The organism is Thauera sp. SDU_THAU2 (assembly GCF_038260575.1).
In the GTDB taxonomy this organism is placed as follows: Bacteria; Pseudomonadota; Gammaproteobacteria; order Burkholderiales; family Rhodocyclaceae; genus Thauera.
In genome coordinates this window covers 4,404,827-4,460,055 of the sequence record NZ_JBBWUN010000003.1, presented here as the reverse complement: position 1 = coordinate 4,460,055, position 55,229 = coordinate 4,404,827, and the positions used below count along the sequence as shown (strand labels likewise).

The 55,229-nt window shown below is 67.4% G+C and carries 52 protein-coding genes, 1 tRNA gene, 3 pseudogenes and 1 riboswitch (2 of these 57 running past the window's edge); of the genes and pseudogenes, 30 read left to right on the top strand and 26 right to left on the bottom strand.

Features of this window, described 5'->3' with window-relative positions:
• Positions 1-286, top strand: the 3' portion of a protein-coding gene (locus tag AAFL97_RS22545) for a hypothetical protein (protein ID WP_341646827.1). The gene continues 41 nt to the left of window position 1, outside the view; the window shows 286 of its 327 coding nt (coding positions 42-327); its start codon lies off the left edge, out of view; the stop codon is at positions 284-286.
• A 115-nt stretch (positions 287-401) separates the two neighbouring features.
• Here the strand turns inward: AAFL97_RS22545 and AAFL97_RS22540 are convergent, their stop codons facing one another.
• Complete coding sequence (locus AAFL97_RS22540; RefSeq protein ID WP_341646826.1) at positions 402-950, bottom strand: hypothetical protein; 549 nt, start codon at positions 948-950, stop codon at positions 402-404.
• A 156-nt stretch (positions 951-1,106) separates the two neighbouring features.
• On the opposite strand from AAFL97_RS22540, the gene AAFL97_RS22535 reads away from it, so the two are divergent.
• Positions 1,107-1,805, top strand: coding sequence for a glutamine amidotransferase (locus AAFL97_RS22535; protein ID WP_341646825.1), 699 nt, complete (start codon positions 1,107-1,109; stop codon positions 1,803-1,805).
• Between the two features lie 35 nt (positions 1,806-1,840).
• Positions 1,841-3,097 carry an MFS transporter gene (locus AAFL97_RS22530; RefSeq protein ID WP_341646824.1) on the top strand — a complete coding sequence of 419 codons (1,257 nt, stop codon included), beginning with the start codon at positions 1,841-1,843 and terminating at the stop codon, positions 3,095-3,097.
• Positions 3,098-3,104: 7 nt separating this feature from the next.
• Here the strand turns inward: AAFL97_RS22530 and crcB are convergent, their stop codons facing one another.
• Together crcB and AAFL97_RS22520 are read right to left on the bottom strand one after the other, a co-directional pair.
• Positions 3,105-3,488 carry a fluoride efflux transporter CrcB gene (gene crcB, locus AAFL97_RS22525; RefSeq protein WP_341646823.1) on the bottom strand — a complete coding sequence of 128 codons (384 nt, stop codon included), beginning with the start codon at positions 3,486-3,488 and terminating at the stop codon, positions 3,105-3,107.
• Positions 3,489-3,556: 68 nt separating this feature from the next.
• Positions 3,557-3,623, bottom strand: a riboswitch (Fluoride riboswitch).
• A 9-nt stretch (positions 3,624-3,632) separates the two neighbouring features.
• Positions 3,633-4,388, bottom strand: a complete 756-nt coding sequence (locus AAFL97_RS22520) for a sulfite exporter TauE/SafE family protein (RefSeq protein ID WP_341646822.1) — start codon at positions 4,386-4,388, stop codon at positions 3,633-3,635.
• 199 nt (positions 4,389-4,587) lie between these two features.
• Here AAFL97_RS22520 and AAFL97_RS22515 point away from each other — a divergent pair, with 199 nt between their 5' ends.
• Positions 4,588-6,000, top strand: a complete 1,413-nt coding sequence (locus AAFL97_RS22515) for an SLC13 family permease (protein WP_341646821.1) — start codon at positions 4,588-4,590, stop codon at positions 5,998-6,000.
• 111 nt (positions 6,001-6,111) lie between these two features.
• The gene (locus tag AAFL97_RS22510) at positions 6,112-6,357 is read left to right on the top strand and encodes a hypothetical protein (protein WP_341646820.1); all 246 of its coding nucleotides are present in this window, start codon (positions 6,112-6,114) and stop codon (positions 6,355-6,357) included.
• 82 nt (positions 6,358-6,439) lie between these two features.
• On the opposite strand, the gene AAFL97_RS22505 is transcribed toward AAFL97_RS22510, so the two are convergent.
• The gene (locus tag AAFL97_RS22505; RefSeq protein WP_341646819.1) at positions 6,440-6,595 is read right to left on the bottom strand and encodes a hypothetical protein; all 156 of its coding nucleotides are present in this window, start codon (positions 6,593-6,595) and stop codon (positions 6,440-6,442) included.
• Positions 6,596-6,621: 26 nt separating this feature from the next.
• The gene (locus AAFL97_RS22500) at positions 6,622-7,266 is read right to left on the bottom strand and encodes an SGNH/GDSL hydrolase family protein (RefSeq protein WP_341646818.1); all 645 of its coding nucleotides are present in this window, start codon (positions 7,264-7,266) and stop codon (positions 6,622-6,624) included.
• Positions 7,267-7,496: 230 nt separating this feature from the next.
• On the opposite strand from AAFL97_RS22500, the gene AAFL97_RS22495 reads away from it, so the two are divergent.
• Both AAFL97_RS22495 and AAFL97_RS22490 read left to right on the top strand, forming a co-directional pair.
• Positions 7,497-7,573, top strand: a tRNA-Asp gene (locus AAFL97_RS22495).
• 358 nt (positions 7,574-7,931) lie between these two features.
• Positions 7,932-9,872 (top strand): methyl-accepting chemotaxis protein, encoded by a 1,941-nt coding sequence (locus tag AAFL97_RS22490; RefSeq protein WP_341646817.1) that lies wholly within the window; start codon positions 7,932-7,934, stop codon positions 9,870-9,872.
• Positions 9,873-10,012: 140 nt separating this feature from the next.
• Here the strand turns inward: AAFL97_RS22490 and AAFL97_RS22485 are convergent, their stop codons facing one another.
• The 6 genes and pseudogenes from AAFL97_RS22485 to AAFL97_RS22460 form a co-directional block, all read right to left on the bottom strand.
• Positions 10,013-10,825: a proteasome-type protease gene (locus AAFL97_RS22485; protein WP_263461488.1), complete on the bottom strand. Its 813-nt coding sequence runs from the start codon at positions 10,823-10,825 to the stop codon at positions 10,013-10,015.
• A 73-nt stretch (positions 10,826-10,898) separates the two neighbouring features.
• Positions 10,899-11,846, bottom strand: a complete 948-nt coding sequence (locus AAFL97_RS22480; protein ID WP_068635811.1) for an alpha-E domain-containing protein — start codon at positions 11,844-11,846, stop codon at positions 10,899-10,901.
• Positions 11,847-11,916: 70 nt separating this feature from the next.
• A complete protein-coding gene (locus AAFL97_RS22475; protein ID WP_341646816.1) occupies positions 11,917-13,347 on the bottom strand; it encodes a circularly permuted type 2 ATP-grasp protein in 1,431 nt (476 codons plus the stop codon).
• Positions 13,348-13,494: 147 nt separating this feature from the next.
• A pseudogene (locus AAFL97_RS22470) lies at positions 13,495-14,444 on the bottom strand (transglutaminase family protein).
• Positions 14,445-14,478: 34 nt separating this feature from the next.
• Positions 14,479-17,196 carry a circularly permuted type 2 ATP-grasp protein gene (locus tag AAFL97_RS22465; RefSeq protein WP_341646815.1) on the bottom strand — a complete coding sequence of 906 codons (2,718 nt, stop codon included), beginning with the start codon at positions 17,194-17,196 and terminating at the stop codon, positions 14,479-14,481.
• A 7-nt stretch (positions 17,197-17,203) separates the two neighbouring features.
• Positions 17,204-20,680: a transglutaminase family protein gene (locus tag AAFL97_RS22460; protein WP_341646814.1), complete on the bottom strand. Its 3,477-nt coding sequence runs from the start codon at positions 20,678-20,680 to the stop codon at positions 17,204-17,206.
• 235 nt (positions 20,681-20,915) lie between these two features.
• On the opposite strand from AAFL97_RS22460, the gene AAFL97_RS22455 reads away from it, so the two are divergent.
• The 3 genes from AAFL97_RS22455 to AAFL97_RS22445 all read left to right on the top strand — a co-directional run bounded on the left by AAFL97_RS22455 (position 20,916) and on the right by AAFL97_RS22445 (position 23,084).
• Positions 20,916-22,019 carry a VanZ family protein gene (locus AAFL97_RS22455; RefSeq protein WP_341647222.1) on the top strand — a complete coding sequence of 368 codons (1,104 nt, stop codon included), beginning with the start codon at positions 20,916-20,918 and terminating at the stop codon, positions 22,017-22,019.
• A gap of 82 nt (positions 22,020-22,101) precedes the next feature.
• Positions 22,102-22,422, top strand: a complete 321-nt coding sequence (locus tag AAFL97_RS22450) for a (2Fe-2S) ferredoxin domain-containing protein (protein WP_068635815.1) — start codon at positions 22,102-22,104, stop codon at positions 22,420-22,422.
• Positions 22,419-23,084, top strand: coding sequence for an alpha/beta hydrolase (locus AAFL97_RS22445; protein ID WP_341646813.1), 666 nt, complete (start codon positions 22,419-22,421; stop codon positions 23,082-23,084). Before AAFL97_RS22450 ends, AAFL97_RS22445 begins: the two co-directional genes overlap by 4 nt.
• Before the next feature lie 40 nt (positions 23,085-23,124).
• Here AAFL97_RS22445 and AAFL97_RS22440 read toward each other — a convergent pair whose 3' ends face one another.
• Together AAFL97_RS22440 and AAFL97_RS22435 are read right to left on the bottom strand one after the other, a co-directional pair.
• Complete coding sequence (locus AAFL97_RS22440; RefSeq protein ID WP_341646812.1) at positions 23,125-24,552, bottom strand: sensor histidine kinase; 1,428 nt, start codon at positions 24,550-24,552, stop codon at positions 23,125-23,127.
• A complete protein-coding gene (locus AAFL97_RS22435) occupies positions 24,549-25,226 on the bottom strand; it encodes a response regulator (protein WP_341646811.1) in 678 nt (225 codons plus the stop codon). The genes AAFL97_RS22440 and AAFL97_RS22435 overlap by 4 nt, the downstream gene beginning before the upstream one ends.
• Positions 25,227-25,307: 81 nt before the next feature.
• On the opposite strand from AAFL97_RS22435, the gene AAFL97_RS22430 reads away from it, so the two are divergent.
• Both AAFL97_RS22430 and AAFL97_RS22425 read left to right on the top strand, forming a co-directional pair.
• Positions 25,308-26,381 carry an ABC transporter substrate-binding protein gene (locus tag AAFL97_RS22430; protein ID WP_341646810.1) on the top strand — a complete coding sequence of 358 codons (1,074 nt, stop codon included), beginning with the start codon at positions 25,308-25,310 and terminating at the stop codon, positions 26,379-26,381.
• Positions 26,382-26,426: 45 nt separating this feature from the next.
• Entirely contained in the window at positions 26,427-27,494 is a 1,068-nt protein-coding gene (locus tag AAFL97_RS22425; protein ID WP_341646809.1) for an AbrB family transcriptional regulator, read from the top strand.
• 25 nt (positions 27,495-27,519) lie between these two features.
• On the opposite strand, the gene AAFL97_RS22420 is transcribed toward AAFL97_RS22425, so the two are convergent.
• From AAFL97_RS22420 to AAFL97_RS22395, 6 genes are all read right to left on the bottom strand, one after another.
• The gene (locus tag AAFL97_RS22420) at positions 27,520-27,945 is read right to left on the bottom strand and encodes an acyl-CoA thioesterase (protein ID WP_341646808.1); all 426 of its coding nucleotides are present in this window, start codon (positions 27,943-27,945) and stop codon (positions 27,520-27,522) included.
• Between the two features lie 56 nt (positions 27,946-28,001).
• A complete protein-coding gene (locus tag AAFL97_RS22415) occupies positions 28,002-28,898 on the bottom strand; it encodes an amidohydrolase family protein (protein ID WP_341646807.1) in 897 nt (298 codons plus the stop codon).
• 27 nt (positions 28,899-28,925) lie between these two features.
• Positions 28,926-31,628, bottom strand: a complete 2,703-nt coding sequence (locus AAFL97_RS22410) for a CoA-binding protein (protein WP_341646806.1) — start codon at positions 31,626-31,628, stop codon at positions 28,926-28,928.
• A gap of 42 nt (positions 31,629-31,670) precedes the next feature.
• The gene (locus AAFL97_RS22405) at positions 31,671-32,960 is read right to left on the bottom strand and encodes an ATP citrate lyase citrate-binding domain-containing protein (RefSeq protein ID WP_341646805.1); all 1,290 of its coding nucleotides are present in this window, start codon (positions 32,958-32,960) and stop codon (positions 31,671-31,673) included.
• 155 nt (positions 32,961-33,115) lie between these two features.
• A complete protein-coding gene (locus AAFL97_RS22400) occupies positions 33,116-34,015 on the bottom strand; it encodes a porin (RefSeq protein ID WP_341646804.1) in 900 nt (299 codons plus the stop codon).
• Positions 33,997-34,161 (bottom strand): hypothetical protein, encoded by a 165-nt coding sequence (locus AAFL97_RS22395; RefSeq protein ID WP_341646803.1) that lies wholly within the window; start codon positions 34,159-34,161, stop codon positions 33,997-33,999. The genes AAFL97_RS22400 and AAFL97_RS22395 overlap by 19 nt, the downstream gene beginning before the upstream one ends.
• A 162-nt stretch (positions 34,162-34,323) precedes the next feature.
• On the opposite strand from AAFL97_RS22395, the gene cutA reads away from it, so the two are divergent.
• From cutA to nusB, 8 genes are all read left to right on the top strand, one after another.
• Complete coding sequence (cutA, locus tag AAFL97_RS22390; protein ID WP_341646802.1) at positions 34,324-34,659, top strand: divalent-cation tolerance protein CutA; 336 nt, start codon at positions 34,324-34,326, stop codon at positions 34,657-34,659.
• A gap of 71 nt (positions 34,660-34,730) precedes the next feature.
• The gene (gene dsbD, locus AAFL97_RS22385; RefSeq protein WP_341646801.1) at positions 34,731-36,569 is read left to right on the top strand and encodes a protein-disulfide reductase DsbD; all 1,839 of its coding nucleotides are present in this window, start codon (positions 34,731-34,733) and stop codon (positions 36,567-36,569) included.
• Positions 36,570-36,613: 44 nt separating this feature from the next.
• On the top strand, positions 36,614-36,826 hold the full coding sequence (locus tag AAFL97_RS22380) for an addiction module protein (protein ID WP_341646800.1): 213 nt from the start codon (positions 36,614-36,616) through the stop codon (positions 36,824-36,826).
• The gene (locus tag AAFL97_RS22375) at positions 36,826-37,119 is read left to right on the top strand and encodes a type II toxin-antitoxin system RelE/ParE family toxin (RefSeq protein ID WP_341646799.1); all 294 of its coding nucleotides are present in this window, start codon (positions 36,826-36,828) and stop codon (positions 37,117-37,119) included. The genes AAFL97_RS22380 and AAFL97_RS22375 overlap by 1 nt, the downstream gene beginning before the upstream one ends.
• An 80-nt stretch (positions 37,120-37,199) precedes the next feature.
• A complete protein-coding gene (locus AAFL97_RS22370; RefSeq protein WP_341646798.1) occupies positions 37,200-37,811 on the top strand; it encodes a riboflavin synthase in 612 nt (203 codons plus the stop codon).
• A gap of 59 nt (positions 37,812-37,870) precedes the next feature.
• Positions 37,871-38,959, top strand: a complete 1,089-nt coding sequence (gene ribBA, locus AAFL97_RS22365) for a bifunctional 3,4-dihydroxy-2-butanone-4-phosphate synthase/GTP cyclohydrolase II (protein ID WP_263461472.1) — start codon at positions 37,871-37,873, stop codon at positions 38,957-38,959.
• Between the two features lie 21 nt (positions 38,960-38,980).
• The gene (gene ribH / locus AAFL97_RS22360; RefSeq protein ID WP_341646797.1) at positions 38,981-39,484 is read left to right on the top strand and encodes a 6,7-dimethyl-8-ribityllumazine synthase; all 504 of its coding nucleotides are present in this window, start codon (positions 38,981-38,983) and stop codon (positions 39,482-39,484) included.
• A complete protein-coding gene (nusB, locus tag AAFL97_RS22355) occupies positions 39,481-39,981 on the top strand; it encodes a transcription antitermination factor NusB (RefSeq protein ID WP_341646796.1) in 501 nt (166 codons plus the stop codon). Before ribH ends, nusB begins: the two co-directional genes overlap by 4 nt.
• Before the next feature lie 48 nt (positions 39,982-40,029).
• On the opposite strand, the gene AAFL97_RS22350 is transcribed toward nusB, so the two are convergent.
• Entirely contained in the window at positions 40,030-41,040 is a 1,011-nt protein-coding gene (locus tag AAFL97_RS22350; RefSeq protein WP_341646795.1) for an META domain-containing protein, read from the bottom strand.
• 188 nt (positions 41,041-41,228) lie between these two features.
• On the opposite strand from AAFL97_RS22350, the gene AAFL97_RS22345 reads away from it, so the two are divergent.
• The 8 genes and pseudogenes from AAFL97_RS22345 to AAFL97_RS22310 all read left to right on the top strand — a co-directional run bounded on the left by AAFL97_RS22345 (position 41,229) and on the right by AAFL97_RS22310 (position 48,537).
• Complete coding sequence (locus tag AAFL97_RS22345; RefSeq protein ID WP_341646794.1) at positions 41,229-41,810, top strand: YXWGXW repeat-containing protein; 582 nt, start codon at positions 41,229-41,231, stop codon at positions 41,808-41,810.
• 144 nt (positions 41,811-41,954) lie between these two features.
• Positions 41,955-42,755 carry an amino acid ABC transporter substrate-binding protein gene (locus AAFL97_RS22340; RefSeq protein ID WP_341646793.1) on the top strand — a complete coding sequence of 267 codons (801 nt, stop codon included), beginning with the start codon at positions 41,955-41,957 and terminating at the stop codon, positions 42,753-42,755.
• A gap of 75 nt (positions 42,756-42,830) precedes the next feature.
• Positions 42,831-43,481, top strand: a complete 651-nt coding sequence (locus tag AAFL97_RS22335; RefSeq protein WP_263461466.1) for an amino acid ABC transporter permease — start codon at positions 42,831-42,833, stop codon at positions 43,479-43,481.
• A 46-nt stretch (positions 43,482-43,527) separates the two neighbouring features.
• A pseudogene (locus tag AAFL97_RS22330) lies at positions 43,528-44,281 on the top strand (amino acid ABC transporter ATP-binding protein).
• Between the two features lie 822 nt (positions 44,282-45,103).
• Positions 45,104-46,057: a hypothetical protein gene (locus AAFL97_RS22325; RefSeq protein ID WP_341646792.1), complete on the top strand. Its 954-nt coding sequence runs from the start codon at positions 45,104-45,106 to the stop codon at positions 46,055-46,057.
• A 108-nt stretch (positions 46,058-46,165) separates the two neighbouring features.
• Positions 46,166-47,092, top strand: coding sequence for a WD40/YVTN/BNR-like repeat-containing protein (locus AAFL97_RS22320; RefSeq protein WP_341646791.1), 927 nt, complete (start codon positions 46,166-46,168; stop codon positions 47,090-47,092).
• 125 nt (positions 47,093-47,217) lie between these two features.
• The gene (locus AAFL97_RS22315) at positions 47,218-47,397 is read left to right on the top strand and encodes a hypothetical protein (RefSeq protein ID WP_341646790.1); all 180 of its coding nucleotides are present in this window, start codon (positions 47,218-47,220) and stop codon (positions 47,395-47,397) included.
• A gap of 90 nt (positions 47,398-47,487) precedes the next feature.
• Positions 47,488-48,537 carry a patatin-like phospholipase family protein gene (locus AAFL97_RS22310; RefSeq protein ID WP_341646789.1) on the top strand — a complete coding sequence of 350 codons (1,050 nt, stop codon included), beginning with the start codon at positions 47,488-47,490 and terminating at the stop codon, positions 48,535-48,537.
• Positions 48,538-48,594: 57 nt separating this feature from the next.
• Here the strand turns inward: AAFL97_RS22310 and AAFL97_RS22305 are convergent.
• Positions 48,595-49,922: pseudogene (locus AAFL97_RS22305) on the bottom strand (DEAD/DEAH box helicase).
• Between the two features lie 519 nt (positions 49,923-50,441).
• Positions 50,442-50,759: an HU family DNA-binding protein gene (locus AAFL97_RS22300; protein WP_341647221.1), complete on the bottom strand. Its 318-nt coding sequence runs from the start codon at positions 50,757-50,759 to the stop codon at positions 50,442-50,444.
• A 164-nt stretch (positions 50,760-50,923) separates the two neighbouring features.
• On the opposite strand from AAFL97_RS22300, the gene AAFL97_RS22295 reads away from it, so the two are divergent.
• Positions 50,924-52,111: a hypothetical protein gene (locus AAFL97_RS22295; RefSeq protein ID WP_341646788.1), complete on the top strand. Its 1,188-nt coding sequence runs from the start codon at positions 50,924-50,926 to the stop codon at positions 52,109-52,111.
• Here AAFL97_RS22295 and AAFL97_RS22290 read toward each other — a convergent pair.
• Complete coding sequence (locus tag AAFL97_RS22290; RefSeq protein ID WP_341646787.1) at positions 52,090-52,599, bottom strand: flavin reductase family protein; 510 nt, start codon at positions 52,597-52,599, stop codon at positions 52,090-52,092. The genes AAFL97_RS22295 and AAFL97_RS22290 overlap by 22 nt on opposite strands.
• 130 nt (positions 52,600-52,729) lie before the next feature.
• On the opposite strand from AAFL97_RS22290, the gene mutY reads away from it, so the two are divergent.
• A complete protein-coding gene (mutY, locus tag AAFL97_RS22285) occupies positions 52,730-53,806 on the top strand; it encodes an A/G-specific adenine glycosylase (protein ID WP_341646786.1) in 1,077 nt (358 codons plus the stop codon).
• Between the two features lie 21 nt (positions 53,807-53,827).
• On the opposite strand, the gene AAFL97_RS22280 is transcribed toward mutY, so the two are convergent.
• The 3 genes from AAFL97_RS22280 to AAFL97_RS22270 all read right to left on the bottom strand — a co-directional run.
• Entirely contained in the window at positions 53,828-54,436 is a 609-nt protein-coding gene (locus AAFL97_RS22280; protein ID WP_341646785.1) for an LON peptidase substrate-binding domain-containing protein, read from the bottom strand.
• The gene (locus AAFL97_RS22275; RefSeq protein ID WP_341646784.1) at positions 54,433-55,089 is read right to left on the bottom strand and encodes a flavin prenyltransferase UbiX; all 657 of its coding nucleotides are present in this window, start codon (positions 55,087-55,089) and stop codon (positions 54,433-54,435) included. The genes AAFL97_RS22280 and AAFL97_RS22275 overlap by 4 nt, the downstream gene beginning before the upstream one ends.
• Before the next feature lie 86 nt (positions 55,090-55,175).
• A protein-coding gene (locus tag AAFL97_RS22270) for an ABC transporter substrate-binding protein (protein ID WP_341647220.1) crosses the window boundary here: on the bottom strand, positions 55,176-55,229 show its 3' end. 1,113 nt of this gene lie beyond the right edge of the window; 54 of the gene's 1,167 nt are visible here — the last part of the coding sequence; its start codon lies off the right edge, out of view; the stop codon is at positions 55,176-55,178.

The window sequence follows — 55,229 nt, the reverse complement described above, 5'->3', positions numbered from 1 at the left end:
GATGCAGGGACTGCTGGGTGCGATTTCTCCCAACCTCAGGAGGATCGTGCTGTGCCACGAGCACGGCCAGTGGGTGATCGAAGCCACGCTGCGCGAGCACTGCCCTGAAGACGTGGAAGAAATTCGCGACGTGGCCGACGAGACTTCCATCTTCATGGAGGACTTGCACGGCGTCCTGACGCCGGCCGCCCAGAAGGGCATCGGCTGCAGCTTCGTGATCGACGCCGGTTTTCTGCCCGTCGTCCAGGACGAAATCAGACGGACGGTGTTTCTCGAGAAACAATGATCGGGCCGGCGATTCCGCTGCCGGCCGGGATGAAGTTCGCCGCGAGCCTGATGCTGACGGCGGCGCATCAACACGCCTCGGAAGCCGGCAACCGCCGGCTCGCTGCGATGAAGCATCAATACTCGTTCCTGCCGAGAAACTTCTTGTCGACCACCTGCCAGACCCCTTGCTGCATCTCCAGCGTGTATCGATACCGGCTGCTGGGAAAATTGTTGGCATCGTTCCCGGCAAGCTCGGACGAAACGACGACGAATTGCCTGTCGCCCGTCCTCTGCAGTTCCCTGATGAACCTCGGATTGACCTCGCTGGCGAAGCGCTCGCCGAAAGCATGGTTGGTCCGGACCATGAACGGCCTCGAATCCGAATGGCGTCCGACTTCGCTGACGAACCAGGAGGACGTGCCCGCGCCGCGATTGCAGCCCATGTCACCGCCCCACAGGATGTAGTAGGTGGCGCTGCCGATTTCCTCGTCGCGCTCGATGGTATGGACGTTCTTGAGCAATTCCCTGGCGGACTTGTGGCCGCGGAAGGTGGTGTCGCACGCCACGGTCTCCGAATGCTTGATCAGCAGGCCCAGGGCTTCCAGCCTTTCTTCCGCCTCGGTGCCGGCATGGGACAAGATGGGGACGGCGAACAGCAAGGCGGGCAGAAGGACGCGCTTCACGATGGACCTCTCCGTGGATCGAGACACGCGAGAGAGTACCGTCGCCGATCGCCTCGCGCCAGCACGGGGCCTGCAGCCTGCCGGTGCATCCGATCGACATCGACGCCGGAGCGCTAAAATTGCAGGCACCCCTTCCCTTTCGATATAGCACGCTCCATGCAGAAGCCCATCCTCATCGCCGTCACCGGCGAGCCCCATCCCGAAATCCGTCATTCCCGGGATTCGGCAGGCGATTTCGGCGACTGGATTGCCGCCGGACTCGGACCATCCGCTCCGCACCGCTGCCTGGATGCGCGCACCGGCCCTGTCTTGCCGGACCCGGCCGACATCGCGGGCGTGGTCGTCACCGGCTCGCATGCGATGGTGAGCGAACGCGCCGCCTGGAGCGAGCGGCTGGGGCAATGGCTGAACGCCTGCGTGGAGGCGGAGGTGCCCGTGCTCGGCATCTGCTACGGCCACCAGTTGCTCGCCCATGCACTGGGCGGGCGGGTCGACGACCATCCGGCGGGGCTGGAAATCGGCACCCGCAGCATCGAGTTGACGCCCGCCGCCCGGCAAGACCCCTTGTTCTCGGCCTTGCCCGACAGTTTCCCCGCCCAGCTCGTCCATCGGCAATCGGCGCTGGAGCTGCCGCCCGGCGCCACCCGGCTGGCGTACAACGCGCATGAACCGCATCAGGCGTTTCGCATCGGCAAATGCGCCTGGGGCGTACAATTCCACCCCGAGTTTTCCGCCGCTGCGATGCAAGCTTATCTCGACCGGCTCACCCCGGCATCCGGCGCCGCCGCCCATCCGACGCCCGAAGCAGCCGGCCTGCTGGCGCGATTCGCCGTGCTGGCGCTCAGCCGGATGTGAGCACAGGCAGTCCATCGCGGCACGACCAAAAAACAATGACCGACGAGCACACCGCCACCATGCCCTCCACCCCCGACCTGCTGCCGGAGCAAACCCAGCGCGGCAACATCTGGCGGCTTGCCATCGCGCAGGCACTGGCCGGCGCGAACGCGGTGGTGATCTTCGCCACCGGCGCCATCGTCGGCAACGCACTGGCACCGTCGCCGATGCTGGCGACCCTGCCCGTGTCCATTTTCGTGGTCGGCATGGCGGCCTGCATCCTGCCGCTGGGGGCGCTGGCACGGCGCCGGGGGCGGCTGGCGGCCTTCCTGGCCGGCGCCGCGGCCGGCGTGCTGGCCGGACTGCTGGCATTTGTTGCGGTCATCATCGATTCGTTCTGGCTGTTCTGTGTTGCCACCTTCTTCGCCGGCAGCTATGCGGCCGTGGTGCAGAGCTTCCGCTTCGCCGCCGCCGACGGCGTGGCGCCCCATCGCCGGGCACGGGCGCTGTCACTGGTGATGGCCGGCGGCGTGGCGGCGGGCGTGGTCGGACCGCAACTCGTGACCTGGACGATGGATCTGTGGCAGCCGCACCTGTTCGCCGCCACCTACCTGGTGCAGGCGGCAGTCGCGGCGATCTCGGCCTTCATCTTGCTCGGCGTGCGCTTGCCGATGCCGACAGCGGACGAAATGGCCGGCGGGGGCCGCCCGCTCGCCGTGATCGCGCGCCAGCCGCGCTTCGTCGCCGCCGCGGTCTGCGGCGCGGTGTCTTACATGCTGATGAACTTCCTGATGACAGCCGCTCCGCTGGCGATGCACATGCACGGGCATTCCCAGGCATCGGCCAATCTGGGCCTGCAGTGGCACGTCATCGCCATGTATGCGCCCAGCTTCTTCACCGGCAGCCTGATCGGCCGCTTCGGCGCCGGGCGGGTGGCGACGGCGGGCCTGCTGCTCATCGGCCTGTCCGCTGCCGCCGGGCTGGTCGGCGCGGAAGTCGTGCACTTCTGGTGGGCGCTGATCCTGCTGGGCCTGGGCTGGAACTTCGGCTTCCTCGGCGCTTCCGCGCTGGTGCTGGAGTGCCACCGGCCGGAAGAGAAGACGCGGGTGCAGTCGTTCAACGACTTCATCGTGTTCGGCCTGATGGCGCTGGGTTCGTTCTCGTCGGGCGGACTGCTGTCGGCCTACGGCTGGAACGCGGTGCTGTGGGTGTCCTTCGTGCCGCTCGCGCTGGCGGTGGTGGCGCTTGCGCTGGCGACGAGGCGGCAGGTGTCCGATGCCGGCGCCGCCGGCACGGCTTCCACCAACGGCTGACGCCGCATCAGGAGGAGCGCAGCCACGCCACCGTGGCGACGCCCAGCAGCGTCATCGCCACCGAGCCCGCGACGTGAATGGCGACCGCCCCCATCGCACCTGCGTACAGGCCTCGCTGCAACAGATGAACGATCTCGGCCGAGAAGGTCGAGAAGGTGGACAGGCCGCCGCAGAAACCGGTGATGACCAACAGGCGCCACTCGGGCGACAGGCTGGGCATCTGGGCGAAAAAGGCCATCGCGAGACCGACCACGTAGCCGGCGATCAGATTGGCCGCCAGCGTGCCGGGCGGCATGTCCGGGAACAGGCTGTTGAGCTTGAGACCCAGACCCCAGCGCAGCAGGCCGCCAAGCGCTGCACCCACGGCAATGGCGATGATGGGTTTCCACATTGCCGAATCGTCCTCATCATTGAATTGTCATCGAGGACAGGCAGCACGCACCTACGCGGCCTGTCCGGCCAGTCGCAGGCATCATCAGCCGCACGCTGCGGCGGTTAAGGGAGGAATGCCATCTCCGCCCGCCAGTATAGCGCCTCACAGCAAGCGCCGCGCCAGCACCGGCACGGACGACGCCAGCAGCGCCACGCCGGATGCGGTCAGCAGCCCCAGCACGATCTGGCGGAAACGTTCCTCGCTGATGCCGACATACAGCCGCGCGCCCAGCAGCACCGGCACCAGCACCGCCAGCACCACGATGCCGAAGAAAGGCAGATGGCTTGCCGTGACGATGCCGGTGGCGAGGTAGCTTCCCATCGTCACCGCAAGCATCGCCAGATTGAAGTTCTGGATCACTGCCCGCTGCTGGTCCTTGGGCCAGCCGCGCAAGGTGCACCACAGCGTGGGCAGCACGCCGGTGAAACCGCCGATGCCGCCCATCACCCCGCCCGCCATGCCTACCACCGCATCGGCCAGCCGCCCGCCGCGCTCGATGCGCGGCAATCCGGCCGACATCAGCATGGCCGGGCACCAAAGCACCAGCAGCGTACCCAGCACGGCCTTGAACACCGCCACGTCGAGATGCGGCAGCACCCACACCCCCAGCGGTACGCCTGCCAGCCCGCCCAGCGCGAAGGGCAGCAGCCTGGGCAGATCGAAACCGCGGCGCACCGTGACGGCGGCGATCACCTGTCCGGTAAGCGCGCCGAACACCGCCAGCACCGCCGCAAGCCGCGGCTCCAGCACCCAGGCCCAGATCGACATCGACACCATGCCGAACGCAAAACCCGACAGGCCCTGCACGAAACCCGCCACCACGGCGCCCGCCGCCACGAAGAGGTAGATCGAATCCATCCCGCCATTCTCTCCCATGCATCCTGGACCGGGCAGCACAACGGGCGAGCATGGGCATCAGGCCGTACGTGCAGCGCCGGAGACATCATGACGCAAAGATATACCCTGCATCTTATGGGGAAATTACGGATCAGACTGGCCTGATCCCGCTGTTAAACTCCGTCGGCCCCACCATCACAACACAAGCATAGGAGAGGCCATGAGTGTTCCGCACATGGAGACGCCCACCAACGCCATGCCACACGGCATCGTCAAGGGCTGGATCATCATCGCGATCGCGGCAGTGCTTGCAATCGCAATGTACAACACCCTGCCCTACGACCAGAACGCCAACAAGGGTCTGAGCCTGCTGCTGTTCATCGGCATTCTGTGGCTGACCGAGGCGATCCACATCACCATCACCGCTCTGCTGGTACCGGTGCTGGTCGTGCTGTTCGGCATGCCGTTCGGAACCGGCGACGATCTCAAGCCCATCACCACCACCCAGGCATTGCGCACCTTCGCCGACCCGACGATCTTCCTGTTCTTCGGCGGCTTCGCGCTGGCCACGGCGCTGCACATGCAGCAGCTCGACCGCAAGATCGCGATGTACATCGTTTCCATGTCGGGCGGGCATCTGGGCGTGGCGGTGCTGGCCATCTTCGCCGTGACCGCCGGCCTGTCGATGTGGATTTCCAATACCGCCACGGCGGCCATGATGCTGCCGCTGGCGCTCGGCCTGCTGTCGCACATGGACTCGAAGAAGGATCGCGGCACCTTCGTGTTCATCCTTCTGGGCATCGCCTACTCCGCCAGCATCGGCGGCATGGGCACGATGGTCGGCTCGCCGCCCAATGCCATCGCCGCCCGGGCACTGGACTACGACTTCGCCGACTGGATGAAGGTCGGCCTGCCGATGATGGCGCTGATGATGCCGGTGATGCTGCTCGCGCTCTACGTCGTGCTGCGTCCCAAGCTCAACGTCAAGGTCGAATTCAAGGCTGAGAACATTCCCTGGACCCACATGCGCGTCACTACGATGGTGCTGTTCGTATGCACCGCAGTGGCGTGGATTTTCGGCAAGTCGCTGACCGACGCTTTCGGAATCAGCCAGCCGGACACCTGGGTGGCCATCCTGGCCGCATGCCTGATCGTGATCCTGGGCATCGCCAAATGGCAGGACATCGTGGACAACACCGACTGGGGCGTGCTGATGCTGTTCGGCGGCGGCCTGACCTTGAGCGCGGCGATGGGTGCGTCCGGCACCTCGCTGGTGCTGGGCCAGACGCTCGCCGGCTGGCTGGGCGACGCCTCACCGCTGGTCATCATCTTCGCCGTGGCCGCGTTCATCATCTTCCTGACCGAGTTCACCAGCAACACCGCCTCCGCCGCGCTGCTGGTGCCGGTGTTCGGCGCCATCGCCGTCGAGATGGGCATGCCCAAGGAAATCCTGGTGGTCGTGATCGGCATCGGCGCCTCGTGCGCCTTCATGCTGCCGGTGGCTACACCGCCCAACGCCATCGTGTTCGGTACCGGGCACATCAAGCAGTCCGAGATGATGAAGGTCGGCTTCGTGCTGAACATCCTGTCCACCGTCGTGGTGGCAAGCTTCATCTACTGGTTCTTCTCCTGAGCCACACGAGGGCAGGGGGCTCCCCCTGCCCTCGCTCGCGCCAGCCCTGCCACGGATGATGGCGACCGGCATCATCCGCGCCTGGCCGTCACGTAGTAGCCCGGTTCATACATGGTCCAGAGCTCCGAGCAGTTCTTCCGTCGTCATGCTGCAGCCGAAGTGATGCACGACCTGCCCGATGACGTGCGCCTGCTGCTGCGCAGTGAAAGCGGGGACGCCGGGGATTCGGCGGAATGGGTTGTGGTCATGCCCGATTTCCTTGGTAAAGGCAAAGGAACGGTCGGTTTCGTGCATGACCGGCAGGCGGCATGCACATGTTGGCAGCAGGCATCCGGCGCGATATTGGTTCCCAACTGAAATACAGCTGACTACACATTTACGGCAACGATACTTTCCTGTGCCTCGAAAACCTCCGGCCCGCCGTCCGGATGCCCCTGAACTACTTCGCCACGCCCGCCTGATGCAGCTTGCTCATGAGCTGCTTCAGCAGTTGCCGTTCCCCGGCACTGAAGTGGCACATCAGGTTCGCCACCCATGCGTAATGGGCGGGCAGTGCCTTGCCCAGCAGCGCACCTCCCCGTTCCGCCAGCTTCACCAGCCAGGCACGGGACGTGCGAATGCTCAGTCCTTGAAAATCAGGGCCTTCACCACACTGGACACCGCCTTGCCGAGTGCCTCGTGCTGCTCCGGATCGAGATGCACGCCATCGACCCTGCTCGATGCGGTGACGCTGCCCGCGTCGAAGAAATGGCAGCCGGCTTCATCGCAGGCCTTTCGATAGGCGGCAGCCAGCCCGATGCACTTGGTTTCGCCGCCTTCGAATTTCGGCGCGATCGGCCCTTTCGGACGCTCGATGGCCGGCGGCGCAATCACGAGAATGGGCGGCACCGGCATGCCGGGCTCGATGGGCGCAGTGCGGATGGCCGACACGAGGGCGAGGATGCCCTGGGACGAATGCCAGGCATTGTGTTCGTGCATCGATTGAAAGTCGTTCGTTCCAAGCATCAGGACGACCAGGTCGAGCGGCGAATGGATCTCCATCCGCTGCGCCAGGCCGACGAGGCCGTTGCGGCCCGGCTTGAACGGATCGTCCCACACGGTGCGCCGGCCATTCAGGCAGTCCTCGATGACGCGAACCCGCCGGCCTGAAGAACACAGCGACGCCTCCATGACACCCGGCCATCGCCGATCGAAATCCAGACGCTTGCGCGTCGTCGGGATGATTCCCCACGACAAGGAATCGGCATAGACAAGTATGTGGCGCATCCGGATGCTCTCCTGCGGGGTTCGGCCGATTGTATGCCGCGGGCTTCATGGGGCTGCACTGCAGCCCCTGCCGCGAAATGTTGCCAGCCCTCGGGCATTCATGGATAATGCGCCGCACTGCTGCTGCGGCGCTTCATGAAGTTCCGCCAGATCAAACAGTTACGAAGGAAATCGGGCGCTCTGCCTTCATTTCCGGTTTCAAGATCGAGGCTCGAGCGGGCCTCGATTCAGGAGTGGTAGTTCAGTTGGTTAGAATACCGGCCTGTCACGCCGGGGGTCGCGGGTTCGAGCCCCGTCCACTCCGCCAAAGCATTCAAAGGGTCAGCGCTGAAAAGTGCTGGCCCTTTTTCATTGTGCGCCCGGCAGGGGCGCCCTCCCGCGGAAGCAAGTCCCGGCGCTTCGGATACACGCGGGCCACCAGGCGAAAAATGCCCCCACGCTCATCCGCTTCGCGGACTCGCTGCCCCCCAGGGGGGCGCTTTTTGCCTTGGGGCGGCCCGGCGGACAAAAAAACAGGCGCGAAGCCGCCTTGTTTCCCGTCATGGCCGGAATCCCCGCTAAAGATTCGCCTCCATCGAGCCGATACAGGGCCGGCAGCAGATCGCCGCACATGTCACCGTGCCGCAGCCGTTTGCGCCCAACCCCAATGCATGATGGTTATCACAATGAAAATACAGACCAAGCTCGTCCTTGCTTTCGTCCTGGTCGCCTTTATCCCGGTCAGCCTGGTTGCCGTGATTTCGGTGTTGAACACCCGCAGCCAGGCGGTCGACCAGTTCATCGACAGCAGCACCCGCGAAATCCGCCAGATCGACGGCAATATCCGCCAGTTCTTCGACGCCGCCCAGCAGAACGTCGATCAGATGGCAGCCGACCCTGCCTATACGTGGGTCGACAGCCTGAAGGACTACCGCTCCGCCGATGCCGCCAGCCAGCCCATGCCGGCGGCGGCCCGGCAGGTGATCGATCAGTTCGCGCGCTATGGCACCACCCACCCCTCGGCCGCGATCCTTTCCATCGGCCTGGAAGACGGCAGCTACGCCAAATGGCCGGACGACCCGCAGCTGGCGAACTACGATCCGCGCTCGCGCCCCTGGTACAAGGCCGCCATGGCCAGCCCGGGCAAGACGGTGCGCACGCCCGCCTACTACTACGACAAGGACGACATGGCGCTGGTCGGTACGGCCAGGGCGATGCTCGACGGCGCAGGCAAGGCCAAGGGCGTGTTCGTCGTGAGCGTTTCGCTGAAGAACCTCACCGAGCTGGTCAAGAGCATCAAGCTGGGCGAAAGCGGCTACGTGATGCTGATCGAGGACGGCATCGTGCTGGTCGACCCCCGGGATGCCGGGCACAATTTCAAGCAGCTCAAGGAGCTGGGCGCGCCCTACGCCCAACTGGCCGCCACCACGCAGGGTTTCACCGAGGTGGAAATCGACGGTGTGCGCTACATGGCCAACATCTGGTCCTCGCCCGACCTCGGCTGGCGTTACGTGGGCCTGATCGAGCACGGCGAAGTCATGGGCGAGGCCACCCGCATGAGCTACCTGACGGCGGCCATCGTGGTGGTGCTGGCGATCGTCTTTGCCCTGATCGCAGCGGTGTTCTCCAGGGTGATCGTCAAGCCCATCGGCCAGGTCAGCGCCGGGCTGCAGTCGATCTCCCAGGGCGATGGCGATCTGCGCCGCGATCTCGAGGTCCAGGGCAAGGACGAAACCGCGGAACTGGCGGGCTGGTTCAACAAGTTTCTCGCCGCGATACGCCAGTTGATCCAGCGCATCGGCGCGGCATCGACCAGGCTGCAGGACGCCTCGCGGGTCAACAGCGACGTTGCCGGCAACATGCACCAGGCGGCCGGGCGCCAGCGCGAAGCGGCGGAGCTGGTGTCCACCGCGTTCAAGGAGATGGTCGCCACCGCCAACGAGGTGGCCCGTTCGTGCAGCAATGCCGCCGACTCCGCCGAGAACGGACATCGTCGTGTCGCCGAGGGCAAGCAGCAGATCGAGTTGAGCACCGAGAACGTCAACCGCCTGGGCAGCCGCCTGGCCGAGTCGTCCCGGGCCATGGTTGAGCTGGAGGAAGGCAGCCGCAACATCAACCAGATTCTGGACACCATCCGCGCCATCGCCGAACAGACCAACCTGCTGGCGCTGAATGCGGCGATCGAGGCCGCCAGGGCAGGCGAGCAGGGGCGTGGATTTGCCGTGGTTGCGGATGAAGTGAGGGTTCTGGCCAAGCGCACCTCCGACTCCACCGGCGAAATCGTCCAGTTGCTCAACACCTTCGGCAGCAAGACCAACGAGGTCTCGCAGAAAATGGAAAGCTGCCTGGATCTGTCGCGTGCCAGCGTGTCGTCGATCGAGAATGCGCGGGAGAGCTTCGAAGGCATCCAGCTGTCGGTCGATGAAATCCGGGACCAGAACCTGCAGATATCGGCCGCAGCGGAGGAGCAGCACCGGGTGGCCGAAGAGATCAACCAGCATATCCAGCAGATCTACGACGAGGCGCAGCTGGTCGAGCGCCTGGCCAGCTCTGCGCAGGAGGATTCCGGGCGGCTGTCGCAGCTATCGGATGAACTGAACGGGCTGGTGGGGCGTTTCAAGTCGTAGATCGGGAGCCGCTTCAGCGTCGGCACCCGCTCGCGGAGTCGGGCGTGCACGCGCACCGCCCGCTCCGCCACATTCATCCCGGAAAAGGGCTGCGATCACACGCAGCCCTTTTTTCTTCATCCCACTGCCTCCATCCTGCCTCACCCCTTCTTGCCGGCGGCTTCGCATACCGCGGTCTCGCCCATGTCCCGCACGCGCGGGCGCGGCACGGCTTCCTGCGGCCAGGTCGCCCAGTCGGGATCGGGCAGTTCGGCGAACACCCGGCGCAGGTTGGCGCCCCACTGGTTGTGGATCATGTCGAAATAGGGATTGTCGGCATCGATGCTGACGTGGCGCGTCACCTTCAGGCTGTCGCGCTTGTAGATCAGCAGGTCCAGCGGCAGGCCGACGGACAGGTTCGAGCGGATCGTCGAATCCATCGAGATCAGCGCGCACTTGGCGGCTTCGTCGAGCGAGGTGCGGCAATTGACCACGCGGTCGACGATCGGCTTGCCGTACTTGGATTCGCCGATCTGGAAGTAGGGCGTGTCGCTGGAGGCCTCGATGAAGTTGCCGGCGGCGTAGATGCTGAACAGCCGCGGCGGCTCGTCGGCGATCTGGCCGCAGAGGATGAAGGAGGCGTTGAATTCGACGCCGAACTGCTGCAAGGCTTCGGCATCGCGCTGATGCACGCGACGGATGGTGTCGCCGACCAGGCGCGCGCATTCGAACATGGTCGGCGCGCTCCACAGGCTCTGGCGGTCCTGTACCGCGGCATGTTCGCGCAGGATGTTGATGACCGCCTGGGTGATGGCGAGGTTGCCGGCGCTCATCAACACCAGCACCCGGTCGCCGGCACGCTCGAAGACGGTCATCTTGCGGAAGGTGTTGATATGGTCGACGCCCGCGTTGGTGCGGGAATCGGACAGACAGACGAGTCCCTCGTCGAGGCACATCGCAACGCAATAAGTCATGCGGGCAGTCCTGTCGGGTCATTGTTCGGCGCCGCCGGTCCACGAGCAAACCGAGGGCGGCGCCAGGAAGCGTTCAGGCGGCGACCGGAACGAGAAAGTTGTCGCCGATGCGATCCCCCAGCCGGTTGATGCGCTCGAGGAAGCGCTCGAGCCAGGGGTGCAGGCCGGTGTCGAAGATGTCGTCCATGCGGCCGTAGTGCAGCGTGGCATGGAGTTCGCCGGCCTGGCGCGCGGCTTCGGCCGAGTGCAGGTTGGCGATCTCGCCGAGGATGTCGTTGACCTCGTCGACGCAGGCATGCAGCGAGCGCGGCATGGCGTGGTTGAGGATCAGCAGTTCGGCGACCTTGTAGGGCGTGATGACGTCGCGGTAGACGTGGCGGTAGGTCTCGAAGGCCGACACCGAGCGCAGCAGCGCGCCCCACTGGTAGTAGTCGGTGGTGCCGGTCGGGCTCTCGGTCTGCGGCAGCAGGTTGTGGTACTTCACGTCGAGCAGGCGCGCGGTGTTGTCGGCACGTTCGAGGAAGGTGCCCAGGCGCACGAACTGGAAGGCGTCGTCGTGCAGCATGGTGCCGAAGGTGACGCCGCGCAGCAGATGGGAGCGGAACTTCACCCACTCGAAGAACTCGCCGAGGTCGGTCACCTGCAGCTTTTCCGGCGTCATGTCGCGGATTTCGAGCCAGGTGGCGTTGGTGGTTTCCCACATTTCCGCGGTCAGCGTGCCGCGCACCGCGTGCGCATTCTCGCGCGCCGCACGCAGGCAGTTCCACACGCTCGACAGGTTGTCGCGGTCGAGCACGACGAACTCGATGACGTCGCGCGCCGTCAGCGGCCGTCCGCTGCGGGCGTAGGCGTCGGTCAGTTCGCTGATGGCGAGGATCGCGCCCCAGCCGTCGTCGCTGCTGCCGTTGTTGCGCGGCAGCAGCGACATCCGGTAAGAAACGTCGAGCATGCGCACGGTGTTTTCCGCACGTTCGGTATAACGCGCCATCCAGTAGAGGTGATCGGCGGTACGGCTCAGCATGATCGTTCTCCCAGTTTCATCGGATATGGGGTACGGACGGGGACAGGCGGCTGAAGGCAGGTGAGCGGCCTCAGCCGACCACCCAGGTATCCTTGGTGCCGCCGCCCTGCGAGGAATTCACCACCAGCGAACCGGCCTGCATCGCCACCCGCGTCAGGCCGCCGGGCACCATGCGGATCTCCTTGCCGCCCGACAGCACGAAGGGGCGCAGGTCGATGTGGCGCGGCGCGATGCCGGCTTCGACGAAAGTCGGACAGGTCGACAGCGACAGCGTCGGCTGGGCGATGTATTTCTCCGGCGCGGCAATGATGAGCTGGCGGAAATGCTCGATCTCGGCCTTGGTCGCCGCCGGCCCGACCAGCATGCCGTAGCCGCCGGCGCCATGGACTTCCTTCACCACCAGCTCGGGCAGGTGCGCGAGCGTGTAGGCGAGGTCCTCCTCGTTGCGCAGCATGTAGGTGGGCACGTTGTTGAGGATGGGTTCCTCGCCCAGGTAGAAGCGCACCATCTCCGGCACGTAGGGGTAGATCGACTTGTCGTCGGCGACGCCGGTGCCGACCGCGTTGGCCAGCGTCACCCGGCCGGCGCGGTAGGCCGACATCAGGCCGGGCACGCCGAGCATGGAATCGGCGCGGAACACCTGCGGATCGAGGAAGTCGTCGTCGATGCGGCGGTAGATCACGTCCACCCGGCGCGGCCCCTGGGTGGTGCGCATGTAGACCGTGTCGTCCTTGACGAACAGGTCCTGGCCTTCGACCAGTTCGATCCCCATCTGCTGGGCCAGGAAGCTGTGCTCGAAGTAGGCGCTGTTGTAGGCGCCCGGCGTCAGCAGCACCGCAGTGGGGTCGAGCACGCCCTCGGGCGCAACCGCGCGCAGCGTCTCCAGCAGCAGGTCGGGGTAGTGTTCCACCGGCTGCACGCGGTAGCGCGAGAACAGGTCGGGGAACAGCCGCATCATCATCTTGCGGTTCTCGATCAGGTAGCTGACGCCCGAGGGCACGCGCAGGTTGTCCTCCAGCACGTAGTACTCGCCCTTGCCGTCGGCGCCCGCCGCGCGCACCAGGTCGATGCCGGCGATCATCGCGTACAGGCCGCCGGGCACGTCCACGCCCTTCATCTCGGTACGGAACTGGGCGTTGTTCAGCACCAGGTCGGACGGCATGCGGCCGGCGCGCAGGATTTCCTGGCCGTGATAGACGTCGGTCAGGAAGGCGTTGAGCGCCCTCACGCGCTGGCGCAGACCGGCTTCGAGCGCCGTCCATTCATCGCCGGGGATGATGCGCGGCAGCAGATCGAACGGGATCAGCCGCTCCTTGCCGCCGTCGGCGCCATAGACATTGAAGGTGATGCCGACGCGGTGGAAGGCGACGTCGGCCTCGCCGCGCTTGCGCTCGATGCGTTCGCGCGGCATCCGTTCGAGCCAGTCGGCGTAGCTGCGGTAATGGGCGCGCACCGAACCATCGGCGGCATACATTTCGTCATAGGGTTTCGCTGCGGTCATTTTGATGTCTGCGATCATTGTCGGACTCCCTTGCGCGCTACCACAGCAGAAAGCGTGCCAAGCCGCTGGCGGGCGCGAAATACCGCGCCGCGGCGCAATTGCCCGGCGTGCACCTCGCTGGTGCGCACCAGCCTGGCATGCGATGCATCATGCTGGTGCATCGGATTCGCCGCAGCCCGGCGCCGCTGGCGGCACCGCTACCGGCATCACCGTCACCGCAACGTCCGCGGCGTGGCTGGCGCCGCCCAGGATCACGCCGCGCAGCGGGCAGACGTCGCCATAATCGCGCCCCCAGGCCAGCGTGATGTGGCCCTGAGCCGGCTGCACGGCATTGGTGGGGTCGAACTCCACCCAGCCGATGCCCGGGCACCACACCGCGACCCAGGCATGCGAGGCGTCGGCGCCGATCAGCCGCGGCTGCCCCGGCGGCGGCTCGGTGAGCAGGTAGCCCGACAGGTAGCGCGCCGCCAGCCCGGTGAGCGCAGGCAGGCGATCATCAGATGGGAAAAGTCCTGGCACACGCCGTGGCGTTCGGCGAAGACCTCGGCCACCGGCGTGGCGACGCTGGTGGCCGCCGGGTCGAAGCGGAATTCGGCATGGATCAGCGAGGACAGCGCCTGCGCCGCTTCCAGCAGCGGTCGGCCGGGGGTGAAGCAGCGCACGGCATAGGCTGCATAGGTCGCGGTTTCCTCGCCGAGCTGCACGAAGGGCGAGGCGAAGCGGTACTGGCCGGCATCGCGCGCGTCGACCTGCAAGGGCGCATGGCCCGACAGTGCATCGCGCAGATGGTCGCGCGCGGCTTCCCACGGCAGGCTCTGCGCCGGCTCGGGCCAGTCCTGCCGCTGCACGCCGACCCGGCTCACCGCCTGCACGCTCAGCCGTTCGTGCGGCGCATACAGGCCGAAGCGCGTCGTCGGGTTGCCGAAGAAGTCCAGGCGCTCGCTGCGCGTGGACGGCTCGGGCGAAATCGTCAGGCGATGCGCGAACAGGCGCTGGCGAGGCATCGCACGCGGGCTCAGGTGGGCGATCTGCTGCGACAGCAGCACCGGGCTGGCGTAGCGGTAGGTGGTGTCGTGGGTGATCTCGTAGCAGTGCATCGACGCTTCGCCCGCCGCCGGCACGCATGGATCTTCAGCGCGAGGCGGTTGCATGGCTGCGCGCGTCCAGATGGGTGAAGTAGCGGTGGGAAATGCCGTCGGCCAGTGCATTGCCGGCGCCCCAGATGCGCCGCAGCAGCGAAGCGACGGTTTGCCGCGCCTCGGCCGCGGCTGGCTTGCGCGGATCGAGCGCCAGCCTTTCGAAGCAGTCGCAGTCGCGTTCGGCATCCAGTTCGGCCAGCAGCGCCTGCAAGGGCTCGCCGAGCGAACGGCCGCCCGGCAGGCGACCGACGTGCTCGATCAGCGACTCGATCTGGTAGCGCAGCGCGCGCGGATTGTCGGGGTCGAACATCACCAGCTCGGCGACCGGCCGCGGCGCGAGTCCGCGCGTGTTGCGGCTGCGGTAACGGATCTCGCCGTCGGTGACGGCCAGCAGCGCTTCCAGCGCACCCTGCTCCGGCACCGTCAGCAGCGCGGCCAGCGCCGAAGTCAGGAACTGCAGGCGCTCGATGCGGCGGCCGATGGACAGGAAGCGCCAGCCGGCATCGCGCGGCATGCTCTCGATGACGAAGCCCGACAGCGTCACCAGCGACAGCAGCGACTCGTCCAGGCGATGCATCGCGTCGCCCAGGCCTGGCGTGCTTGGCGCAGGCGTGGCGAATTCGGCCAGGCGGTTGTAGATGCGCCAGCTGTCCGGCGACAGCCGGTCGCGCAGTTGGGCCGCCAGGCGCAGCACGCCACGCAGGCTGGTCACCACGCTGCCGCTCTGGCTTTCGTCGAACAACGCACCCGCCAGCCGCTCGATGCCGCACTCTGCAGCAAGGGGGCCATCCTCGGGTGGCGCTGCGGGCCGTACCGGCGCAGCGCCGTCCTGCGCCGCCGCCTCTCCCCGGGCACTCCTGTCCTGGACGGCCCTTTCCTCAGCGGCCTCTTCGCCGGCGGACAGCCGCAGGCCGCAGCGCTCGCACAGGCTGGCCAGCGCCGCCAGCGTCGGCGTCGCCCATGGCCCGGCATCATCGTTGCGTGCCTTCGCCACCGGGCGATCGAACTCCACCAGGCCACCGAGCCGCCTCAGGGTTTCCCGCCCCAGGCGTGCCGAACCGTCGGCACGCTCGCTGTAGCGGCCGAGCCAGAAAAAGTTCTCGGCGACCCGGCTCGCCAGCCCGGGCAGCGGCATGTCGAGCTCGCGCGGCGCGAGTTGGCCGGGCACCGCGGACACCGGCCGGCGCACCGTCGATACCGCGCCACCGAGCACCCAGGCATCCTTGCTGCCGCCGCCGTGCTGCATCGACACCACGCGCATGTCGGTTTCGGGGGCGACGCGCACCAGGCCGCCCGGCATCACGCGGAAGCCGTCGGGCGAGGCGGCGACGAACACCCGCAGGCCGATGTTGCGCGCCACCAGCCCACCGGCGGCCTCGCCGGCCTCCTCCCGCTCGTCGGCCAGCACCGGCGCCTGCGAGATATTCACCATTTCCTGCGCGACGAAGTCGAAAGGCCGCTCGGCGATGCGAGCGGCCAGCGCCGCCAGTTCCGCCGGCGGCAGGTCGCGGCAGAACACCGGCCCGCCGCGCATCGCCGGATAGGCCGGCTTGACCACCAGTTCGCCCAGTCGCGACAGCGCATGGGCACAGGCCGCGGCCTCGCCGCACCACCAAGTCGCCACCGACGGCATCTTCAGCTTCTGCCCGAGCAGGTGCTCGGCCAGCCGCGGCAGATAACCGAGCAGCGCACCGGTTTCGAGAATGCCGCTGCCGAGCGCGTTCGCCACCGTCACGCCGCCGGCACGCACCGCCGCCACCAGCCCGGCCACGCCGAGCGCCGAGTCGTCGCGCAGTTCGAGCGGGTCGCACCAGATGTCGTCCACCCGGCGCAGGATCACATGCACCCGGCGCAGGCCATCCAGCGTGCGCAGGAAGACCTGCTCGTCGCGCACCGTCAGGTCCTGGCCTTCGACCAGCGGGAACCCCATCTCGCGGGCGAGGAAGGCGTGCTCGAAGTAGGTTTCGTTGTACGGCCCGGGCGTCAGCACCACGATCAGCGGTGCCTCGCCCGCTGCCGACCCCAGGGGTGCCAGCGCGGCGAGGCTGTCGCGGAAATCCTCGAAGAAAGGCGCCAGCGGCTGCGCGCCGGCGGCGCGATAGAGTTCCGGCAGCGCCCGTGCCACCACGCCGCGGTTCTCCAGCGCATAACCGGCGCCGGACGGCGCCTGGGTGCGGTCGGCCACCACCCACCAGCGGCCGTCGGGCGAGCGCGCCAGATCCACCGCATAGAGGTGCAGGAACAGGTCGCGCGGCTGCTTGACGCCCACCAGCGGCCGCAGGAAGCCACTGTGGCCGTAGATCAGCGCCGGCGGGATCAGCCCCTGCTGCAGCAGGTTCTGCTCGCCGTAGAGGTCGGCGAGGATCAGGTTGAACAGCGTCGCGCGCTGGATCACCGCGGCCTCGATCTGCGCCCATTCCGCCGCCGGCAGGATGTAGGGCAGCAGGTCGAGGTCCCACGGCCGCTCGAAGCCGCGCGGGTCGGCATAGACGTTGTAGGTGATGCCGTTCTCGTGCACCAGCCGGCGCAGCGCCGCCCGCCGCGCCTCGGTCTCGGCCGGCGGCATCGCCGCCAGCTGGTGGAAGAAGTCGCGCCAGTGCGGCCGCACCACCACCACGCTGCCGATGCGCTGGCACAGTTCGTCGTAGCGGTCCGGCCGCGCGGCGTAGTGCGCGAGCAGTTCGGGCGGGCTCTGCGGCTGAAGCTGCATGGCGTCCTCAGCCCTGGCGGCGCAGGTCGAGGGTGAAGGGGAAGTCGGCGTTGCGCGTCGCCGGCGCAGGCTCGATGCGGCCCGGCGTGTGGCCGGTGGTGGTGAAACGCGCCAGCCGGCGGCCTTCGGCCTCATAAGGATTGACCGGATAGGCCTCGTGGTTGCGGCCGCCCGGGTGGGCGACGTGATACACGCAGCCGCCCATCGAACGCTGCATCCAGCCGTCGACCAGGTCGAAGGTCAGCGGTGCATGCACGCCGATGGTCGGGTGCAGGCAGGACGGCGGCTGCCAGGCACGGTAGCGCACACCGGCGACGAACTCGCCGACGATGCCGGTGGGCTGCAGCGGTATCGCACGGCCATTGCAGCTCAGCACATGGCGATCGTCGTTGAGGCCGCTGACCTTGACCTGCACGCGCTCGACCGAGGAATCGACGTAGCGCACCGTGCCGCCGACCGAGCCTTCCTCGCCCATCACGTTCCAGGGTTCGAGCGCCATGCGCAGCTCGACCCGCACCCCGCGCGCGGCGAACTCGCCGTACTTCGGGAAGCGGAACTCGAAATGCGGCGCGAACCAGTCGAATTCCATCGGATAGCCGAACTCGCGCAACTCGTCGATGACGTCGCGGAAGTCCTCCGCCACCCAGTGCGGCAGCAGGAAGCGGTCGTGCAACTCGGTGCCCCAGCGCCGCAGCCGATCCGGCGCGTAGGGCTGCTGCCAGAAGCGGGCGATCAGCGCACGCAGCAGCAGTTGCTGCGCCAGGCTCATGCGCGCATGCGGCGGCATCTCGAAGGCGCGCAACTCCAGCAGGCCGAGCCGGCCGGTGGGGCCGTCCGGGCTGTAGAGCTTGTCGATGCAGAACTCGGCGCGGTGGGTGTTGCCGGTGGCGTCGATCAGCAGGTTGCGCAGCAGGCGGTCGATCAGCCAGGGCGGCACCTGGACGCCGGGGTCGGGGAACTGCTGGAAGGCAACTTCCAGTTCGTGCACCGAATCGTGGCGGGCCTCGTCGACGCGCGGCGCCTGCGAGGTCGGGCCGATGAAGAGGCCCGAGAACAGGTAGGACAGGCTGGGATGGTTGTGCCAGTAGCTGACCAGGCTGCGCAGCAGGTCGGGCCGGCGCAGGAAGGGCGAATCCACCGGCGTGGCGCCGCCGAGCACGAAGTGGTTGCCGCCGCCGGTGCCGGTATGGCGGCCGTCGAGCATGAACTTCTCGGTCGACAGGCGCGACTGGTGGGCTTCCTCGTACAGCGTGGAGGTGCGCTCGACGAGTTCGTCCCAGTTGCCCGCCGGATGGATGTTGACCTCGATCACACCCGGGTCGGGGGTGATGCGGAAGTGCGACAGGCGCGGGTCGGACGGCGGCTCATAGCCTTCGAGCACCACCGGCAGGGCGAACTCCTCGGCCGTGGCTTCGATCGCGGCGACGACTTCGAGGTAATCCTCCAGCGCCGAGGTCGGCGGCATGAAGATGTACAGCAGGCCGCCACGCGGCTCGGCGCAGATCGCGCTGCGGGTGATCCAGCCGGCGGATTCGTAGGGGCCTGGCGGGCGGGCCGGGTCGTAGCGCTCGTCGCGGCGGGCCAGTGCCGCCGCATCGGCGCCCGGCAACGGCACCGCCGCCTCGCCGTCGACGTCGTGCTGGCCGGCATGCTCGATACGCCCCGGCGTCCAGCCGCCGGCATGCGCCTCGAAACCGAGGCCGCTGTCGGCGCCGATCGTCACGCCCGCCGGCTGCAGCTGATGACGCAGCGCCGCGTGGGCCGGCAACACCGGGAAAGCCTGGTTGGGGTCGATCTGATGGATCCACGGGTAGTCGCCCTTGCCGGCCCAGGGCTGGGAATCCAGCGGCAGGCGGTAGCCGATCGGCGAATCGCCGGGGATCAGGTACAGGCGCTCGGCGCGCAGGAACCACGGCCCGCTCTGCCAGCGCTGCGGACCGGTGTGGCTGCGCACGATCGGCAGCACGTGGCCGATGACTTCCTTCAGGCCCTGGTCGAAGATCTTGGTCAGGCGGGCGCGCTCCAGCGGGTCGTCGACGCGCGAATCGTGCGGGTCGACGTTGGTCGGCAGCTTGCGCTCGCGCCACAGGTAGTACCAGGCGTCCTCGAAGGCCGGCATCATCCACTTGCCGGCAACCCCGAGGCGTTCGGCGACGCGGGCGAGGAAATCGCCTGCAGTCTTCTCGTCCACCCGGGTGCCGGAGAGTTCGCGCGCAAACAGCTCCGGGTCGCGCCACAGCGGCTCACCGTCCTTGCGCCAGTAGCAGTTCAGCGACCAGCGCGGCAGTTGCTCGCCCGGATACCACTTGCCCTGGCCGAAATGCAGCAAGCCCTGCGGCGCATAGTGGTCCTTGAGCCGGAACATCAGGTTCTCGGCCAGCGTGCGCTTGCTCGGTTTGCTGATGTCGCGGTTGAAGGGGTCGAGCGCATCGCCGTTCCAGGCCGCACCGTCGCGGTCGTCGAGGGACACGAAGGTCGGCTCGCCGCCCTGGGTCAGGCGCACGTCGCTGGCATCCAGGTCGCCGTCGATGCGGTGGCCGAGGGCTTCGATCGCCTCCCACTGCTCTTCGGTATAGGGCTTGGTGACGCGCGGCGCCTCCCACACCCGCTCGACCTTCATGTGGTGCTCGAACTCGCATTCGCACTCGTCGGAGAAGCCGGTGATCGGCGCCGCCGAAGACGGTTCGGGCGAGCAGGCGAGCGGGATGTGGCCTTCGCCGGCGAACAGTCCGGAAGTCGGGTCCAGCCCGACCCAGCCGGCGCCGGGCAGATAGACCTCGCACCAGGCATGCAGGTCGGTGAAGTCCACTTCGGTGCCCGAGGGACCATCGAGCGACTTCACGTCGGGCGTCAACTGGATCAGGTAGCCCGACACGAAGCGCGCCGCCAGCCCCAGGTGGCGCAGCAGCTGCACCAGCAGCCAGGCCGAGTCGCGGCAGGAGCCGCTTGCCAGGCTCAGCGTTTCTTCCGGCGTCTGCACGCCGGGTTCCATCCGCACCAGGTAGCGGATGTCCTGCTGCAGGCGCTGGTTGAGCGCGACGAGGAAATCGACGCTGGCCTGCGGCTCGCGCGGAATCGAGGCCAGGTAGGCCTCGAACTTCGGCCCCAGCACCTCGGCAGGGGCCTTGACCAGATAGGGTGCCAGTTCGACGAGTTGGCCGCCGTCGTAATCGAAGGGGATTTCCTTGGCGCTCGGCTCGAGAAAGAAGTCGAAGGGATTGATCACCGACATCTCGGCGACCAGATCGACTTCGACGCGGAATTCGGTGGTCTTTTCCGGGAACACCAGCCGCGCCAGGTAATTCGACTGGGGATCCTGCTGCCAGTTGATGAAATGCTCCGCCGGCTCGACCTTCAGCGAATAGGCATGGATCGGCGTGCGGCTGTGGGGCGCCGGGCGCAGACGGACGACCTGCGGCGACAGCGCCACCGGGCGGTCGTAACGGTAATGGGTGATGTGATTCAGCTTGACGTGGATGGACACGAGAGCCTCGCAGGACACGGTTGAGCGACAGCCTGCTCCACAGCAAGAACCGTGCGCATCCGCAAACCATGGCCACGCCCGCACGATTCATCGGCAGCCATCGTCTTTCACGCACCCGGAATGCACATCGCGCACCACGGCGGTGCATGAGCCACAGACCCCGGGGGAACTGGCAGAATCCCGGGGGATCGGACATCGGAGCCCGCAGGTGCAGGGCTCCCCGTCCCCCCACGCCATGAACCGGAACACGCTCCCCTCCTCGCTGCCGCGCAACCTCGCCATCGCCTATGCGGCGCTGATGGCCTACGCCTGCCTGTATCCGCTGGCGGGCTGGCGCGACAGCGGGCTGCCGCTGTTCGACTATCTGTGGGCGCCATGGCCGCGCTACTTCATCCTCGAAGACTTCCTGTTCAACATCCTCGGCTACCTGCCCTTCGGCTTCCTCGCCGCCGCCGCGCTGCCGGCGGGCAGACCGGCCTGGCGCGGCGTCGCACGGATCACCGTGCTGGCGGCACTGCTGAGCCTGGGCCTGGAAACCCTGCAGAACCTGCTGCCGAGCCGCATCGCCAGCAACCTCGACGTCGGCGCCAACGTCCTGGGCGGCCTGCTCGGCGCGATGCTGGGGATACGCTGGGGGCAGGACTGGTTCGGTCCCCGCGGCATCATCCATCGCTGGCGCACGGCCTGGATCATCGGCGGCCGCACCGGCGAAGCCGGCCTGGTCCTGCTCGCGCTGTGGCTGCTGAGCCAGCTCAGCGCCACCGACCTGCTGTTTTCCAGCGGCAATCTGCGCCAGTTGCTCGGCATCGCCGGACCGCTGCCGTTCAGCCCCGAACGCTTCATCGCCTTCGACACCGCGCTGACCGCGGCCTCGATCCTGGCCGTCGGCCTCTTCGCCCGCTGCATGATGCGCGCGCGCAACCCGCTGCCGATCGTGCTGCTGCTGGCGCTGGGCATCGCCGCCAAGAGCGTCGCCACCGCCACCTTCTTCGAGCCCAGCGCACCGCTGGCCTGGCTGACGCCGGGCGCCGAGCGGGGGCTGGCGATCGGCTGCGCGCTGCTGGCCGCCGCCTTGCTGCTGCCCCGCCTCGCCCAGCACGCGCTGGCCGGCACCGCGCTGCTGGGCGCCACCGCCCTGGTCAACCTGATGCCCGACAATCCCTATCTCGCCTACAACCGGCAGCTCGCCCAGTTGAGCAACGTGCTTAACTTCCATGGCCTGACCGAATGGGTCGACAGCCTGTGGCCCTTTGCCGCACTGGCCTACCTGTCGGCGCTCGGCCTGTGGCGCGGCGAACATCTGAGCGCAAAGGCGGGCGAACGGCGCCAGGGCCTATAATCGCCACTGTCTTTCCGCGTGGCCGGCCCGCTCCAGCGCCGGCCCCCCCGATCTGCGCCTCTTTGCGAAACCACCGGACACCATGAGCTATTTCAAGCACCACGTCTTCTTCTGCTGCAACCAGCGCGCCGGCGGCGAGACCTGTTGCAACGACCATCGCGCCAGCGAACTGCAGGCCTACGCCAAGGACCGCTGCACCTCGCTCGGCCTGCGCGGCAAGGGCAGCGTGCGGATCAACAAGGCCGGCTGCCTGGGCCGCTGCGACGACGGCCCGGTACTGGTGGTCTACCCCGACAATGTCTGGTACACCTTCGTGGACGAGGAAGACATCGACGACATCATCGACAACCATCTGGTGCATGGCCGCATCGTCGAGCGCCTGCGCCTGCCGGAGGAAGCATGAGCCGCTCCCTGCCCACCGAGTCCGCGCTGCTGCGCGGCGCCGAAGGCCATATCGAAGTCCTGATCGACGCGCCGGAAACCGTGCGCGGCGTCGCCCTGGTGTGCCATCCGCACCCGCTGTTCGGCGGCGCCAACACCAACAAGGTGGCGCACACCCTGGCGCGCTGCTACCGCGACCTCGGCTTCGCCGCGATCCGGCCGAACTTCCGCGGCGTGGGCCAGAGCGAAGGCAAGCACGACGAAGGCGTCGGCGAGACCGATGACATGCTGTCGGTGATCAGTTGGGCTCAGTCGCGCTGGGGCAGCCTGCCGCTGGCGCTGGGCGGCTTCTCCTTCGGCGGCTACGTGCAGGTGCGCGTCGCCAACCACCTCGCCGACGGCATCGCGCCGCCGCGGCAACTGATCCTGGTCGGCACCGCCGCCGGCGACACCACCGGCAGCGGCCGCCACTACCAGACGCCGGCGGTGCCGAAGAACGTTCCGACGCTGCTGATCCACGGCGAGAACGACGAAACCGTGGCGCTGGCCAACGTGCTCGAGTGGGCGCGGCCGCAGGATCTGCCGGTGATCGTGGTGCCGGGCGCCGACCATTTCTTCCACGGCAAGCTGCACATCATCCGCGAGCTCATCGCCCGCAACGTAGCCCACGCCGACCACGGCTGAACGCGCCCGCCGGCGGCATGCCCGGCCGGGCTACCGCCGCTCATCGCCCGGTGTCCGCGGGCATCGCCGGCTTGCAGGCGAGCTCGACCTCGACGCACAGGCCACGCCCGCCGGGGCCGTCCTTCATGCTCACGCGGCCGCCGTGGGCATCGCTGATTTCGCGCACGATCGACAGCCCCAAGCCGCTGCCCTCGCTGTCGCCCTGGCCGAGGATGCGATAGAAGCGGTGGAACACGTTCTCGCGCTCGGCCTCGGGAATGCCGGGGCCCTGGTCACAGACGCTGATCATCGCCTGGCCGTCGAAGGCGGCCAGCGCCAGCGTGACCTGGCTCTCGGCCGGGCTGTAGCGGATCGCGTTGTCCAGCAGGTTGGCCACCATCTCGCGCAGCATCGGCCCGTTGCCCTCGATCGGAACGGCGCGGCCCAGTCCTTCGAAGGCGAGATCGATCCCCTTGGTCAGGGCCAGCGGCACCAGGTCCATCGCCACGTCCTTCACCAGCGCATCGAGATCGACGGTCGTGCGCTCGCCGATGAAGCCGTCGTCGGACTCCGCGCGCGACATCGTCAGCATCTGGTTGACCAGCCGCCGGGCGCTGCGGATGCTCCTGTGCAGGCTGGCGAAGGTATCCAGCATCTCTTCCGGGTCGGACAGCCGCAGGCCGTACTCGGCCTGGGTGCCGAGAACCGCGAGCGGGGTGCGGATCTGGTGCGCGGCATCGGCGAGGAAGCGGCGGCGGGCGACGAGCATGGTCGACAGCCGCTCCATGTGGTGGTTGATGGCGTCGATCAGCGGCGCGACTTCGCTCGGCACCTTGTCCGCCGCCACCGGCATCAGGTCCTCCGCATCGCGCCGGCGCATGGTGTCGCGCAGTTCGAGCAGCGGACGGAAGGCCGAATCCAGCGCCAGCACCATGACGATGCCGCCCACCAGGATCAGCGCGAGCTGGAGGCGCATGCTGTCCAGGAACAGGTCGCGGGCGAGCGCATTGCGGCTGTCGGTGGTTTCCGCGAACAGGATCGTCACCCAGTCGTCCACCGGCACCGCGGGGTCGTAGAGCCGCTTGCGCATCGCCGCCAGGCGCACCGCATAGCCGCGGTAGGCGGCGTCGACAATACGGACCTCGCCGACCTCCGGCAGCTCCTGCGGCGGGAGCAGGTCGTCGTAGCCGGTCAGCACCCTGCCGGCGGCGTCGATCACGGCGTGGTAGATGCGCTCCTGCGCAGCGTCCTCGAACGCGGCATAGGGAATGTCGAGCTGTATTTCGCCGTCGAGCGAATGCACGCGCTCGGCCACGGCGCGGATCGAGGCGGTGAGCGCGCTGTCGTAGGCGCGGTTGACGCCTTCGAGCGCACTGCGGTACGACAGCAGCGCATTGATGCCCAGCAGCACGGCCAGCGGCGGCAGCAGCCACAGCGCGATGCGCCGACGCAGACTGCCGCGGGCCGGATGGTCGGCGTGCGACTTCAATCCTTGCCCGCCTCGGTCAGCAGATAACCGAGTCCGCGCAGGGTGCTGATGGCGACGCCCGAGCCTTCGAGCTTCTTGCGCAGGCGGGAGATGTAGATTTCGATGGCCTCGACGCGGGCATCGGCATCGAAGTCGAACACCTTCTCGAACAAGGCTTCGCGCGCCACCGGACGGCCGCTGCGCGACAGCAGGACTTCCAGCACCGCCAGTTCGCGCGGTGTCAGTGCCAGCGGCCTGTCATCGACCCAGGCCAGCCGGGCCGTGGTGTCGAACTTCAGCCGGCCGATGCGCACCATCGGCACGAGGTTGCCGCTGCGGCGCAGCAGCGCCTTGATGCGGGCTTCCAGCTCGGCGAAATCGAAGGGTTTGGCCAGGTAGTCGTCGGCACCGAGGTTGAGGCCGCACACCCGGTCCTCGGTGGCGCCGCGCGCAGTCAGCACCAGCACGGGGGTGGGTGCGCCCTGCTGGCGCTCGCGCAGGCGGCGCAGCACGTCCAGCCCGTCCATGCCCGGCAGCGACAGATCGAGGATCACCAGATCATAGGACTGCGTGCGCAGCGCCAGGTCGGCGTGGTCGCCGCGTTCGAGCACGTCGACGACGTAGCCGGCCTGGCACAGCGTCCTGCGGACCCATTCGGCCAGTTCGGTATGGTCTTCGACGAGCAGCAGGCGCATGGGATTGAAAGTGAGCAGAAAGCCGGATGTGGGAATATTGACCCAAAATGGCAACAGGGCCAATCGACCCGACGCACAAAAATGGACAAACCCCGGATACGCTGGACGCTCGCGATCCTGCTCGGCCTGGCGTGCGGCAGCACGCCTGCGCAGGAGCCGCCGCCGCGGGCGCAGCGCGAGGCCAGGGTCGTCGTTTATGCCAATACCGACCAGAGCATCGTCCAGCCGCTGATCGACGATTTCGAGGCCAGCCATCCGGGGATCCGGGTCGAATATCACGACATGAATTCGACCGAGCTGTATCGCCGCATCGTCGCCGAGACCGCCGCCGGCACGCCGCATGCCGACGTCGCCTGGAGTTCGGCGATGGACCTGCAGCTGAAGCTGGTCAACGACGGCTACGCCCAGCCCTACCGTTCGGCGCAGACCGCGGCGCTGCCGGCCTGGGCCTCGTGGAAGAGCGAGGCCTTCGGCACCACCTACGAACCGGCCGCGATCGTCTATGACCGGCGCGCACTCTCTGCCGAGGAAGCACCCGACACCCACAGCGCCCTGATCCGGCTGCTCGACGACCAGCCCGAGCGCTTCCGCAACCGCATCGCCAGCTACGACCCGGAGCGCTCCGGCCTCGGGCTGCTGCTGCATACGCAGGACGCGCAGGCGAATCCCACCGCCTTCTGGAGGCTGGCACAGCAGATGGGCGCGCTGGGCCTGGAGCGCCACGTCTCGACCGAGGACATGCTCGACCGCGTCGCCGCCGGCAAGGTGAGGATCGCCTACAACGTGCTCGGCTCCTATGCCAGCAAGCGCGCCCAGCAGGACTCCGCGCTGGGCGTGATCTGGCCGCGCGACTACACGCTGGTGCTGTCGCGCGTCGCCTTCATCATGCGCGACGCACGCAATCCGCCGGCGGCCCGCCTGTGGCTGGATCACACGCTGTCCGTGCACGGCCAGGCCCTGCTGGTGAAGAACCTGGGCCTGTTCTCGATCCGCACCGACAACAACGCCGACACCGCGACGGCAATGCTGCGTGCGCGGCTGAGCCACGCCTTCCGACCGATCGCGATCGGCCCCGGCCTGCTCGCCTATCAGGATCAGGCCAAGCAGCGGGCCTTCCTGCGCCAGTGGGCGGCGGCGACGCACGCCCCGCTCTGAACACGCCACCACCGATCGCCACAGGCACTTCCCCCGCCCCTTTCCATGCCCCTGCCACTCCGCCCGCTCTCTTCGATCTTCGCCGACTGGCGCCGCATCGTTCCCACCCTGCTCATCGCCGCCATTGCCGGCTGGCTCGCCCAGGCCGCGAAGCTGCCGCTGCCGTGGATGATCGGCCCGCTGTTCGCCGTCGCCGGCCTGCGCATGGCCGACCAGCCGCTGCGCCCGCTGCCGGGCGGGCGCCAGGCCGGGCAATGGGCCATCGGCACCGCGCTCGGCCTCTATTTCAGCCCCGCGGTCCTCGCCGAGCTCACCGAGCACGCGGTGCTGGTGACGACGGTGGCCTTCGCCGCGCTCGCGGTCGGCTTCGTCTGCGCGATGTTCACGCGGCGCTTTGCCGGCGTCGACGCGCCGACCGCCTTCTTCGCCTCGCTGCCGGGCGGCGCCTCGGAAATGGCGACGCTGGCCGACCGCTTCGGCGGCGCAGTCGACCGCATCGCGGCCGCGCACGCGCTGCGCGTGATGATGGTGGTATCGGTGGTGCCGATCGCGCTGAGCATCTCCGGTGTCCATGGCACGGACCAATACACCCCGCTGATGCGCGAGGTGGACATGGCGCGCCTGCCCCTGCTGGCCGCCGCCGGCCTGGCCGGCGTGGCGCTGTTCCGCGTGCTGCGCCTCGCCAACGGCTGGGTGCTCGGCGCGCTGCTCGGCGTCGCGCTCGCCACCGGTTCCGGCATCGAACTGTCGGCGCTGCCGGCCTGGATCGTCAATGGCGGCCAGTTGCTGATCGGCTGTTCCCTCGGCTGCCGCTTCTCGCGCGAATTCTTCCGTGCCGCGCCGCGCTTCATGGCCGTGGCCGCGCTGTCGGCCGTGCTGTCGATCGTGCTCTGCTTCGCACTCGCCGCGCTGTTCGGTACGCTCACGGACGTTCCGCTGGCGACGCTGGCGCTCGCCGCCGCACCGGGCGGCGTGGCCGAGATGTGCATCACGGCCAAGGTGCTGCAGCTCGGCGTGCCGCTGATCACCGTCTGCCACGTGCTGCGCGTCGTCGTGCTGACGCTGGCGGCGCAATGGAGCTTCGCGCTGTTCCGCCGCCTGGTCGCGGCCTGAATGACCCCCGGCTCCGCGCGCGTGCTCAGCGCGGTGGCGGATCGCCGGGTGCGGGCGCGATCACGCGCGGCCGCCCGCCCTGGTCGAGGGCGACGAAGACGAAGCTGGCGTCGGTGACCTTGACCTGCTCCTCGCCGTCGCGCGAACGCCGCCAGGCTTCGACTTCGATCGTCATCGAGGTGCGGCCGATGCGCACGATCTCGGCATGGAGGCTCACTTCGTCGCCGATGAATACCGGACGCAGGAAAGTGATGCGGTCCACCGATACGGTGGCACAGCGGCTGCGCGCACGGCGCGCAGCGACGTTGCCGGCAGCGAGGTCCATCTGCGCCATCAGCCAGCCGCCGAAGATGTCACCGGCGGGATTGGCGTCGGCGGGCATGGCGATGGTCCGGATCGCGGGCTCGCCGCGGGGCATGGAAAGCTCGGGGTTGGGGGAAGCGTCGTGCATGTCGGCAGGGGAGGCTCGAGAATGGCCGCGGCACGCCGGCTGCGGCACGTGGTGGATCAGAAGCGGAACAGCCTGGCCGGCGTGTCGGCCAGCACGATGCGGCGCTCGGCGGGGTCCGGCACCCATTCGTCCAGCTGCGCGCGCAGCGTGGCGTAGCGGACCTTGCCTTCGAAACCGGTGTGCGGCCAGTCGCTGCCCCACAGCAGGCGCTCGGGGCCGAAGCTCGCACGCAGCAGCGGTGCCGCGGCGGCGCAGATCGCGTCGCTGGAGCGGTAGGGCGCGGAAAGCTTGACCCACACCTGGCGGCTGCGGCCGAGGCCGAGCAGGTAGCGGAAGCCGGGATCGTCGATGCCCTGCTCGACCGAGGGCTTGCCGAAGTGGTCGACGACGACCTTTACGCCGGTGTCGAGCAAAGGCGTCAGCAACTGCGGCAGGCGCCGGGCGTCGTCATAGACCTCGACTTGCCAGTCGAGCTTCGCACAGGCGGCGAACAGTTCGCGCCAGGCGCCGCTGCGTGCATCGGGGACGGGCTTGCCGATCAGGTTCAGGCGGATGCCGACGATGCCGGCGGCCGCCAGGCCGTCGAGCCGGGCGATGTCCGTTTCCGGGTCCACCACCGCGAGGCCGCGCAGGCGGCCGCCGCTGGCACGGATGCATTCGACCGTGTAGTCGTTGTTGGTGCCGAGGATGCTGATCGGAATGATCACTCCATGCGACATTCCGTTGGCATCGAGCACCGCAGCGTAGTCGGCGGGCAGCGCGTCGTAGTCCGGCGTGTAGCGCCGGTTGGGCACGAAGGGCAGGCCGCGGTGGAAGACGTGGGCATGGGTGTCGACCGCCACCACGCGGCCACCGCCGCTACTGCCGGCGGTGGCGCATGCGGTGAGCCCGGCGGGAAGAATGACGGCGGTACCGAGGCCGAGTGCGGCTCTACCGAAGTCCCTGCGATTCATGGCGTTTCCTCCTCCGGGCATGGTGGATCAACTGACGAAGCGGCACTTCGACGCGGGCGTGCGCGTATCCATGTTGCGCCCGCGGTTCAGGTGGTCGTCGATTTCGGCGGCGCAGCCGAGCATACGCGCATACAGGAACAGGGTGAACGCCGCCGATTCGAGCGCGGCTTCGCCGACCTCCCCGGCGCGCCACGGCTGCCAGGTCAGGCGCAGCAGCAGCGCGGCGATCACCGCGTCGATGTTGACGCAGTACACCGTGCGCGACACCCCGGCTTCGTGCAGCGCGTGCACCAGCGCATGGTAGAAGTCGTGGAAGACGTTGGCCTCGCCGCGCGCGGACATCAGCTCGCGGATGAAGACTTCGCGCGGGTCGAGGTTGACCGGCCGGTCCTTGAACACCGGGTGATTGACGCCGGGGATCTTGCGCAGCTCGGCACTGCCCGCCGCGCGGCGCGCGGCCTTGTAGTTCGCGTAGTCTTCGGCGCAGCGCCGTGCCAGCGCGGCGACGTCGATACCGTGCGCCGCTGCCGGATCCTCGAGCCCGGTGTCGCGGAACTGCTCGATCAGGAACTGCACGCCTTCGAAGCCGTTGCCGCCATGGGCATAGCCGGTGTGGCTCAGGAACCCGACGAGCGCCTTGTTGAGCTGCACGCGCTGCGGCACTTCCGGCCCGTCGGCCGACACCGCGCCCTTGGCGCCCTGGGCGGAAATCGTGCCGGGGCCGTTGGTGAGCATGATGCCGATCAGGGTCTGGAGGGCGAACAGATCGGCCTCCGCCGGCGCGCGCCCGAGCAGTGCGCGGCAGGCGAGCTCGGTCAGCGAGGCTTCGCCGAGCAGTTCGGCTTCGCCGACGCCGCAGAAGCTGCCCGCTTCGTGCGCGGCCGCCGGCGCCGAAGCGCCGATCATGGTGCCGATCAGTTGCATCCACCACGGCAGGCACTCGACCGTCAGGCGCGACACGCGCTTGCGCATCAGCGGCCCCCAGCCGAGCGTCGTCGTGATCGCGGCGAGCACCGCGTCGGCGCTGACCGGTCCGTCGAGCTGCTGCAGGAAGCGCACGAACGCCGACTGCGCACCGCGTGCGGCCAGCCCGGCAAGCATCGCCTCGGCGCGCGCGTCGGCGGACGGCGCACGCAGCAGTGCGGTGAATTCGGCGTCGTCGGCGAGCGCGCTGCAGTCGAAGTCGGCACTGAGCGCATCGCGCAGGCCCGCGGCGGCGAAGCGCTCGACGAAGGCGGCGGCGATGTTGCGCGCAGCTTCGGCGCGGCGCGGGCCGGCGATCGTGAGCGCAGCGGCGAGCACCGCGTTGGGCGCGCTGCCGGCGGCACGCGCCGCCTCGGCGGCGGCGAGCGCGGGATCGCCGTGCAGGTTCAGGCAGGCGCCGACGGCAACGGCGACGAGCTTGCGGTCGTTGTCGCCACCGGGCTCGTGCAGCAGCGCGAGGGCGACGTTCGCTTCCAGCGGCAGGCCCGCGGCGTCGAGCACGCGCATGCCGTGCAGGCTGGCGACCTGGGTCGCCGGGTCGAGCTGCGAAGCACCGGAGGTGTCCTTCATCGATGCGCGCGGGAACACGGCGCCCACCTGCTTGGCGAGCGCGGCGATCTGGCTGCCGTAGGGCGCCATCGCCTCGACCACCGGCACGTCGAGCTGCGGCGGCAGGCTGAGGTCCATGTCGGAGCCGAACCAGGGCTTCAGCTCCATCGTGCCTTCCGGCTCGAAATCGGGCAGCGTGGCGTTGGCGCGCATCACCGCGGTGAGCGCGGCGGGGATGTGGGCGATGTTGGTGACCACCGCGCCCTTGGCCGAGAACACCGGCCGCTCGGGCGTATAGATGCCATCGACGCCGAACTTGTCCATGAACCAGCGCTCTTTCGCCGCGGCGTCGTCCTCGCCGCCGGCCATCGCCCCGGCATGGCCGACGGCGCGCGTGAGCTTGCTCTTCCAGCGGCCGACGACGCAGGCCACCACCGGCTTGGTGAACTCGGCATCGCGCTCGTAATAGCCGCCGGGTTCGCAATACAGCACGGCGGCCTTGCTGCGCGCATCGTTGGCGAGCGCAAAGGCGAACTCGGGCGCGGCATAGTGGATATAGACGTCCTTGCCGCTCGAGACCAGCGTCGTCGTGCCCCAGCCGGCCATGCGCAGGTACTGGGCGATGGTGGTGGTGAAGCCGCCCGAGTTCGACAGCACCGCGATCGAGCCGCGGCGCAGCGTATCCGAAGGATTGTCGCCGCCGAGCGCGCCGCCGATGCGCACCTGGTTCCAGGCGTCGGCCACGCCGAGGCAGTTGGCGCCGAAGATGTCGATGCCGTGCTGCTGGCCCATGGCGCGGATCTCGCGCGCATCGTGCACCGCGATCTTCTCGGTGATGATGAAGATCTTCTTCAGCTCGGGATTGACCCGGATCAGCTCGGCGACGCCGTCGCGCGCCGCCGCGGGCGGCAGGTACACCACGCCGCAGTTGAAGCGGTGGCCGTCGTCGAGGCCTTCGCGCACGCTGTTGTAGACCGGAATGTTGCCGATCGGCGTCTCCAGCACCTGGCCGCGCCGCCCCGGCGAAGTGCCGAACACGACGTTGCCGCCCGACCATGCGTGGCCGACCGGCGTCACTTCGCTCGATTCGCCGCCGAGAATGTTGAGCACGCAGACGCGGTCGTGCTGCGTTGCGATCTGCGCCAGCGAGTTGATGCCGACGTAATACTTGAAATCACCTGCACCTTGCCGATACATGGCTGTCTCCTGTGTTCTTGTCCGTGCCGGGGGTGGCCGCGCTCAGGCAGCGCTCACCGCGGGGGCGATGCGCAGCCGCTGGGCGACGGCGTCGCGCCCGCCCGCCTTCATCCATTCGTTGGCCTCGCGCGCGTAGTCGACGACTTCGCTCATCGCCGAATCGAAGCCGAACAGCCGATAGGGCAGGCCGAGCGCTTCGCAGGTGTCGCGCAGCACGCCCAGGCCGCGCACGAGGTTGGGGCCGCCGCGCCCGGCGACGACGTAGAGCGGCGTCGGCCCATGGCTGGCGAAGTGCTCGCGCAGCGCGTCGGACATCGCGCGGAAGGTCTCGAAGATGTCGGTGTTGTTGGATTTGCCGCCGATGATGAAAAGCACGTTGGACTGGCGCAGCCAGTGCTTGAAGCAGATCGAGGCCACCGTCTTCATCTTCTCGTAAGGCGGGTTGCCGCCGAAGTCCGAGGAGATGATGGCGTCGTCGCCGAGCATCTCGGTGACGAGCGAGTTGGCGCCGCCGCCGAAGGTGGGCGCCAGGATCGTGCCGCCCTCGTTGATGACGAGGCCGTCGCTCTGGCCCTGGTGGGTGCGCAGCTGGTTGATCTCCTGCTCGAAATCCGAGTAGTCGGTGGCGAACAGGTGGAGCGGCAGGTTCAGGCGGTGCCAGCGCGGATCGTCGCGGTCGAAGCCGCATTTGAAGTCGCAGGCCACCGGCGTGAGCCGGCCGCGGCGATCCGGGCGCATGCGGATCGGGTTGAGCTCGAGCGTCGTCATGCCGAAGTCGTGGTACAGCTCCCACAGGCGCGGCAGATGCTGCACCAGCGGCGAGATCACCTGCTTGGGCGCGCCGATGTCGGCGAGCGCGTTGGCGACGACGAAAGCCTTCAGGCCGGTGAGCGGATCGAAGGGGACGCGGGCGACCAGCGACTTGTCCAGTTCCTCGATGTCCATGCCGCCCATGTGGGTCAGCGTCATCGTCGGCGCGCGGAATTCGGTCGAATCGGTGATCGAGAAGTAGATCTCGTGCTCGGCCGGCACCGTAGCCTCGAAAGTGACGCCATTGGACTTCGACACCTGGTTGCCGTGGCGATGCTCGACGAAATACAGGCGTTCCTTCTCGGCCAGCGCGGTCTTCAGATCCTTGGCACGGCCGATCAGGCCGGCCTTGCCCTTCTTGCCGACCCCGCCCTTGAACACGGGCTTCACGAACACTGCGCCGTGACGCTCGATGAGGTCGCGGATCTCTTCCTCGCTGGCATCGGAGCCCAGTATCTCCGGAGTGGGAAAGTCGGCGAAGCGCAGCAGGTGCGCGCCATACTTCATGCCGTTGACATTCATGGTGGCTGTCTCCTTTGTAGGTGTTGTCCGCCAAAACTAGAACGAATGGCTTTCGGAACGCTTTCGCCCCGCCGATGCCCCGCGATGGCGCGGCATCGGCTGCCGCGCCATGATCGGCAGGACCCGGGACGGCGTGCTTGCCGCGGCCGCGGCGCTCAGAAGCGGTGGCGCACGCCCGCCAGCAGCACGCGGTGCGAATCGCCCGCTTCCGGCCTGATGTTGCCGATCGCGTAGCTGGCGCCGCTTTCGTTGCTGAGGCGCGAGTAGCCGGCATACAGCGTCGTGCGCTTGGACAGGTCGTGCATGTAGTAGGCGGACCAGCCGTGCGCGTCCTGCCCCGCGGCGCCGTCGGATTCGTCGCGGTCGGCGTAGCTCAGCGCCACCGTGCCGCTGGCGCCGGCCCTGATCTCGGCGCCCACGTCGAAGGTGCGCGCCTTGCCCGAACCGACCGTGCCGCGCTCGCGGTCCTGGGTCCAGGCAAAATAGGCCTTGACCGGCCCGAAGTCGTACGCCAGCCCGAGGCCGTTGGTTCGCACCTTGCCGCCGGTGGCGTCCTGCTGCACGGTCTGCGTGACCAGTGAGCCGGAGAACGCGCCGTTGGCGTAGAGCAGGGCGATGCCGTGGCCATCGCCCTGCTTGCGCGCGCTGGAATCCGAACCTTCCTCCCTGCCGAACCAGTAGCCGGCATCGAGCTCGAAGCCGGCGAGCTTGGGCGAACGGTACTTGATCATGTTGTCGAAGCGCACTTCGTAGGCCGGTTTCACCGCCCCCGCCTTGCGCGACAGCAGACCGACGCTGCGGTCGGCGCTGCCGGTGGCGTCGAAGGGATCGATCGCGACGAAGGCGGGCGAATACTGGCGGCCGAGCGTGAGCCGCCCCAGGCCGCCTTCGAGGCCGACGAAAGCCTGGCGGCCGAAATGCCGTCCCCCCTGCTCGCGCTGGCCGTTCGAGATGTCGAAGCCGCTTTCCAGCACGAACAGGGCCTTCATGCCGTTGCCCAGGTTCTCGGTGCCGCGAAAGCCGATGCGCGTGCCGTTCAGTTCGCCGTGGTCCACCCCTTGTGGCGGAGATCGCCGGAGCGCTCGTAGCCGAGGTTGACGTCGAGCAGGCCATATATGGTGACGTTGGACTGGGCGGCACACGGGAAAGCGGCAGCCGAAGCGAGAGTGGCCAGCGTGGCCATCCGGGTGAAGCGGTTCATGAATGTCTCCGTGATCTTGTCGAGTTATTCGCGCCACGCGGGAATGGCACGCGGCACATATTGCAATGCCATCCCTTTCAATCGGCTTTCGCTTGATCCGCGACAGCCCAAACAGCCGCCGGCTCTGGGACAATCGCCCACTGCGACACGGAGCACCCCACCATGGCCGACACCCCCGACACTCTTCTGATCCTCACCAACCTGCCCGATGGCGACAGCGCCCGCGCGCTCGCCGCGGCGCTGGTCGAGCAGCGCCTGGCCGCCTGCGTGAATATCCTGGCGCCCTGCTCCTCGGTGTATCGCTGGCAGGGCGAACTCGAGACGGCAGCCGAAGTACCCTTGCTGATCAAGGCCACGCGCGCACGCTATGCCGCGCTGGAAGCGGCCATCCGCGCCCGCCATCCCTACGAACTTCCCGAGATCGTCGCGGTCCCTGTGGTGCTGGGCCTGCCGGGCTACCTCGACTGGATCGCGGCCGAAACCGCCTCCGGCACCTGAAACCCGTTCCGCCGCCACTCCGCCAGTTGCTTTCCCGGTCACCCTTCCATCCGCCGCCCCAGAAGAACACGATGCACCGCCTGCTGATCCTGCTTTCGCTGCTTGCCGGCCTGCTGCTGTCCGGCCTGTCGTTGCCCGGCCACGCCCAGGCCAATCCGATCGAGCCCGAGAAGGCCTTCGCCCTGCGCGCCCAGGCATTGGATCCGCAGACGGTGGAAGTGGTGTTCCAGGTGGCGAAGGACTACTACCTGTACGGCGACAAGTTCCGTTTCGAGTCCGAACCCGCCGGCGTCGAATTCGGTCCGCCGGTGAAGCCGGCCGGCAAATGGCACAAGGACGATTTCTTCGGCAACGTCGAGACCCACCGCGGCGAGCTGCGCATCCTGCTGCCGGTGGCGGCGGTGCCCGAAGGCATGAGGCGCTTCGAGCTGGTCGCCACCAGCCAGGGCTGCTGGGACGGCGGCATCTGCTACCCGCCGACGACGCAACTCGCGGCGATCGACCTCGACGCACCGCCGCAGAAGAGCGGCAGCGGCTTCCTCGGCAATGTGCTCAACGGCGGCTTCGGCAGCACCGCAGCCTTGTCAGCCGATGAATCCACCACCGGCACGGCCGTCTCCGGCGACGAAACCGGCGACATCGCCCGCCTGCTGTCGGGCGCCAGCGTGCCGCTGGTCCTGCTGAGCTTCTTCGGCTTCGGCCTGCTGCTGGCCTTCACGCCCTGCACTTTCCCGATGATTCCGATCCTGTCCGGCATCATCGTCGGCCAGGGCCACAAGGTCTCGCACGCGCGCGCCTTCGTGCTGTCGCTGGCCTACGTGCTGGGCATGGCGGCGACCTACGCGCTGGCGGGCGTCGCCGCCGGCCTGTCGGGCACGATGCTGACCGCGGCCTTGCAGAACGTCTGGGTGCTGTCGGCCTTCGCGCTGCTGTTCGTGCTGCTGTCGCTGTCGATGTTCGGCTTCTACGAACTGCAGCTGCCGACCGCCTTGCAGAGCCGGCTGGCCGACAGCGCGAGCCACAACAAGGGCGGCAACCTCGGTGGTGTCACCATCATGGGCGCGCTGTCGGCGCTGATCGTCGGCCCCTGCGTCGCCGCGCCGCTGGCCGGCGCCCTGCTCTACATCGCCCAGACCGGCGACGCGGTACTGGGCGGCTGGGCGCTGTTCGTGATGGCGCTGGGCATGGGCGCGCCGCTGCTGCTGGTGGGCGTGGCCTCGCGCAGCCTGCTGCCCAAGGTCGGGCCGTGGATGGAAGGCGTCAAGAAGGCCTTCGGCGTGATGCTGCTGGCGGTGGCGCTGTGGATGCTGACGCCGGTGATCCCGCCGCTGGCCATGATGCTGGGCTGGGCGGCGCTGCTGCTGTTCTCGGCCATCTTCCTGCATGCGATCGACCCGCTGCCGCATAACGCCAGGGGCTGGCAGCGCTTCTGGAAAGGCGTCGGCGTGCTGCTGCTGCTGTCCGGCGCGGCGATGCTGATCGGTGCCCTGGCCGGCTCGCGCGACCCGCTGCAGCCGCTGGCGGTGCTGCGCGCCGAAGCCGCGGCGCCGGTCAGCCTGCCGCCGTTCGAGAAGGTCGATTCCATCGCCGAGCTCGACGCCCGCCTGGCGACCACCGACCGCCCGGTGATGCTCGATTTTTATGCCGACTGGTGCGTGTCGTGCAAGGAGATGGAACGCTTCACCTTCACCAACGCCGCCGTCGCCGATCGCATGGGCCGGATGCTGCTGCTGAAGGCCGACGTCACCGCCAACAGCGACGCGCACAAGGCGCTGCTGAAGCGCTTCGGCCTGTTCGGTCCGCCGGGCATCATCTTCTTCGACGCCGGGGGCCAGGAGCGCAAGGGCCTGCGCGTGGTCGGCTTCATGAAGGCCGAACCCTTCGCGACCGTGCTGGACCGGGCGCTGTGAACTAGACTTCCGTCTGGACTCCCACTTCACCGGATGACAGAACCATGGACACCACAACCCATGAGCTCGCCAGCAAAGCCCGGCAACTGAAACCGGAAGAACGCTTCGCCCTGGTCGAAGAAATCCTTCACAGCCTCGACCACCCAGACCCGGCGATCGACCGTCTCTGGCGGGAAGAGGCAGAGCGCCGTCTTGCCGCCTACCGTGCCGGAACCGTCGAGGGCGTACCTGCGGAAGACATCCTCGGCCCGCTTTGATGCGAATCCTGTTTGCTCCAGAGGCACGGCTCGAATTCGAGGATGCCCGGACTTATTATGAAAGGCAGCAGCCGAGGCTCGGACAGCGCCCGCAACAGGACACACGGCAAGCACTGCAGCGCATTCGACTATGGCCCTTTTCCTGCCCGATCGAGACTGGGGAAATCCGGCGCCTGCTGTTGAGCCGTTTTCCATACAAGCTGCTGTACTCGGTCGAAAAGGATCACCTCTACATCATCGCCTTTGCACATCAGCACCGCGCCCCGGAGTACTGGAGCACACGCATCCGATGACCTCCGCCCGGGCGCTGTAGCAGCGAGGCCGGGGTTTTTACCCTACAATCCCGCCTTTCCCCTTTCGCGTCAGACCTTTCATGTTCTCCGGCATCGTCGCGGCCGTCGGCCGCATCGAACACATCGAGCCGCTCGCGGACGGCATCCGCCTCACCGTCGATACCAACGGCCTGGACCTGTCCGACGTCATCGTCGGCGACAGCATCGCGCACAGCGGCGTGTGCCTGACCGTGATCGAGATGGACGGCCCCAGGCTGACGTACGACGTCTCGCGCGAGACGCTGAACTGCACCGTCGGCCTGGATGCGGTCGGCAACGAAGTGAACCTGGAAAAGGCGCTGCGCCTGGCCGACCGCCTCGGCGGCCATCTGGTCACCGGCCATGTGGACGGCGTCGGCGAAGTGCTGAAATTCGAGCCGCTGGGCGAGAGCCACGAACTGGTGATCCGCGCGCCCGCGGCGATCGCCGGCTACATCGCCAAGAAGGGCTCGATCACCATCAACGGCGTCAGCCTGACGGTGAACCGCGTCGAACGGCGCGACTTCTCGATCAACCTGATCCCGCACACGGTGGCGATGACCAACCTGAAACATCTGGCCGCGGGCAGCCGGGTCAACCTGGAAATCGACCTGATCGCGCGCTACGTCGAGCGCATGCTCGCCTGGCGCAGCGAAGACGCCGCCCAGGGCTGAGCAACAACGAACACATGCGCCGCGCCAGACGCCGGCAAGGCACGAACAAAGGACACAGCATGAGCGCACTTGCGCCGATTACCGAGATCATCGCCGACATCAAGGCCGGCCGGATGGTCATCCTGGTCGACGAGGAAGACCGCGAGAACGAGGGCGACGTCGTCCTCGCCGCGGAGTTCGTCACCCCCGAAGCGATCAATTTCATGGTCACGCACTGCCGCGGCCTGGTCTGCCTGACGCTGACCGACGAACGCTGCCGCCAGCTCGGCCTCGAGCAGATGGTGCGCGACAACCGCACGCCGCACGGCACCGCCTTCACCGCCTCGATCGAGGCCGCCACCGGCGTCACCACCGGCATTTCGGCCCACGACCGCGCGCGCACCGTGCAGGTCGCGGTCGCCCGCCACGCCAGGCCCGAAGACATCGTGATGCCGGGCCACATCTTCCCGCTCACCGCGCAGAAGGGCGGCGTGCTGATCCGCGCCGGCCACACCGAAGCCGGCTGCGACCTCGCCCAGCTCGCCGGACTGGAGCCAGCCGCGGTGATCTGCGAGATCCTCAAGGACGACGGCACCATGGCCCGCCTGCCCGATCTCGTCGAGTTCGGCAAGACGCACGGCCTGAAGATCGGCGCCATCCGCGACCTGATCGAATACCGCGCCGCCACCGAACACCTGATCGAAAAGGTCTGCGACAAGGAAGTCGATACCGCCCACGGCCGCTTCACGCTGTCCGCCTTCGAGGACAAGACCTCGGGCGACGTCCATTTCGCCCTGTCGCGCGGCGACATCGCACCGGAGCGCGAGACCCTGGTGCGGGTGCACGAGCCGATCTCGGTGGTGGATTTCCTCGACTCCAGCAGCAATCACCACAGCTTCCCGGTCAATGAGTCGCTCGCCGCGCTGGCCGCGGCCGAAGCCGGCGTGATCGTGCTGCTCTACCGGCCGATGTCCGGCCGCGAACTGCTCGCCAGCCTGAACGGCGGCCAGGACCGGCCGACGAAATGGGATCCGCGCCTGTTCGGCGTCGGCGCCCAGATCCTGCGCGCGCTGAACGTCGGCAGGATGCGGCTGCTGGCCAGCCCGCGCAAGATCCCGAGCATGGCCGGCTTCGGGCTGGAAATCACCGGCTTCGTCGACAAGAACTGACCGCACCCAAGAGAAATCCGCATGCAACGCAACCAATCCGAAAACGCCCGCCAGGGCGCCCGCTACGACGGCATCGACGAGATCGACCCCAGCTTCGACGGCAGCGGCGTGCGCGTCGGCATCGTCATGGCGCGCTTCAACCTCGACATCTGCGAAGGCCTGCTGTCGGCCTGCACCGACGAATTGCTCCGGCTCGGCGTCGCCCGCGGCGACATGCGCATCGTCACCGTGCCCGGCGCACTGGAGATCCCGCTGGTGCTGCAGACGATGGCGAAGAGCGGCCGGTACGATGCGCTGGTGGCGCTCGGCGCGGTGATCCGCGGCGAGACCTACCACTTCGAGCTGGTCTCCAACGAAATGGGCGCCGGCGTCACCCGCGTCGGCCTCGATGCCGGCATCCCGGTCGCCAACGGCGTGCTGACGACCGAGGACGACGACCAGGCCATCGCCCGCATGAGCGAGAAAGGCGCCGACTGCGCCCGCGCCGCGGTGGAGATGGTCAATCTGCTGAAGGTGGTGAGATGAGCGACATCGACGACACCCGGCCGGCCGCCGGCGGCGCCGCGCCCAATCCGACGAGCAAGATGGCGCGCCGCCGCGCCCGCGCGCTGGCCCTGCAGGGCGTGTATCAGTGGCTGCTGTCGGGCAACACCGCAGCAACCGTGCAGCGCCACCTCGAAGCCGAGAACGAGCACCTGGACAAGACCGACCGCGAACTCTTCGTCAGCCTGCTGCGCGGCGCGATCGACAGCGCCGACGAACTGCGCACCTGCTTCGAACCGCTGCTGTCGCGCCCGGTGGTCGAGCTGTCGCCGATCGAGCACGCCATTCTGCTGCTCGGCACCCACGAGCTGCGCCACAACATCGAAACGCCCTACCGCGTGGTGATCAACGAAGCGATCGAACTGGCCAAGGGCTACGGCGGCACCGACGGCCACAAGTTCGTCAACGGCGTGCTGGACAAAACCGCCGCCCGGCTGCGCCCCGAGGAAGTCGAAGCGGCCCGCGCCAACCGCAGCTGACACGGTTCGCAGGAGCGGTCTCCGGTACCGCTGTCGCCGCTGCCTCTTTCAATCTCGCCGGGCGCGCACGACCGCACGCTCGGCGGACTTCAGCTCCAGACTGCCATCGGCGGCGATGCCGAAGCCATCCACGCCGCCGAGCGCCGCCCGGAAACGCTGCTCCTCGTCCATCAGCGCCTGTTCGCAGGCCATCTTGGTCCCGCCCAGCTCCGACAGCCGCAAGCCTTCGCCCGACAGCGTGTAGCGGCCCTGGTAGCGGTTGCAGGCGGCGATGCCGGCCAGGCTGCCGCCTTCGCCGAAGACCAGCGTCACCCGCTGCGGATCGCCGACGCGCCGGCCGTCGATCTCCACCACCTGCCACGGCTCGCCCTGCAGCAGTTGCGCCGGATCGCCGCCGCAGCCTTTCAGGCGCTGCCCCTGCCAGCTCACTTCGACCGCCGCCGGATGCGGCATGCCGCTCATGCTGTCCACGCACAGGCGATCGACCACGGTGGCCGACAGCTCGCCGTCGAGCGTGTCGGCGCGGTAATGGCGCACCCCGCCCGCCTCCTCGACCAGCGGCCCCGGCGCGACCACGCGCGTCTCGCCCCAGTCGGTCAGCAGGACCAGCGCCCTGGTCGTCACATCCAGGCGCCAGGAGGGTTCGTTGCCGACGGCGCGGAACAGGCGATCCTCGACGACCAGCCGGCACTCGGGCTGGCTCAAGCCGGCCAGTTCCAGCATCGCGGCATCGCCCTTGCTCCAGAACACCGTGCGCTCGTCGTCCACCGCCACCAGCTTCACCCCCGAGGCGGCGATTTCCTGGCGCAAGGCCCAGCTCCGGCCACCGGCGTTGAGGCTGGCGCCGTCGCCCAGGCGCCGCAGTATCACGACCGTGTCGCCGCAGCGCCAGCTCTCCTCCTGCGAGGTCGCCGCCGCCATGCGCTGGACCGCAGGCGCCGGCTCCAGCGGCCCGGCCTCTCGTGGCCCGGCCGTTTCGGCCTTGTCGCCGAACAGACCGCAAGCGCTCACGGACAGCGACGACAGCACGCAGGCAGACACTTTTCGGGCCAGACTCATCGGACATTCCTCATTCGGGTGAAAACCGCCTTGCCGCGGCGGCAGGCGCCATTCTGATGCAGGGCACCCGCCGCACCGCCGCCCACCTTACAACTGATTACCTTGCCGACCGCGCGGAACGCGGGATTTCTTCCACCATCTGCCTGTCAATACTGCGCACCCCCTGGCCCGGACGAAGGACGCCGACGATGAAACCCCGATGGCCCATGATGCTGGCCGCCACGCTGATGCTGTCGCTGGCCGGCTGTACCGTCGCCCCCCACGAGCGCAGCTACGTCTATGGCGGCCATGCCTATGGCGGTTACGGCGGCCATCATTACGACCGCGGAACCATCATCGTCACGCCCGCGCCGCGCATCGAGCACCGGGGGCCGCGGCCCGGCCCGGGCCATGTCTGGATCGGCGGCCACTGGAACCGCATCGGCGCCCGCCACGACTGGGTGCCCGGCTACTGGGCGCCGCCCGCCCGGCATCCACGGCCGCCGACGCACCCGCAATGGCAGGCCGGCCGGGACCGCATCGAACATCATCGCGGCGACCGCGGCCGCGAGCCGCCCCGCCTGCGCCCGCCGCCCAAGCCGCGAATCGACCACGGCGCCCGCCCGGATCGTCCCGGCTTCGGCGAGAACCGCCGGCCATCCTTCGAGGCGCGCAAAGACGAGCGCGGCACGCGGACACGGCCGGATTTCCGCCGCGGCAAGGACGATCGCGACAGCCGCGGCAGGCCCGGCGACAGGCAGCGCCCCTCGCTCCACATCGATCGCCGCTGAGCCCGCCGGCCAGATCCCTGCCTCAGCCGGTTGATCCCCCGCCGCATCACGGCGAAAATCACGCCTTCGGCGCCCGCCACGCGGGCGCCGAATCGCGGCGTGCAAGGCTTCCGTGCGCCCTCGATCACTCTTTCGGGCAAGACCATGAAGAAATTCTCCTCGCTGCTGATGCTCTCCCTCACCGCCGGTGCCCTGCTGGGCGGCTGTGGCAACAACGACGCCACCCCGGCTGCACAATCCGGCGCAGCGCCCGCCGTACCGGCGAAGATCGTCGTCGGCCTCGACGACAATTTCCCGCCGATGGGCTTCCGCAACGAGAAGAACGAACTGGTCGGCTTCGACATCGACCTGGCGCGCGAGGCCGCCAAGCGCCTCGGCGTGGACGTCGAGTTCAAGCCGATCGACTGGAGCGCCAAGGAAGCTGAACTGAACGGCAAGCGCGTCGACGCGCTGTGGAACGGCCTGACGATCACCGAAGAGCGGCGCAAGAACATCGGCTTCACCACGCCCTACATGGAAAACCACCAGATCATCGTGGTGCCGGCCAGCTCGCCGATCAAGGCCAAGGCCGAACTGGCCGGCAAGGTCATCGGCATCCAGGACGGCAGCAGCGCGATCGACGCGGTGCAGAAAGACCCGATCTCCGGCTCGTTCAAGGAGCTGAAGCGCTTCGGCGACAACGTCACCGCGCTGATGGACCTCGCCACCGGCCGCCTAGACGCGGTGGTGCTCGACGAAGTCGTCGGCCGCTACTACACCGCCAAGAAGCCGGACGACTACGTGGTGCTGGACGAGCACTTCGGCACCGAGGAATTCGGCGTCGGCACGCGCAAGGAGGACACCGAACTGCTGGCCCGGCTGCAGAAGGCCATGGACGAGATGAAGGCCGACGGCAGCGCCGCCCGCATCTCGAACGAATGGTTCGGCAAGGACATCATCAAGTAAGTCCCGGTCGCCCCGTCCCTTTCCTTCTTCGACCCCGCCGGACCCGCAACGCGGCCCGGCGGACGGGCAGGCCGCATGGACTACGTACTCAGCATCATCGGACCGCTTGCCGAAGGCTCGCTGGTCACCCTCAAGCTGTTCTTCATCACGCTGGCGCTGGCGGTGCCGCTCGGGCTGGCGCTGGCGCTGATCCGCATCTCGCGCTTCACCGTCGCCAGCCAGGCGGTCAATGGCTACATCTGGCTGATGCGCGGCACGCCGCTGATGCTGCAGCTGCTGTTCATCTACTTCGCGCTGCCCTTCGTGCCGGTGATCGGCATCCGCCTGCCCGACTTCCCGGCGGCGATCGTGGCCTTCGCGCTCAACTACGCCGCCTACTTCGCCGAGATCTTCCGCGCCGGCATCCAGTCGATCGACCGCGGCCAGTACGAAGGCGCCAAGGTGCTCGGCTTCTCCTACGGCCAGACCATGCGCCGCATCGTGCTGCCGCAGGTGGTCAAGCGCATCCTGCCGCCGATGAGCAACGAGACCATCACGCTGGTCAAGGACACCTCGCTGATCTACGTGCTCGCCCTCAACGACCTGCTGCGCGCCGCGCGCGGCATCGTCCAGCGCGACTTCACGATCACCCCCTTCGTGGTCGCCGCCGCCTTCTACCTGCTCATGACCCTGGTGCTGACCTGGTTCTTCCAGCGCCTGGAGAAACGCCATGCCGTCTATGACTGAGGCCGCATCCATCGCCACTTCGGCAGCAAGTCCGATGACGAGCCCGATGATTGTCGCCGACGACATCCACAAGCGCTTCGGCAGCCACGAAGTGCTCAAGGGCGTGTCGCTGACGCTGGCCAAGGGCGAAGCTGATCGCGGTGATCGGCCCCTCCGGCTCGGGCAAGAGCACTTTCCTGCGCTGCCTGAACCATCTCGAGACCATCGACGCCGGCCGCATCGACATCGAGGGCGACACCCTGGTGACCAACGATGGCCACGGCCGCGCCCGCTACGTCGCCGACGCCGAAGTGCGCCGCATCTGCGCGCGCATGGGCATGGTGTTCCAGCACTTCAACCTGTTCCCGCACCTGACCGTGCTGCAGAACGTGATCGAGGCACCGGTCACCGTCAAGGGCATGAAGCGCGAGGCGATCCTGCCCAAGGCCGAGGAGCTGCTGAAGAAGGTCGGCCTGCTCGACAAGCGCGACGCCTACCCCTCGCGCCTGTCCGGCGGCCAGAAGCAGCGCGTCGCCATCGCCCGCGCGCTGGCGATGGCGCCCGACATCATGCTGTTCGACGAGCCGACCTCGGCGCTCGACCCCGAGCTGACCGGCGAAGTGCTGCGCACCATGCGCCAGCTCGCCGACGAGCACATGACGATGCTGGTGGTCACGCACGAAATGGGTTTCGCCCGCGAAGTCGCCAGCCGCGTGGCCTTCATGGACGGCGGCAAGTTGATCGAATCGCAGCCATCGGCGGCGTTCTTCGCCGATCCGCAGCATCCGCGCACGCGGGCGTTTCTGGAGAGCATGCTGTAATACTACGGCCGTGGATGATTTTATTCAGGAGGAGAGAATCCTCTGCGGCGGTAGTGGGCTTGGGCGGCTCTGTGCTGACACCTTCTTCGCCATTAGGACCAGTGCAGTACATGCCCAATGCTTCGACTGGCGTGCCGCAGTAGGCACGACAGCAACTTGCGCAATTCAGGCACGCTCAAGTCAATCAGGCCGAGCTGTGTTTTTTCTCCTGTACCCGCAAAAGCGATCAACACTGCATGGTCCACGAGCGCCAGCGCGATGTGACGCCAAGCTGGCATCCCTGGTGCCGTAGGACCTTTCTGGGCTTGCAGCAGACACGACCGGCGTCACTTGGGTCGACTGGAGTCGGTCCAGGACACACTGTTAAAGCTCGCATTGCAGATCGCACGCGATGACTCCGAAGTGCGTCGCGAGCGTCAGCGTCAAGGCGTCAAGTTGGCCAAACACGCAGGCAAGTACCGCGGCAGGCCGGCCGACGAGTTGGCCCACAGGCGAATCATCGTGTTTCGTAACACGGGTCGATCGATCTCAGGAACTGCACGGCTCGCAGGCTGCAGTGAGAGCTTAATCAAACGAGTGCGGGTGGGCCACCAGTACTCAGATAGTGCCGATAGCATAATTGCGGTATAATTATATTCACTAGGCATGTATGGATCTGAGCAATGAGGTGTTATGTAAGAGCCATTGATGCCAGCAATCATCACCTACTACGGTCGGTTCGGGCGTCACACGATGATACTGAGTGAGGATCAGCACCGTGACAACCGAAGAATGCGGAGTGATGGGCGCGTTCTTGTATTTTTTAAGAACAAGGAGGTAATCATGAAGTTGATTCTTACGTTTAATGGCGCTCAGGTTGATCCTGCTAAAGTCGCGGATGTGATTGCGGCAGCAGGAGTGAATACAACAGTAGTCGTCAACACGGCTCAGGCCTTTAGTGTGGCGGAATGGGTATCCGTTAAATCGGCGGCCGGCAACAAGAGCTTGAGCGCGATATTTGATGCGTTTCCGACACCATTGAGCTTGATGAAGAGTTATTTTTCAAATTCAGGCTCGAAGACCAGTGCCAGCATGTACAAGACTCAAGTTTGGAGCTCAAATGATTTGGTATCGCTCGCCACCGCTGTTGGTAGCAAGCAGTTGAGCGCCGACTTCAACGCTTTTCAGTCCATGCTGTCAACTATTCAGCCATTTCTCACGGCAGCCGGCGCCAATACCAGGACGAGTATGAACACGTCTCAGACATGGAGCGCCAGCGACTTGGTCACTTTGACCAATGCTGCCGGCAGCAAGCTGCTGAGTGTCGATTTCAATGGTGCTCAATCCATGCTGTCGATTGTCAAACCGTTCGTTATAGCAGCCGGAGCCAATACGTCGACAAGCATGAACACCTCCCAGACTTGGAGTTCTAACGACTTGGTTGAGTTGGCGAATGCCGCTGGCAACAAACAGTTGAGCCTTGATTTCAATGGCGCTCAATCTATGCTGTCGACGGTCAAACCGTTCGTAACCGCTGCTGGTGCTAACACCAGGACGAGCATGAACACTTCTCAGACCTGGAGCTCAAGCGATCTGATTGCTCTCGCCAATGCTGCGGGCAATAAGCACTTGAGTGTCGATTTCAATGGCGCCCAGTCGATGCTTTCGACCATCCAGCCTTTCGCCAGTGCTGCAGGTGCTAATACCACTGTAAGCGTGAATACTGCTCAAACATGGTCTCACCAGCGATTTAATAGCTCTTGCCGCTATTGCAGGGTGAGACATCATCAACGATGATGTCATATGTTTGATTAGCGTTCCACCTGTGATTTCTTACTGAGTGAGAGGCACCGCATGATGTAAGGTATCATGCGGCGAGTTGGAATATATTTTCGGGGTGTCGAGGTGTTTAAGAAATTAATTACCATACTGCTGTTGCCTCTGAATGCGATCGGTGCGGAGGCGTGGGTAGTACAGCAAAGTGACACACCTGTTGAACTTAATGCAGTCACTTTCATGTTGAATGGCCGCTCGGGTTGGGCGGTGGGATTTGGCGGCACGGTTCTTGGAACGACGGACGGCGGGCAGACGTGGGGCCGGCAGCAAAGCGGCACGCCAAACGAATTACTATCTGTGTACTTTGCGCCGAATGGACTTTCCGGCTGGGCTGTAGGGTTTGGTGGGGAGATTATTACCACGATCAATGGCGGTAGAATCTGGACTCGTCAACGAAGTGGAACACCGAACGAACTTCGTTCGGTGACATTTGCCTCGGATGGTCGTTCGGGCTGGGCCGTGGGTTTTGGCGGTACGATCCTAGCGACCAGCGATGGCGGGGAAAATTGGCTACCGCAGCGAAGTGGCACGTTGAACGAACTGCGTTCGGTTAGTTTTACATCAGATGGCCAATCGGGTTGGGCTGTGGGTTTTGGCGGTACTATTCTCGCCACTTTCGATAGTGGTGGATCCTGGACCCGGCAGCTGAGTGGCACAACGAAGGAACTCCATTCGGTCACCTTCATGCGGGACGGGCGTTCAGGCTGGGCCGTCGGATTTGGTGGGACAATTCTGGCTACGACCGATGGTGGGAGATCATGGGTTCAGCAACGAAGTGGAACGACGGCCGATCTTCGGTCGGTTTGTTTCATGCCAGACGGTCGTTCAGGCTGGGTAGTTGGGTTTGGAGGAACGATTCTTGCAACCACCGATGGTGGTCAGTCTTGGCTCAGGCAGCAGAGTGGCACCACGAAGAATCTGAATTCGGTTAGTTTCGCGCAGGAAGGGCGTTCGATTTGGACCGTGGGAACTGGCGGTACGATCCTGAGTAACTGATTTGCACCGCAGAGACGGGCATTTTTGGCGGTTGGAGAACAAGGCGGTTTGGGTACGGCCTGCCATGGTGAACGCGAGCTCGACCAACGACGCAGGACTATACCGTGCAGTCCAGAAGAACCGTGTTGGCAGTCGTCTATAACGCGCTGGACAGGCTGGTCGAAGAAGTCGGGCTTGATGCGCGCCACACCCGCTACCTCTACGACCCCACGGGCCTGATCCTGGGCAGGCTCGAAGAAGGCTACCTGACGGCGCAACCGCGCCTGGGCAGAAAGCTTGTGCAGGCGCCCCTCCCGCATCAATGAGCAAAACCCACCCCGATTGATGGCAGTGGTGTAGATTGTGCACTGCACAATATCGGTATCCCCTGTCAACCATCGCCCGGGAGAGTGTTCATGTTCGGCAAACTATTGCGGGCCGGGCGCAGCGATCCGGCCCCTCCCCTCAGCCTCGCCCTGCAGGGCGGCGGTGCGCACGGCGCCTATACCTGGGGCGTGCTGGACCGGCTGCTGGAAGACGACTGGCAGCTGGACGGCGTCAGCGGCACCAGTGCCGGCGCGATGAATGCGGTGGCGCTGGCGCAGGGCTGGACCACCGGCGGCGCCGAAGGCGCGCGTGCCGCGCTGGAGGCGTTCTGGACGGCGGTGGGCGACAGCACGCCCTTCCATCTCGACCTGATGCACAGCCTGAATCCGGCGCAGGACGGCGGCCTGCCGGCGCCGATGAACATGATGCTGGGACTGGCGCGGCTGTTCTCGCCCTACCAGCTCAACCCTTTCGAGCTCAACCCGCTGCGCGACGTGGTGCGTGCCCAGTTCGACTTCGAGCGCCTGCGGCGAAGCTGCCCGCTGAAGCTCTTCCTCGCGGCCACTCAGGTGCGCACCGGCAAGGTCCGCCTGTTCCGCACCCGCGAGCTGAGCGAGGATGCACTGCTGGCTTCGGCCTGCCTGCCCACGCTGCACCACGCCGTCGAGATCGATGGCGAGCAGTACTGGGACGGCGGCTTCACCGCCAACCCGGCGATCTATCCGCTGATGTACGAATGCACGACGCCGGACGTCCTGCTCGTGCTGCTGAATCCGCTGCTGCGCGACGACGCGCCGCGCAGCGCCACGGACATCGCCGCACGCAGCATGGAGCTGGGTTTCTCCACCACCTTCCTGCGCGAAATGCGGATGATCGCGCATGCCCGCAGCTATGTCAGTGAAACGAGCAGCTGGCTGCCGCGCGGACGGCTGGAGCGCAAGCTGATGCGCCTGCGCTTCCACCTCATCGACGCCAGGGAACTGGGCGACATCGGCGGCGACAGCAAGCTCAACGCTTCCACCCGCTTCCTGCTGCGCCTGCGCGAGCTCGGCCGCGCGCGGACCGACGACTGGATACGCCGCCATCGGCGAGACGTCGGCCGGCGCGAATCGGTGAACCTGGAAGCGCTGTTCGCCTGAGGCCGCGGGCCGGGCCGTTCCGGCCCGCCCGTGCTCCGAGTCAGCTCGAGCGCAAGCTCAGCCGCGCGAACCGCGGTCGAAACGGCCGCCGTGGCTGCGCTCGTTGCGCGAGGCATGGCCGTCACCACGACCATAACCGCCTGCGCTGCGGCGGCTGTCGCCACCCGGACGGCCATAGCCGCCGCCGTTGCCGTTGCCGAAACGGCGGCCACCGTTGCCGCCCGGGCGCGGGCCGGACGGGCGGCGCAGCGCCGGCTCCATGCCGGGGATGGTGTGCACTCCAGGCGGCCGCCGGTGAAGCGTTCGATGGCACGGATCAGGCCGGTTTCGCGCGGCCCCGACAGCGTGATCGCGACACCGTCGCGGCCGGCACGGCCGGTGCGGCCGATGCGGTGCACATAATCTTCGGCCTGGCGCGGCGGGTCGAAGTTGATGACGTGGCTGATGCCGGCGACGTCGATGCCGCGCGCGGCGACGTCGGTCGCCACCAGCACGCCGATGCGGCCCTGGCGCAGGCGGTCCAGCGTGCGGTTGCGCTGGGTCTGGTGCATGTCGCCGTGCAGCGCGGCCGCGGCGATGCCCTTTTCCTGCAACGACAGCGACAGTTCGTCGGCGCTCTTCTTGGTGGCGGTGAACACCACCGCCTGCTGCAGGCTGTCGTCGCCGAGCAGGGCTTCGAGCAGGCGGCTCTTGTGGCCGATGTCGTCGGCGAACATCAGGCGCTGCTCGATCTGGCCGCGGTCTTCCTTGGCGACTTCGATCTCGATGCGCTGCGGCTCGCGCGTCATGCGCGCGGCCATGTTGCCGACGACGCCGTCGAGCGTGGCCGAGAACAGCAGGGTCTGGCGCTTGGCCGGAGTGGCGGCGACGATGGCGTCGATGTCTTCGGCGAAGCCCATGTCGAGCATGCGGTCGGCTTCGTCGAGGATCAGCACTTCGACGTCGGAGAGCTTGAGCTTGCGGCGGTTCAGATGGTCGAGCAGGCGGCCCGGGGTGGCGACGACGACGTCGCACTGGCGCTGCAGCTGCTTGACCTGGGCGAACATCGGCGCGCCGCCGACGAGGCAGGCGGTCCTAAGCCAGCGCAGCGCCTTGCCGTAGGTCTGCACCGCTTTCTCGACCTGCAGCGCGAGCTCACGGGTCGGCGTCAGCACCAGCACGCGCGGGCCGCTGCCCTGCGCCGGGCGGCGGTCGATGATGCGGTGCAGGGCCGGCAGCGTGAACGCGGCGGTCTTGCCACTGCCGGTGTGGCTGGAAACCAGCAGATCGCGGCCGGCGATGGCAGCCGGAATGGCCTGCATCTGCACCGGCGTCGGCGTCGTGTAGCCGGTCTGCTCGACGGCCTGGAGAAGTTCTGCGGCGAGGCCGAGGTCGTGGAAATTCATGTTCTTGTCCTGTGTCTGGCGTGCCGGCCTCGATCTGGCGAAGGCCGCACGGATTCGGGCTTCCCGGCAGGGAAGCTCAAGGCATCGCGCCGCACCGTGCCAGCCTGGCTGGAACGGTGCGGAGTCGCAAGGGCAACGAATACGCGATGGGCGTGGCTGGTCTTGACGGCCGGAGGCCGCAAGGACCGCGCATCGGCACCAACCGGTTGTCACGATGCCAGACGATCGGAAGAACGAATGGAAATTCGGCGGGAGGTCGGGGGCGATGGGGCTGTGGTTACAGTCCCTCGGGCCAGGTCGGCGGGCACCCTCGTCCGCACCGAAAAGCTCCATGGCCCTGCTGCTGCATTGCACAACGCGGCGGAGTATAGCGCTTTTCTTCGCCGCTGTCGCCCAAAAACGGTGGAAGTGCTTGACAGGGAAAGCGCTGCGCGCCAGGCGCGATACAAGAAAAACGGGCCTGGCGCCCAGCGCTCAGACCCGTTCTGGCGGAGGTCTCCCCCGCGGGGCACAACTTGCTTACTTGTTGACCGCGGCCTTCAGCGTGGCGCCGGCAGTGAACTTGGGCACGCTGGATGCGGCGATTTCGATCGTCGCACCGGTCTGCGGGTTGCGGCCGGTACGGGCAGCGCGTTCGGAGACTTCGAACGAGCCAAAGCCGGTGAACGCGACTTTTTCACCCTTGCCGAGTTGCTCGGCGATGATGTCGAGCACGGCGGACAACGCACGATCGGCTTGCGCGCGAGAAACATCCAGACGGTCGGCCAGCGCTTCGACGAATTCACCTTTGTTCATGCTTTTCCTCGATTGGTGTGTGTGGAGTTTGGAAAGTCCTATCTACGCGGCGGATTCTAGCACCGTCGCAGCTTGTGGAGCATTTCCCGGCAAACATGCGTGACATCTTCCATGCACGCGGCACATGCGGCAACACCCGCGCGACTCAGACCGGGGACTTCCGCGCTATCCTTGCGCCTCGAAGGAATACGCGCCCCGAGGGCCTCATGTCGCACGACCCGTCCATCCGCATCACTGCTCATCGCCGCGGCGGATGCGTCGTGTCGATCACGATCACCATGCCGGAGCAGGTGCCGCCGGGCACGCTGGCCATCGGCCTTGCCCCCGAAGACGCCGCCGCAGCCCTCGGCGAGCAGCTCGGCCACAGCAAGCGCGCCCATGCCCACGCGCTCGGCGCGGCCTCTGCCGCTGCACTCGGCCTGCCGCCTCCCGACCTCGACAGCCTGCTCGCGAGCGAACGCGAGCTTGCCGCCGAAGCTGCCGACGATCATCTCCAGAAGCTGCTGATCGACTGGCCGCTGTGCCTGGACATGGATGCCCGACCGAGCCGCCACGCCGAATTCCACCGCCGGCTGAGCACCCGGACCGACGCTGCGTCCTGCTTCGAGCTCGGCGGCGACATCCTCGACCTGGTCGCGCGCGAGATGCTGGGTGGTTTCTTCAACAGCATCCGCCTGCCGCACAGCCTGGCCGAATTCGCCGAACGCGCCGACAGAGGCGGCATCCTCGGCGCCGCGCTGCGCGAGCTGATCAATCTCGGCCCGTCCCAGCCCCGCCAAGGGCACGCCGTACCGATCCTGGGCAAGCTGAGCGCCGCAGCCTGGGTTTCCGCCATCGGCACCTGGCCCACCGCCGAATTCGTCACCCGGCCGACCTTCGCCGGCGAACCCGCCGAAACCGGTCCCCTGGCGCGCCATACCGTGTCGCCCCTGGTGCGGCTGCTGCTCGAGCGCGGCCACCGCGTATCGGCGCGGCTGTTCTCCAAGGCGATCGACCTGGCCGACTGCGCCAGCCGGCTGCGCTACCCCTTCACCGACGATGTGCCGCCGATGCTCGATGCGGCGCAGGCAGCACCCGGCATCGGCCTGGCGCGCGTCAGTACGGCGCGCGGCGTGCTGCTGTGCTGGGTACGCGTCGAAGCGGGCCTGATCGCCGACTGCGCGATCGTGCCGGCCGATGCCTGGAATTTTCATCCGCAAGGCGCGTTCTGCCGCGAAGCCTGCATCGAGGCTGCGGAAACGCCCGAGGCCGCACGGCACCGCCTGTTACTGCTCGCGCTGGCGCTCGACCCCGCAACACCCTGCCGCATCGAGCTGGCGGATGCAGCACCGAAAAAGCGCGGCGGCGCAAACCCGCCGCGCCCCAGGGCCGCTCAGGGCGCCAAGCGCCGATAATTGCCGCCGAAATACACCAGCGGGGCACGCTCGTCGCGATCGAAGCCAATCACCTCGCTGATGAACACGATGTGGTCGCCCCCCGCATGGCGCACGGTGTTGCGGCAGATGAAGCGGGCGCAGCAGCCCTTGAGCAGCGGCACGCCTGCCGGCCCCTCGTCGATCTCCAGCCCGGCGAACTTCTCGCCCATGCGGCCGGCAAAGCGCTGCGACAACTCGGCCTGGCCTTCGGCCAGCACGTTGATGGCGTAGTATTCGCACCCTTCGAACAGCTCACGGCTGGGCAGGCTGTTCGACAGGCTCCAGACGACCAGGGGCGGCTCGAGCGAAACCGAATTGAAGGAATTCACCGTGAGGCCGATCGGCTCGCCCGCCGATGTGCGGGTGGTCACCACCGTGATCCCGGTGGCGAACATGCCGAGGGCGTTGCGGAAGCGGCGGGAGAAATCCTCGCCGGAATCCGGCTGCGGGACGGTCTGCTGGGTCATGGACGAAACGTCGCGGTGCGATCCGCGCCTGTTGGAATGCTGGCGAAGCCGCGGATTATGGCCGCATGCGGCCGGCGCGTCGAGGGCAGACGCCATGATGCATGACAAGAAACACAGGAAAAACCGTGACATGAACGATTTTGCCGAGCGCCTGATCAACTGGCAGCGCAGCCACGGCCGGCACGACCTGCCCTGGCAGGGCGGGCATGATCCCTACCGGATCTGGCTGTCCGAAATCATGCTGCAGCAGACCCAGGTCGATACCGTGATCCCCTATTACGCGCGCTTCCTGGCGCGCTTTCCCGACGTCGCCAGCCTGGCGGCAGCGCCGGTGGAAGAAGTCATGGCGCTGTGGAGCGGGCTGGGCTACTACGCCCGTGCGCGCAACCTGCATCGTGCCGCACAGGCCATCGTGGCCGAGCACGGCGGCGAGTTTCCACGCAGCGCGGCGGAAATCGCCGAACTGCCGGGCATCGGCCGCTCGACCGCAGCGGCGATCGCCGCCTTCGCCTATGGCGAGCGCGCGGCGATCCTCGACGGCAACGTCAAGCGCGTGCTATGCCGCATCTTCGGCGTCGAAGGCTTTCCGGGCGACAAGGCGGTGGAGAACCGGTTGTGGGCGCTGGCGGAATCGCTGCTGCCGGCGCACGAGGTCGGCCGCTACATCCAGGCCCAGATGGATCTGGGCGCCACGCTCTGTACCCGCGGCAAGCCGGCTTGCGAGCGCTGCCCGTTCGCCGGCGACTGCGTCGCGCGGCGCGACAACCGGGTCGGCGAACTGCCGACGCCGCGGCCGAAGAAAACGGTGCCGCGGCGCAGCGCCCGCTATGCGGTGGTCCTGCACCGGGAGGCGGTCATGCTGGAACGCCGCCCGCCGGCGGGCATCTGGGGCGGGCTGCTGAGCCTGCCGGAGATTCCCGCCGAGGTTCCGACCAGACTGGCCGATACCAGCGCATGGGCACGCTCGCATTTCGGCTTCGACGCCGTCGACGCCCAGGCGCTCGGCGCCCTGACCCACACTTTCACCCATTTCGTGCTGGAGATGCAGCCGGTGCTGCTGCGGCTCCGTACCGACACGCGGCCCTGTGCCCGGGACGGCGACGCGCTGGCCTGGGTGCCGCTGTCGGCGCTGGACGAGGCCGCCCTGCCGACACCGGTGCGCAGGATTCTCGACGCGCTGGCGACGCCCGACCTATTCACCGGCTGAGCGCCCCGGCGCCGGCCGCGCTCAGGCCATTCCCGGCAGCAGGCCGCGCTCCCTCAGGAAGCGCTGCACGATCTCCAGCCGGCTGATCGCATCGTCCAGCTCGAGCAGGCGCTGCTTGGCCAGCAGCGGGATCGGCAGCAGTTCGGCATAGCGTGCGCCGACCCAGGCCGCATCGTCGAAGCGGTGCGGCGGCGGCAGGCGCTCGCCGAGCTCGGCCACGATGCTCTGCAGCAGCGGCAGCAGATCCTGCTGGGCGGCAGGCACGGCTTGCGGCGGCGGTTCGGGCAGCCAGCCCACTTCGGCGACGAGCAGATCATCGCGCTCGACTTCATGATCGAGCACGCGGAAACGCCGCCCGCCGCGCACCAGCAGCGTAAGCAGGCCGGCCTGCTCCATGTCCCAGCGCTCGATGTGCGCTTCGGTACCGACCGGATGCGGCACCGCGGCTTCGCCGACCTCTTCGCCGGCGGCGATCAGGCAGACGCCGAAAGCCGCGCCTTCGCGCATGCAGCGCGTCACCATGTCCATGTAGCGCGGCTCGAACACCCGCAGCGGCAGCATCCCTTCGGGAAACAGCACGGTCTTGAGCGGAAACAGCGGCAGCCGCTGCGTTTCGGCCGTGGAGCTCATTCGCCGGCCTCGCCCGCGCGTTCCACCTCCTCGCCCCAGCGCGCCATCAACCGGTGCTCCACGCCCAGTTGGTCCAGGATGCGCGCGACGACGAAGTCCACCAGATCCTGCACGCTTTGCGGATGGTGGTAGAAGCCGGGATTCGGCGGCAGGATGCACACCCCCAGCCTCGCGAGCTTGAGCATGTTCTCGAGATGGATCGCCGAATACGGCGTTTCGCGCGGCACCAGCACCAGCTTGCGTGCTTCCTTGATGACGACGTCGGCAGCGCGCTCGATCAGGTTCTGGCTCAGGCCGCCGGCGATCGCCGCCAGCGTCGCCATCGTGCACGGGCAGACCACCATCGCATCCGGCGGATTGGAGCCGGAGGCCGGCGGCGCGAACCATTCCTCGCGGCCGAACACGCGCAACTGGCCGGGCGCGGCGCCGAAGCGGGCGGCCAGCTCGGCCTCGACCTCGGCCGGCCGCGCCGGCAGGTTCCAGTCTATTTCCTGGCGGGCGACGATCTGCGCCACCTGCGAATACAGCAGCCAGACCCGCTGGCCCGCCCGCAGCAGGCACTCGACCAGGCGCAGGCCGTAAGGCAGGCCGGACGCGCCGGTGAAGGCGACGGTGATGGTGCGGGGACTGGCAGGGGAAGCAGAGGGGGCCATCGGCGCTCCTGGATGAATGCGGGCTGCTGCCGGCTCGACCTGGCCAGGCGCCTGACCCGGCCGGATCTGGCCAGGTGGAGTGCGAGTCAGCGCAGGTAGTCCGTGATCAGCTCCCAGCGCCCATTGCGAATCTGCGCGAG

Coding starts and splice junctions, on each gene's coding strand:
- AAFL97_RS22535 (WP_341646825.1), top strand. CDS start 1,107: ATGCAGAAGCCCATCCTCATCGCCGTCACCGGCGAGCCCCATCCCGAA.
- AAFL97_RS22530 (WP_341646824.1), top strand. CDS start 1,841: ATGACCGACGAGCACACCGCCACCATGCCCTCCACCCCCGACCTGCTG.
- crcB (WP_341646823.1), bottom strand. CDS start 3,488: ATGTGGAAACCCATCATCGCCATTGCCGTGGGTGCAGCGCTTGGCGGC.
- AAFL97_RS22520 (WP_341646822.1), bottom strand. CDS start 4,388: ATGGATTCGATCTACCTCTTCGTGGCGGCGGGCGCCGTGGTGGCGGGT.
- AAFL97_RS22515 (WP_341646821.1), top strand. CDS start 4,588: ATGAGTGTTCCGCACATGGAGACGCCCACCAACGCCATGCCACACGGC.
- AAFL97_RS22510 (WP_341646820.1), top strand. CDS start 6,112: ATGGTCCAGAGCTCCGAGCAGTTCTTCCGTCGTCATGCTGCAGCCGAA.
- AAFL97_RS22500 (WP_341646818.1), bottom strand. CDS start 7,266: ATGCGCCACATACTTGTCTATGCCGATTCCTTGTCGTGGGGAATCATC.
- AAFL97_RS22490 (WP_341646817.1), top strand. CDS start 7,932: ATGAAAATACAGACCAAGCTCGTCCTTGCTTTCGTCCTGGTCGCCTTT.
- AAFL97_RS22485 (WP_263461488.1), bottom strand. CDS start 10,825: ATGACTTATTGCGTTGCGATGTGCCTCGACGAGGGACTCGTCTGTCTG.
- AAFL97_RS22480 (WP_068635811.1), bottom strand. CDS start 11,846: ATGCTGAGCCGTACCGCCGATCACCTCTACTGGATGGCGCGTTATACC.
- AAFL97_RS22475 (WP_341646816.1), bottom strand. CDS start 13,347: ATGACCGCAGCGAAACCCTATGACGAAATGTATGCCGCCGATGGTTCG.
- AAFL97_RS22465 (WP_341646815.1), bottom strand. CDS start 17,196: ATGCAGCTTCAGCCGCAGAGCCCGCCCGAACTGCTCGCGCACTACGCC.
- AAFL97_RS22455 (WP_341647222.1), top strand. CDS start 20,916: ATGAACCGGAACACGCTCCCCTCCTCGCTGCCGCGCAACCTCGCCATC.
- AAFL97_RS22450 (WP_068635815.1), top strand. CDS start 22,102: ATGAGCTATTTCAAGCACCACGTCTTCTTCTGCTGCAACCAGCGCGCC.
- AAFL97_RS22445 (WP_341646813.1), top strand. CDS start 22,419: ATGAGCCGCTCCCTGCCCACCGAGTCCGCGCTGCTGCGCGGCGCCGAA.
- AAFL97_RS22435 (WP_341646811.1), bottom strand. CDS start 25,226: ATGCGCCTGCTGCTCGTCGAAGACCATACCGAACTGGCCGAATGGGTC.
- AAFL97_RS22430 (WP_341646810.1), top strand. CDS start 25,308: ATGGACAAACCCCGGATACGCTGGACGCTCGCGATCCTGCTCGGCCTG.
- AAFL97_RS22425 (WP_341646809.1), top strand. CDS start 26,427: ATGCCCCTGCCACTCCGCCCGCTCTCTTCGATCTTCGCCGACTGGCGC.
- AAFL97_RS22420 (WP_341646808.1), bottom strand. CDS start 27,945: ATGCACGACGCTTCCCCCAACCCCGAGCTTTCCATGCCCCGCGGCGAG.
- AAFL97_RS22415 (WP_341646807.1), bottom strand. CDS start 28,898: ATGAATCGCAGGGACTTCGGTAGAGCCGCACTCGGCCTCGGTACCGCC.
- AAFL97_RS22410 (WP_341646806.1), bottom strand. CDS start 31,628: ATGTATCGGCAAGGTGCAGGTGATTTCAAGTATTACGTCGGCATCAAC.
- AAFL97_RS22405 (WP_341646805.1), bottom strand. CDS start 32,960: ATGAATGTCAACGGCATGAAGTATGGCGCGCACCTGCTGCGCTTCGCC.
- AAFL97_RS22395 (WP_341646803.1), bottom strand. CDS start 34,161: ATGAACCGCTTCACCCGGATGGCCACGCTGGCCACTCTCGCTTCGGCT.
- cutA (WP_341646802.1), top strand. CDS start 34,324: ATGGCCGACACCCCCGACACTCTTCTGATCCTCACCAACCTGCCCGAT.
- dsbD (WP_341646801.1), top strand. CDS start 34,731: ATGCACCGCCTGCTGATCCTGCTTTCGCTGCTTGCCGGCCTGCTGCTG.
- AAFL97_RS22380 (WP_341646800.1), top strand. CDS start 36,614: ATGGACACCACAACCCATGAGCTCGCCAGCAAAGCCCGGCAACTGAAA.
- AAFL97_RS22375 (WP_341646799.1), top strand. CDS start 36,826: ATGCGAATCCTGTTTGCTCCAGAGGCACGGCTCGAATTCGAGGATGCC.
- AAFL97_RS22370 (WP_341646798.1), top strand. CDS start 37,200: ATGTTCTCCGGCATCGTCGCGGCCGTCGGCCGCATCGAACACATCGAG.
- ribBA (WP_263461472.1), top strand. CDS start 37,871: ATGAGCGCACTTGCGCCGATTACCGAGATCATCGCCGACATCAAGGCC.
- ribH (WP_341646797.1), top strand. CDS start 38,981: ATGCAACGCAACCAATCCGAAAACGCCCGCCAGGGCGCCCGCTACGAC.
- nusB (WP_341646796.1), top strand. CDS start 39,481: ATGAGCGACATCGACGACACCCGGCCGGCCGCCGGCGGCGCCGCGCCC.
- AAFL97_RS22350 (WP_341646795.1), bottom strand. CDS start 41,040: ATGAGTCTGGCCCGAAAAGTGTCTGCCTGCGTGCTGTCGTCGCTGTCC.
- AAFL97_RS22345 (WP_341646794.1), top strand. CDS start 41,229: ATGAAACCCCGATGGCCCATGATGCTGGCCGCCACGCTGATGCTGTCG.
- AAFL97_RS22340 (WP_341646793.1), top strand. CDS start 41,955: ATGAAGAAATTCTCCTCGCTGCTGATGCTCTCCCTCACCGCCGGTGCC.
- AAFL97_RS22335 (WP_263461466.1), top strand. CDS start 42,831: ATGGACTACGTACTCAGCATCATCGGACCGCTTGCCGAAGGCTCGCTG.
- AAFL97_RS22325 (WP_341646792.1), top strand. CDS start 45,104: ATGAAGTTGATTCTTACGTTTAATGGCGCTCAGGTTGATCCTGCTAAA.
- AAFL97_RS22310 (WP_341646789.1), top strand. CDS start 47,488: ATGTTCGGCAAACTATTGCGGGCCGGGCGCAGCGATCCGGCCCCTCCC.
- AAFL97_RS22295 (WP_341646788.1), top strand. CDS start 50,924: ATGTCGCACGACCCGTCCATCCGCATCACTGCTCATCGCCGCGGCGGA.
- AAFL97_RS22290 (WP_341646787.1), bottom strand. CDS start 52,599: ATGACCCAGCAGACCGTCCCGCAGCCGGATTCCGGCGAGGATTTCTCC.
- mutY (WP_341646786.1), top strand. CDS start 52,730: ATGAACGATTTTGCCGAGCGCCTGATCAACTGGCAGCGCAGCCACGGC.
- AAFL97_RS22280 (WP_341646785.1), bottom strand. CDS start 54,436: ATGAGCTCCACGGCCGAAACGCAGCGGCTGCCGCTGTTTCCGCTCAAG.
- AAFL97_RS22275 (WP_341646784.1), bottom strand. CDS start 55,089: ATGGCCCCCTCTGCTTCCCCTGCCAGTCCCCGCACCATCACCGTCGCC.